Source organism: Paenibacillus sp. p3-SID867 (genome assembly GCF_025142895.1).
Classification (GTDB): domain Bacteria; phylum Bacillota; class Bacilli; order Paenibacillales; family Paenibacillaceae; genus Paenibacillus_AQ.
This window is the reverse complement of the sequence record NZ_JAMBDM010000012.1, coordinates 115,343-173,013: the sequence shown is the minus strand read 5'-3', so window position 1 is coordinate 173,013 and position 57,671 is coordinate 115,343. Positions and strand designations below refer to the sequence as shown.

The following is a 57,671-nucleotide window of genomic DNA, read 5'->3' as shown; positions in this document are numbered from 1 at the left end:
GCCTCGGCCTCCGTGAAACCAAGCGATACAATCTTGGCGCGGAGCTCATCGCCGCGGGACCGGAACAAATTCGCAAAGGCGTCAAACACGCCTTCTTCCTTGATGCCTACGTTATTGGCATCGGATGCATCCACGATCCGACTCGTTTTATCCGAATCATGAGCCAACACATAAATTCGATCATGATCGTAACCGGACTGCCGCAGGTTCTGAACCTCCTGAACCGCTTGTACACCATTCTCAACGACTTTGGCATATGACTTCGTATTGGTAAATTCCATTGTGAAAACCTCCCCTAATAGTGTAAAACCTCAATTTAGGTTATAGTCCATTTGTTATTAACCTTATTTCTTAAGGTTGAAACAACTTCAGTCGCTATAATCGAAAAATAAATCAATTCCTGCAATTTCGCCGGAGTCCCGGTCAATAAACACCTTAAGCGCTTGATGGTTCTCAAGGTACACATCCCCATCCTCCGCTTTGAAATACGGCTTACCCAGAGATGCCCTAATTTGATCGGTTGTCATACCTATACGCTGGTCTTCAACCTGAAAGGATACGGCAGAGGGCTTCACATGAACATATTCCGTGTAGCCGTTGCGGACCCCAACCTCCATATCTTTGTAATCCAGCTTGGTAATTCCGGTCAGCTCTTCATGCTCAATTCGAGCCGGCGTTCCCAGCTTCCGAATGACATCGTGCTTGTTATCCGTTAACGAAATCCCGTTTAAAGTTCCATAGCTCTCCGTAGAGTTGTCGCTGGTTTGTGCTTGTCCAACATCCGAAGCGGCATGAATTATAGGCGGTGGCGACATCCCGGCAGAAGGCTGCGGCTCTGCCACGGCACCCCCACCTCCGGAGTAAATCAAGAGCCCTACCATCAACAGTGCGACATTCCACATGCGACCTCCTCCTTTCTTCAGCTGTCGGAGCTATACCCGGGTTTAGCTTTCTTACGTTTATCTGGCTTTTTGGCGACGGAAGCTGTTCCACAGACCAACCGCTGTATCCACGTAGGCTAACCAGTTCCGACCGCGTGACTTTTCTTCTGCTTCGGTATTCTGATATACCGCATCATAGGATTGGAACGTACGATCCTGAGCCGTCAAAGGCACTTCCGTACGGGCAGGCTGCTCTTTCTTCTGCTCCATCCGGGATTGCTTAAAACGGCTAACCATGCCGGAGGATACCTGCTTCACCGCATAGGTGACCTCGCTTAAAGCTTCTCCCAGATTCTTGACGGTATCCAGCACCGGATCGATCTGTTTCATCTTATGCTGAACATCCACCGTAATATCGTTCGTATTCCGGATGGTCTGCTTCACTTCATAAGTTAATTCGTCCACCGTCTTTTGAACATCCTGAAGGGTTTCGGTTACCTTTTCGAGCGATTGTGTCGCAGCCTTTAATGTCTTGATTAAAAAGAAAACCAGAACCGCAAATGCTACGGCAATAATGGCAACACTGATTTGGGTTAGCATACGTTGTCCCTCACTTTCAAGTATGTTGGTTTCGGATACGCAATAGTTACCCTATCCCCCAGCCCACGAAACAAAGAGATCGCTGCCAATAATGCCATTGTCCTACAGCTTGTTTCATCCCCTGCCGCCCCGGTTAAAGAACACTACGAAGGGCGCTGTTGGCAACGGCTAAGCGGCTCCCTACCGAGCTTCAAATTGGATATGTGCCGTTTCTTGGAGCATCATGAGACTACATGCCTATATCCAATAAAATCGATGAAGAAAGCAGGGTGAATAGGATGTTAAAATGGTCCGTAATTTTTCTAGTTGTTGCACTGATTGCAGGGATCTTTGGCTTCTTCGGCATCGTTGAGGCTGCTGCCAGCATTGCGAAGGTGCTGTTCTTCATCTTCGTTGTCCTGTTTGTGATCTCTCTCTTTACCGGACGCAGACGAAGTATGTGACGCTGTCGCACATACTAAAGCCCATGCATTGAATATACACAGAGGAAATGAAAAAAAGGGTGCCCTCCGTTTGATCAACGGATAGGACACCCCTTTTTTTGCGCTGCGCAAAATCGGATCGGGTTATACGTTCGTTGCTGCAGCCTCCTGATTTTCTGAGGTTTTCGGCTCTTCGGCCGGCTTGGTCTTCTTGATAAAGAAAGCCAGGATGAAGGAAGCGACGCTGATCCATGTCGCAATAACAAAGGCATAGTTAATGCCATAAATGGTTGCTTCATTCCCCAGCTTAAGCAGGTCGGCCTGATTCTTGGGATCAAATAACCCCGATTGCATCAGAGCTTCCCCTTTACTCTCTGCCTGGGTCGACATGACGGTAACTAGAATTGCCGTTCCGATTGAGCCGGAAACCATGCGCAGTGTATTGGACATAGCCGTACCATGAGCGTTCAAGCTCCGCGGGAGCTGATTAAGTCCCGCCGTCTGGATCGGCATCATGAGCATCGACATCCCGAACATCCGGGCCGTATAGATGACCATGATGTGGCTGTAAGACATGGTTTCGGTCAAATTACTGAACTCCCACGTCGTAATGACCGTAATCGCCAGGCCGATAACAGCCAGCCATCTTGCACCAACCTTATCGAAGATCGCTCCCGTAATCGGTGACATGATCCCCATCAGAATGGCGCCGGGAAGCATGAGAAGTCCTGATTCCACCGGCGTGAATCCACGAATCTGCTGAAGATAAATAGGCAGCAGGATCATGCCGGCATACATCGCCATCGTGACAATGACATTGATAAGGGTAGTTAGCGTAAACATATTGTATTTGAATATCCGGAATTCCAGCATCGGATTGTCGGTCTTCATCTCCCGCCATACAAACAGGATGAGGGCAATCGTGCCGACTGCTAGGGTCGTAACAACCGGCGTGCTGGACCAACCGTCATTCCCGGCATCACTGAAGCCGTACAGCAAACCGCCAAAGCCCAGGGTGGACAAAATGATGGCGATCATGTCCAGCTTCGGCCGGCTGACCTCGGTAACATTTTTCAGGAAGAATACCCCGATTAGCGTAGCAATGATCGAGAAAGGCAGGATCATGTAGAACAGGACACGCCAATCATAGTGCTCCACAATATATCCGGAAAGCGTAGGTCCGATGGCAGGAGCAAATATCATGGCGATCCCCATCATCCCCATCGCCTTCCCGCGATTCTCAATAGGGAATATGTTCAGAAATACTACGGTCATAAGCGGCATCAAAATGCCTGCACCGGCAGCCTGAACGAGGCGTCCGGTAAGCAGTAACGCGAAGTTGGGGCTGACCGCGCACAGCAAGGTGCCAATCGTAAACAGCGTCATCGCACTGATGAACAGCTGCCTTGTCGAGAAACGCGCGATCAGATAAGCGGTAACGGGAATTAAGACCCCGTTCACCAGCATAAAGCCCGTGGTCAGCCACTGGGCTACGGTCGGTTTAATGTTCAAATTCTCCATGATGCTCGGCAGAGCAACATTCATCAATGTCTGGTTAAGAATGGCGACAAAAGCGCCAATCATAAGTGCAGCAATGATAGGTCCTTTCTTAACAGGCTCGCCGGGGCGAGCAATGGTATGGGTACTCATGTGCAGTCTTCACTCTCTTTCTAAGTAAAATCATACGTTTAGCATGTTTGTTCTATGTGGACATCTGACCCTGGATGTGCTCAACATTCGTCAAAATTTTGCTGTACAGGACACTCAACTGCTTAACCTCTTCGTCCGTTAGAAAGCCATATAACAAATCGCTTAACTCGGCACGTTTATTGGCCAGCTGCTCGATCAGATTACTCCCGAGCGGCGTAATCTCCAAATGAATGACCCTTCGGTCGGCTGTATCCCTTGTTCGGCGCGCGAATCCGCCCTCGATCAATTTATCGGATATGCCCGTAACCGCACCGCATGTCACATGAATGGAATCGGCCAAGTCCGACAATCTCAATGCACCCTGTTCGTGAAGCATCTCCAAGGCGGTATACTGCGTTCTGCCTAGTTTAGGAAACCCTTCCTTCTGCCACTCATGGTGCACAGTTCGAACCATCTTCTTAAATAGCATCTCCAACTCCAGAATTTCATTCCGCATGGACATGTATTTTTTACACTCCTTCAAAAGGTCCAGCACTTCTTCAATAGAGACCAACCTACTTCGTCTCTATATACTTTAGTACTAAAACATTTATTTCTAAACATTTACTGATTATAGTGGGGGATAATTATAGTGTCAATGTTTACATATATATTTTTTTCATAGTTTTTTTCTGAAAATAACGACTTTTCTCTTGAAAAACACAAAAAAAGACCCAGACTTGGTTTCCTTGTCTGAGTCTTTAGCCGATTCCCTTGCTTTACTTAAACAGCGACGGAATGGACATCCAATCCATCGTAAAGTTCAATTCCAAGCCGTCGGACAGAAACTTCACATTCTTCACAGTTACCAGATCCGGTAAATAGTCCTTGAGCGAAATTTGTATCGGCTCCAGCTGGAACATATTCAAAGGGATCTGGGCTCCCCGAATCGTTGTTGATTCATGCGTCAAGTGAAGATAGCTTCCCTCGGCAGACATCTGAAAGCGCAGCACTGCACCAAAGGGAAGAACCCCCCATTGCCCATTCATATGGGCTGTCATTGTGGTGCCATTCATCACGAAATCAGCACCTGTAATATCGACGCCCAGGTCATGGGTGCTCATATATTTTACCATGTTCTTCTTGCTGAGTTCTCCGACTTCTTCCGTACTCAGCAGCATACGGGTATCCCGATTTGACACCATGGTCATCAACTTGTCCTTGAAATCAACGGATCGGTAGCGCATATCCAGCGATTGTGTAGGATAAACAAACCAGACCAACGCACCGATAATCACAAGCAGAAGGACAAATATACCCAGCAGGAAACGTCCGGCTCTTTTTTTTCGACGTACCATCTAAAGTCCCTCCTCCCATAGGATATCCCTGCGACAACAAGGCTTTTCCCATCTCCAAAGTATATAGGAATCCTTGAAACTTGTCACGATTTGAGAAAGGTACCCAAATTTCTTGATTCAAAACATCCAAATCGTGGTTATTACGATAGTGTGTTAAAATAGTATATTAAAATCATACTTCGGTCCCAAGGAGGAATTATTCCATGAAAAAAACTCTAAGTATTACTGCAGCCCTAGCACTCACCCTGTCCCTGACCGCCGTAGCAAGCGCAGATCCGATTAGCGGGACGGTATCCGAGACTTCTGGGCCGGCTCCCATCTCGACGGAAGAGCCTATTATCAAACCGGAAGAAGTAGTACTGGTGCCTACACCTATGATCGAGATTGCAGAAAGAACCTACTTCTATAACGCTCCAAACGGCGAAAAGCTTGGTGCCTTGGCTCCGCAAAAAATCGACACAACCGGCAATCGAACGGGTGTCGTGCTTGGCGGGGAATGGGTTGAAGTTTATACATGGCTCGGTAAAGCTTGGATTTATGTACATTAATCATGTATGACTGCCGGACTTCATGATTCTTCATGTATCCATGCAGGTTAAATGGCAGGTCAAGATGAACTTGACCTGCCATTTGTATTCGTACCCATCGGTTATCCCCTAGGACGATTCCTTAGGCTCCACGTGAATATGGACGCTCATAATATTGTGAATCTTCTCCATCTGTTCTTCGATACGGTCACTGATCTGATGACCCTCCAGAACACTGATATCCGGGTCTACCTCGATGACAACATCCACCAGTACATGATTGCCGTGAATTCGGGCTTTCATGTCCTTAATCCCCTCGACACCGGGCGTACGGGCAATCGTACTACGCAAGTCCGACAAACGATTTTCATCAAAACCGTCCGTTAAACTATAGGTGCAATCCCTGAATATTTCCCAAGCTGTTTTGCAAATAATGACACCAACCGCTACCGCTGCTACGGTATCCAGCCAGGGCAGGCCGAATTGTGCGCCAATAATACCAACAGCTGCCCCCACACTAACGAGTGCGTCCGATAAGTTATCCTTGGCTGCAGCCATGAGTGCCTGGTTATCGATTCGCTGCGCGAGGTTCCGATTGTACCTGTACACGCCAAGCATCGCCACGGCACAGACACCGGCTACGCCGGCAGACCATAAATTCGGTATTTCCTTGGAACCTTCAAAAAATGAACGAACGGCTTCAACCAGCACTTGGATACCAACGACCGCCATGATAAATGAAGCAACCAAAGCCGCAATCGTCTCCGCTCTTAAATGCCCGTACGCATGATCGGAATCCGGCGGTTTCTGGGAAATTCGCAGTCCGATCAATACGGCGAGCGATGCCACGATGTCCGTCAGGTTGTTAAAACCGTCGGCAAGCAAAGCACTGGATGCGAATAAGTATCCACAAAATATCTTGAACGAGGATAACACGAGGTAGGCGGCAATGCTGATCCAGGCCCCGCGTTCCCCTTGTTTGATGTTATCATAGGCATTCACTTTATTACGTCTCTCCTTTGCTTGTCTTTCGCAGCCGTCAAACGATATCCATCATTATCCATATTTAATCCTAGCAAAGGTCATTCGTGTGGGTCCAGAGAAACATAATTGCTTCGGTCAAAGAACCATGGACGTAGAAAATGGTATTAATCATTGTTACCCTTGCCGGGCGATTTAAAAACGAATAAAATGAGGACAAGCGAACACGAAGAGGAGGGTGATACTATGCCCGAGAATAATGAATCACGTAAAGTGAATTTAGCCGATGCAATCCGGCAAAAGCTGGAACAGAAAAAACAGCAGAATGCGTCCGCGAATAAGCCCGGACAATTCCAAGCCGGTTCAGCGCAAAAAATGAAAAGCCAAAACAACAAAAAACCAAACAACCAGCGTCGTCGTACCGGCGGTTCGTAGAAGAGCCCGTTTCGTGCATAACGCAAAAAATGCTGCACCTCCCATACTTGGAAGGTGCAGCATTTTTTAAATGGATCGGGCGAGATGAAAGCTCACGCCCTCATCCTTCGCCATATCCTATTTTCTTAAGCTTCAACCGGGTACATGCTATCGCGAAGTCCCTTGATCTCTTCACTCTCAAGATACTCGTCATAACTCATACTGCGGTCGATGATGCCATTAGGCGTAATCTCGATAATTCGGTTGGCAATCGTCTGAATGAACTGATGGTCATGCGAGGTGAATAGAATCGTTCCGTCAAAATCGATCAGACCATTGTTAAGTGCCGTAATGGATTCGAGATCCAGGTGGTTCGTCGGCTCATCGAAGATCAGCACGTTCGCGCCGTTCAGCATCATTTTGGCCAGCATGCAGCGAACCTTCTCGCCCCCGGACAGTACGCTTGCTTTCTTCAGCGCTTCCTCGCCCGAGAACAGCATGCGGCCAAGGAATCCGCGCAAGAATGTCTCATCTTGATCCTTGGAATATTGGCGCAGCCATTCCACGAGGTTGATATCAACACCGTCAAAATAGGCAGAGTTGTCTTTTGGGAAATACGCCTGGGTTGTTGTTACCCCCCAGCTGTATTCACCGGCATCCGCCTCGGTTTCACCGGTTATGATCTGGAACAGCGTCGTTTTCGGCATCCCATTCGGTCCAACAAATGCGATTTTGTCGCCTTTGTTTACAACAAAGCTGACATTATCCAGCACTTTTTCCCCATCCATCGACTTGGTGATGCCATCAATCGTAAGCAGCTGCTTGCCCGCCTCGCGTTCAGGTTTAAAATGAAGAAACGGATATTTACGGTTCGAAGGACGAAGATCCTCCAACGTAATTTTGTCGAGCTGTTTCTTACGGGAAGTCGCCTGCTTCGATTTGGAAGCATTTGCCGAGAAGCGTTGAATAAATGCCTGCAATTCTTTGATCTTCTCTTCCTTCTTCTTGTTGGCATCCCGCTGAAGTTCAAGCGCCAGCTTGCTGGATTCATACCAGAAGTCGTAGTTGCCGACATACAGCTGAATTTTACCGAAATCGATATCCGCAATATGCGTACACACCTTGTTCAGGAAGTGACGGTCATGGGATACCACAATAACGGTGCCTTCATAATCCATAAGGAAGTTCTCAAGCCACTGAATCGATTCCAGGTCCAAGTGGTTGGTAGGCTCATCCAGCAGCAGGTTATGCGGACGGCCAAACAAGGCCTGCGCCAAGAGAACGCGTACCTTCTCGTTACCGCTCAGCTCAGACATCTTCTTATCGTGCAGCTCACGTGGAATACCGAGACCGATCAGGAGCGCTGCCGCATCCGGCTCTGCATCCCACCCGTTCAGCTCTGCGAATTCGCCTTCCAGCTCACCCGCACGCATGCCGTCTTCTTCGGAGAAATCGGATTTCGCATACAGCGCATCCTTCTCTTTCATGATGTTATACAGCCGGGCATGACCCATTATAACCGTCTCCAGGACGGGATACTGATCGTATTCATAGTGGTTCTGCTTCAGAACCGCCATCCGCTCATTCGGTGTCATATGAACCTCGCCTTGGTTCGGTTCAATCTCACCGGAGAGGATTTTCAGAAATGTAGACTTACCCGCCCCGTTGGCGCCGATGAGGCCGTAGCAGTTGCCCGGGGTGAATTTTATATTGACATCTTCAAATAGTGCTCGTTTGCCATAGCGGAGCGTTACGCCGCTTGTACTGATCATTAAGCATTACCATCCTTTATCACTATTGGTTTCAGCACATTATAGCATAAGTACGACGGTTATCGAAGCTTCTGGATGATATAAAACGGTTTTAAACAAATATAACCGCCTGCATGCGCCTTTTCTCAAGTATACAGAACCCGACGATCAAAGCCTCTATTTCTAGTTTAATAGAAAAGAGGCTTTTCTATTAATGAAAGAAACCAGTCGGATCAGGTCCCCCTCTCATACGTTATATTATTCTGATATGAAAGGAGGGGCCATAATGGGCAACCAGCTTTGCAATCGCCTGGCTCGGATCATTGGGGGCACAGGAAGCGTCACCAATGGCGCGTGCGTTGTCTCCACGCTGCGGAGGCTAAACGTGAAAATATTGGGACGCCGCAGCCGTTCTCCTTTGACACTGCCTTTCGCGTTATCCTTTGAGTCCAAAGACTCCCGTGGCCGCACGTTGAATCTGGGGGAAACCGTTATCCTGGAAAAAGAAATCAATCCGTTCGCGGCGGAACTGCTGAAGCGCGGAATAAAAGTAACCGCCATTCATAACCATTGGCTTTTCCAGAGCAATCCATTCAAATATATCCACTGGGAATCGATTGACGATCCCGTGCAGTTCGCTGAGAAAAGCGCTGCTGCCGCAAGAGCGGTCGGCATTCTGCCAAAACGCTGACGTTTAGAAGCAACTGAAAATGGGCCCGAAAGGTTATGAACAACCTTTCGGGCCTCTTTTGGCATTCTATGGTGTATGGTGTATGGTGTATGGTGTATGGTGATGGAAATCGCTTGCACGTTTCGGTTATGATGTCACGCTTCTTCGCTCAGGCTGAACCTTGAAGGTCTCTCCGTACTTTAATACGCGAATTCGCTCCTTGGCGATCCCCAGCCGCTCGCGTTCCGCCTCCATCCGATCCAGCGCTTCTCTGGCCGTGTCGTCTGCCAGCTTGAAGGTGCCGTAATGCATCGGGATCATCGTCTCGGCCTTCACATCCTGGAACGCCTGCAGGGCCTCTTCCGGATTGACGTGCTGCGATGTCATGAACCATTCCGGCTCATATGCCCCGATGGGCATCAGCGCAAGGTGAATGTTGAAGCGTTCTCCGATCAGCTTAAAGCCTTCGAAATAACCGCTGTCTCCGGCAAAATACAAATTCGGCGGAAGCAGGCGGGTGCCATCCTCCGATACAGGTTCGTTATTGCATGATGATTCATCGGAAGAAGCCGAATCCACCTTCGCATCCTGCAGGACAGGCTCCATTACGAACCCTCCCCAATGGGATGTATTCGTGTCAAACGGCGTGCGCCGAGTCCAATGCTGTGTCGGCACAAAGGAGAATTTCACGCCCTTGATGGTTGTGGATTCCCACCACTGCAGTTCGATCACGCGGCGAAAGCCTTTGTTGATCATTTTGCGACGCAGACCAACGGGTACAATGATCGTGGTGTCCGCACGGTACAGCTTACGGATCGAGGCAACATGCATATGATCATAATGGGAATGCGAGATCAGAATGACATCGATCGGGGGGATCTCATGAATGGGAAGCCCTGGTTCTCCAAGACGCTTATTAAATCCCATTCTCCGCGCCCATACGGGATCAGTCACGATGTTCAAGCCTTCATATTGGATGAAGAACGTAGCGTGCCCGATCCAGGTAACGGAGGTTTCGTGCCGGTTGCTATGCAAATACTGAAGATCCGGCGTCAGGTTCGGAATGCAGTAAGAATAATCCTTCTTCTTCTGACGACGTTCGTCGCGCCACTGCTTGAATTGTTTAAGTGTTTTATCCGTGCTGACGTTATCGATATTGTTATAGCGAATTTTTGGCATGCAGCCTCCTCCTTCCATTACCCTGTATTTTACCCCGTATTGACCTCTCCGCTCAACTTTGCGCTTGTTGTTCTTTTTACACCGAACGTTTCGTGGCGAAACAACCCGGAATTGCCTTTATCCAGAATCAATCCGATGGATCCTTATACTTGACGACGTAGATCGCCATAAAGGCTACAGCAGCCAGTACGGTGAGCAGCGGTGCTATGAAAATGGCGAAGTCCTCCACTTGCCTCATCCCTTCTTCGCGGATTTGCCGCGAATGTAGTTTGCATCGAACAGAAACAATCGCATCAGCAGGATCAGGGAAGGAACCAATACGCAGAAACCCAGGATAAATGCGGTAATCAATGCGATCGCCATCGTATCGTTGGTTATGCTCTCATGAATATGGATGTAATCATAGAGAATATACGGCAGATGCGAGCGTCCATATCCGTACCAAGCAAAGGCAAATTGGAGCATGACCATAATAAAAGCGATGCCGAGCCGGATTCGTTTCCATACGAGGTACACCGCAATGACAAAGCAGATGAACGACGCGATAAACATCCATGCGATATCCAGCATCTGCCCAAAATGCACCGGATTCTGATGGTTAATCTGGAAAAACGCGAATACCGAAGCCAGGATCGTCGGACCGCTCCATCCCAGCGCATAACCCCGGACCACGCCGAACGCTACCTCATCCCCCGCACGCTGCGCGTAATAGGACAGGAACATCGCCGAGATGTACAGAACGCTCACAAGCGCAAGCAGGATGACCGACCACGTGTACGGATTCGTGAAGAACGTATACCAATGAAGCTCTACCTTCCCGTTATCCATATAGATAATGCCGCCTTCCGAGATGGCCAATATCGTCGACAACGCTGCAGGGATGAGCAGTCCCGTTGCCCCGTAGAGCCCCATATACACGATATTGTTCCCGGTCTGGCTGCCATACGTGTGATAGGCGTAGTAAGCGCCGCGGATCGCCAGCAGCACAAGGGCCAAGCTGCCCGGCACAAGCAAGGCGGTGCCATAATAATACGCAGCATCCGGAAAGAATCCGACAAGTCCGACCACAAAAAAGATCAGGAATACGTTGGTTACTTCCCAGACGGGAGATAAATACCGCTGGATGATGTTATGAATCTTGTTCTCGTGTCCGGTGAGCACGCTGTAATAGCTGAAAAATCCGGCACCAAAATCAATCGAGGCCACCAGCAAATAGCCAAACAGAAATGTCCACAGCACGGTTATTGCCACCATTGCATAGCTCATTTGCGGTCTCCCCCTTCGATTTCGAGTCCCAGCAGCCGGATTTCCTCTTCCGCGCTTTTATTCCGGAACAATTGGCTTAACACGCGAATCGCGGATACGGATAGCACCAGATACAGGATTATAAACAGCACCAGCATCCAGCCGACGCTTGTTGAAGTGGTTGCCGCATCCGATACCTTCATGTATCCCCGCACAATCCACGGCTGCCTTCCGATCTCGGCAAGGAACCAGCCCAGCCATATGGCTGACATCGATAGAGGCCCCAAAGCCAATATACTGAGCAGCAGCCATTTTGGATAAGGCCTTTTGCCAGGAAGTTTCTTTCGGAACATATACAGGAGCGGAATCAGAACGATCACGGCGCCGCTGGTCACCTTTAGATCGAAAAAATAATGCACCGACATCGGCGGTCTCTCATTCTCCGGAAACTCATTCAGTCCAATGACCTCCGTGCTGGGACTGTTTCCCGCCAATATGCTTAGCGCGTACGGAATCTTCAATGCATACTTAATCTCGTTATTCTCATCCAGAAAGCCGCCGTAAATGAGCGGGGCTTGCCTCATCGTTTCAAAATGCCACTCGGCCGCCGCCAGCTTCTCGGGCTGGTATTTAGCCAGAAATTTGCCGGAGAAGTCTCCGATCATCACGGTGGCCACAGCAAAAACAAAGGTCGACACGACGGTGAGCTTCAGCGCTTTCTTAAAGTAGATGTGCTTGCTTCCCCGCAATATACTGAAAGCGGCTATGCTGGCCAGCGCAGCGGCGCTTGTCGTAAAAGCTGACGCCAGCACATGGCTCACCTTGGTCGGCGTCGCCGGATTGAACATGGCCACGAACGGATTCACATTCGTAAATACCCCATCCACCAGCTCGAAGCCCTGGGGCTGATTCATAAACGCATTCATGCTCGTGATAAAAAACGCTGACGCGGAGGAGCCGATCGCCACGGGAATAAGCAGCAGCAGATGGGTCCATTTATTTTTGAATCGATCCCATGTATAAAGATAAATGCCTAGAAAGATCGCCTCCACAAAAAAAGCAAAGGTCTCCATGAACAGCGGCAGCGCAATGGCTTTACCGGCGACGCGCATAAAGGTGGGCCATAACAAGCTGAGCTGCAGGCCGATGGCGGTACCTGTCACGACGCCGACGGCCACCGTAATCACATATCCCCGCGCCCAGCGCCGGGCAAGCAGCGTATAATGGTTGTCCCCTGTCCGAATCCCCCTCCATTCCGCCAGAGCCAGCATAATCGGAATCCCCACGCCGATGGTTGCCAGAACAATATGCACAAACAGGGTCAAGCCGGTCAGGATCCGGCTCATCAGTACGGGATCCAGTGAAGACATCAGGTTCACTCCTCGGTTTCTTTATCCAAAATGTTCCATATAACGCAGATACCCTTTCACGGCACCGTATAGCATAATGGCCGCAACAATAAAGCATAGAATCGCAAGCTTTCGCTCCTGCTTCCTGTGCATCCGTTAGCCTACCCTCCTTCAGAAGTTGTTAAAAAAGTCCGCTTTTGATAAGAAAACCTCTATCGAGGCCACTTCAAGGATGAGCGACCGCGATGCTTAGGTAGGTTTTCTTGCGATACTGAATTTCATCAGTTCCACTGATAACTCATAAATTCTATATCTAACACGAAGCGGATCAGGAAGCCGCTCGGCATCGAATCTTGGGGGCGGCCCTCTAACATGTGATTCTTTGAAAACCCAAATGCTTTACAATCCCATCATTATCAGTTTTACAAACCTTTCCTCTTTTTATCCAAAGTCCGGTCATTTTGTTTGAATCCTTGCCATGATGTTTTTTCCGGCATGGAAAAGAGGTACAATAAGAGGATAAGGAGGCGAGATAAACCCATGAAAATTACATTTATTGAACCAACCCCGAGCCCGAACTCCATGATGCTTCGTCTTGACGAAACGCTGGAGCCCGGGATTCGAAGAACATATACACTGGATAACGAACGGTCGGCTCCCCCCTGGATCAGGCAGCTGCTCCATATCCCGGGCGTAAAGAGCGTTTTTCATACCCTTGATTTCATCGCGCTCGACCGCAAAGGCAGCGCTGATTGGCCTTCCATTCTGGGCGCCGTTCAGGAAATATTCGGTCAGGAGGGGCTTGCCGCCGGACTCCAAGAAAATGCGGAAGATTTTGCTTTTGGAGAGGCTCAAGTGTTCGTCCAGTATTTTCGAAATATACCGATGCAAATCCGTGTCAAAAGCGGGAATCAGGAAGAACGCATCGGTCTGTCAGAGCGCTTCGCCAAAGCGGTGGCCGCCGTCGGAACCACGACACTCATCAAGGAGCGCAAGCTCAAGGAGTACGGCGTGCGCTACGGCCAGCTAGCTGACATCGCCCGTGACGTAGAGCAGGAGCTTGAAGCTGCCTTCCCGCAGGAGCGCCTCGATAAGGTCGTTGCCCAAGCGATTGCCCACGGTGCCAGCGACGAGGATTTCGTCGAGCAGCGCCGGAAGCTGACCGACGAGGAAACCGAAGCCGCGCTGCAGGATGAGGACTGGCGCGTCCGTTATGCTGCACTGGATGCACTGGAGCCAACGGAGAAACACATTCCGCTTCTCCGCCAAGCCCTTCGGGATCCGAAGATGCAGATCCGCCGGCTCGTCGTTGTGTACTTGGGCGATCTGCGCACCCCTGAAGCGATGGAGCTCCTGTATGAAGCCATGCGCGACGAAACACCGGCCGTTCGCCGTACCGCAGGCGATACGCTGTCCGATATCGGCGATGCTGCCGCTACCCCGGTCATGATCGAATCGCTCAAAGACAGCAGCAAGATCGTACGCTGGCGTGCAGCCCGCTTCCTGTATGAAGTAGGCACCGAAGAAGCCCGCTCCGCTCTGGAGGAGGCTGCCAATGATCCGGAATTCGAGGTTAGTCTGCAGGCACGAATGGCACTGGAGCGCATCGAATCCGGCGAAGAAGCAGCCGGAACCGTATGGCAGCAAATGGCCAAACGGAATCAATCGTAATTGCATCTGCGGAACTGCCTTAGAACCGTAAAATTTAACCATTGCTTCTTACATGGAATGTGATTTATACTAGGACTCTCTTGTTAGAATTGAATATACAGATAGCCTCATCATTCCAAGATGAGGTAGAGGTTGCAGACATGATCAGTAGTTGTGCCGAGGCGAAGAGAAGCCGGTGAAGCACAGTGAAAGGCATGAATGCCGAAGTGCAGGGTATACTCTTGTATCCTGTGCTGGGGCCGTTGTCGAAAGAGACGGAACTGTCACGGGGATTTCCCCGTGTTGTGCTATCTTCATGGAGGGTATGATGCGGATACGATAAAGACCGCAGGTATAGGACCTGCGGTCTTTTTGTTCTAACAGGGTATATTGTAAATATCATTTCTTAATGTATAGAAGGAGTGTTCGATCTTGAATCGCAAAAAAGCACCGGCTGCTTCGCTCAAGCAGAGCTTTAAAGCCCGTCATATGACAATGATCGCCCTTGGCGGATCGATCGGTACCGGCCTCTTCCTGGCAAGTGGAACGGCCATCGCCTCTGCCGGCCCAGGCGGAGCGCTTATCGCCTATGCCGCGGTTGGCCTCATGGTTTACTTTCTGATGACCAGCCTCGGCGAACTCGCTACGTATCTTCCGGATTCCGGCTCATTCAGCACCTACGCCTCCCGGTTTGTCAGCCCCGCCTTCGGATTTGCCGTCGGCTGGAACTTCTGGTACAACTGGGCCGTTACCATCGCCGCCGAACTCGCAGCGGCGACGGTTATTATTAAATTCTGGTTCCCGGACAGCCCGTCATTTCTGTGGAGTCTTCTGTTCCTGGCGATTATGTTCGGCTTAAACTTTCTATCCGCCAAAGGATATGGCGAATCGGAATATTGGTTTGCTATCATTAAGGTGGCAACCGTCATTATCTTCCTCATCATCGGGGTCATGATGATCTTCGGTATTCTTGGCGGTGAAGCCGTTGGATTCACTAACTTTAGTCTAGGCGACGGGCCGGTACACGGCGGGTTCTTCGCGCTTGTCGGTGTGTTTATGGCTGCAGGCTTCTCCTTCCAGGGAACCGAGCTGATCGGAGTCGCGGCCGGCGAGAGCGAAAATCCGAGAAAACACGTCCCTAAAGCCATCCGTCAGGTGTTCTGGCGCATCCTGATCTTCTATATTTTCGCTATTTTTGTCATCGGCATGCTGATCCCTTACACCCATCCGAGCTTGCTTCAATCCGGGGTCGACAATATCGGTGTCAGCCCATTCACCTTGGTGTTTGAGAAAGCCGGCCTTGCGTTTGCGGCTTCCGTAATGAATGCGGTCATTCTCAGCTCCGTGCTGTCGGCAGGAAACTCGGGGATGTATGCCTCAACCCGTGTCCTATATGCCATGGCGAAGCAAGGAATGGCTCCGAGATGGCTGAGCCGGCTAAACAGCCGCGGCGTACCGGTTGCCGCCCTAATCGTAACCTCTGCCGTAGGCATGCTGGCCTTCCTGGCCTCCTTCTTCGGCGATGGCGTAGTCTACGTGTGGCTCCTGAATGCCTCCGGAATGTGCGGATTCATTAACTGGCTGGCCATTGCCGTGAGTCATTATCGCTTCCGCAAAGCTTACGTCGCCCAAGGTAAAGACCTGAAGGAGCTGCCATTCCGTGCACGCTGGTTCCCCTTCGGTCCCATCTTCGCCTTCCTGCTCTGTCTTGTTGCCATTATCGGTCAAGGCAATTTCAGCGGGGAGATCGATTGGTTAACGATCATTGCCACTTATGTCAGCATTCCGTTGTTCCTCTCCATCTGGTTCGGCTACCGCTTGATTAAGAAGAGCCGCATCGTACCATTGGACGAGTGCGATTTGAGCACGAACGTTAAATAAGTTAAATCAGACATACCAAAAGCAGCTTCCCTCCCATACTTGGGAACGGAAGCTGCTTTTTTGGATACGGACATATTACCAAATGATCTGCACTCTAAGATCACCTGTGTTCTCAAACGCATGATGATAGTATTTGATAGAGCCGAGATTGCTCTTCATCTGCACTTGCTGGAGCACATTTACAAGCTCTCGCTCGCTGCCGTCAAACCGGAACACCAGCTTCCGGCTGCCTTCAGCCTTTGCAGCTTTAACCAGTGGTTGGAGCTTTGCGTAGGAGCTGACGATGGAACGGGCATCATAGAGCTGATATTCCAAATCCCGCTTCAATTGTTCGTATACTTCGGTTCTCGAACGATCCTTCGCAGCTAGCCCGGCCAGCGTGTTGCGGTAAAGCGTGCTCGCCTTCGGATAAGATTTCACCCAGGTATGATCGCGGCCCATCTGTTCATCCGTCCGGAGATAGTACGTATAGGATACCTCGTTGTCGCGATCCGGCACGGGATCGTTCCACGTCGTGTCCAGATGGTACCATTTGCCGTCCAGAAGAACCAGATTCCAGGCATGAAGCTGGCCCTGCGGATTATCGGAGGCATAAGCCGTGCCCTCTACGATTTTGTTCTGGATCCCTGCTCCCTTCAGCAGTTTATGCGTTAACAGGGAATAGCCCTGGCATACCGTGCTTCCGGTGTAGAGTCCGTCATAGGCCGTATATTTTGTAAGCGTGGTATCATACTTCAAGTTCCGGACAACCCAATCGTGGATGGCTTTCACCTTCTCATGATCATTCATGCCCGGCTTGATGATCCGCTTCAAAATGCTGTCGGCATTCTGGTTCACGTAGTTTGTCTGCTCCGCAGTCTCGCGGTAACTCAACCGAACGGTAACATTGGCGGAACTGGATGTCCCACGATAGTCGTAGCTATAGCTAGCGATGGTGTAGTGAATATAAGGATCACTGGCCATCGCCTGATCAAGTGCATCTTTAAGCTGCGATTTCAGCGATTGGGTCTCTCCCTGGTAAACAAAACGCACCGTCGATTGCCTGTCGCTCATAGCTGTCAGCAGCTTCTGTTGAATCCCATCGACCGACTTCACGACCGCTTTGTTGGAGGTGGCATAGACATCACTGAGATTAGCTGGTTCAGGTACTGCTGCAACGGTTACCGCCAAAGACCCTATGAACAGTAATTTAACGATTGTTCCTCGGCTTCGTTTCATCGGTACACCCGCCCTTCATCTTCCTCATCCGTATGCACCATTATTGTAACACATAACATCAGGGCTTATGGGTTCTAGTTTTGTCGACCGGGCACGAATATCAAATGCTACCAATAAAATGAGGACAGGAAAGAATCGCTGCGTCCCGCCAGCTTCGACATGCGGACGAGTACCTCTGCAGCTTCCGCTCGCGTCACCTCACGCTCCGGCAAGAACTTGCCATCAACCGCCGGGAGAAGCCCCAGCTTGAGGGCGATCAGGGCTGCGCCTTTGTTAGTAATGGCGTCGGCATCCGATATTCCCTGCACATCGGTTGGCAGGATAAAGGCTTTGGACAGCTTTTCGTAATTCAGAATACGGGTCAGCGAGCTTGCCAATTCATCCCTTGTCAGCTTGCGGTCCAGCTGCAGCGGGCTGTCCGGATCATAAGGAATCCAGTTCTGCCCGATCAGCACCTGAATGGCCTGATAATACGGATGATCCGGCTGCAAACCCGCGTATGGATCCATGGTAGATCTTCCATACACCTGCTCGTAGGACGGACTCACCGATGCCGCCACCAGCTGATACCATTCGCCAAGGGTAATTTGGCGATCCGGGTATACCTTTCCGTCCTTGTCCGGAACCAACACCCGATATTGCACCAGCTCCTTAAGAGCCGCTTCCGCATCATGCCCCGCCGCATCGGTAACCGCCGGAATATCCTTGCGGCTCATTTCAGGCGTAATATCGCGCCATTCTCCGTTCTTGGCATCCAGCGGTACCGCAATGCCGCCATAAACCGCCTTTTTGTGTGTCGGATAATAAATCAGCTTAATGAAAGGCTTCATAATCTCATTACCGTTCATTGCGTAACCGCCGTAGTAACCATATTTCAGCTTCAGCTCAATCTCTTCCAGATATTTAGCTTTTGCCTGCTCCGCACTGACGGCCGGCTTTGCGTCCGTTGGCAGCTTGGACAGGACAGCTTCGGAATTCACACTAAAGCCCTGGATTTGCCCGTCGGCCTCAATCGTGAGATTCAGGGAATCACCCATGACGCGAATATCACCGACATAGCGCTGAAATGAAAATTGATAATTAAGGGTTTTAGTGTCTTTGCCCATTTTATCAACGGATGTCAACTTCCATTCCTCGGCAGCATTCGGCACCAGCCTGCTTACCGTCTCGAATGCGAGATTCTGCGCAGCCTGCTTCGAAATCGGGCTCTTCACTTCCGGAGCACCGGTTCGGTCAAAACGATATCGGTTGTAGGAGTAAATTTGTCCGGTCTTGGCGTCCACCTCTGCGGATACCATCTCCCCTCCGCCCATGGCGGAAAGATGGTTCTCGCCCCATCTTATATTCCACGTCTTGATCTCATTATTGTTCCATCTGGTACCCAGTGACTTGGATTCTGTCTTCAAGCCGGACGGGAGTTTGATCTGCGATTCCACCCATCTGGCTGCTGCATCTCCGCCAGCAAATGGAGCCGTGATTGGCTTGAAAATCTCTTTGGACAACGGAATCGTGCCGTTCTCAATCGAGGTATACTCACTTTCTTCCCCCGAAAAACTAATGAACTTGCCTGTATTGGCATCCATTGAATTCGCTGATTGATCATTAGGTATGTAACCTAAGAAATAATTGCCTTTGGCGTTGTTATATAAATGATCAGGTACATAAGCCAAGGAGACCTGGAACTGATCCTCAAACAATTTACGAATGGAGGCCTCATTCAATTTCGGTGTGGATGAAGGAAACTCTTCATTGACTTGATTGCGGGAATAGTTAATGGTATTGCCCTGTCCGTCCAGCGTGATCGAAATGCTGTTCACATCCGATTCAATTCCGTTCACCGAGGTCTGGAAATAAAAATCAAACCGCGGCGGACTGAACAGCGCCGTCTGCATCCCGAGATAAGCCTCATTCTCCTTAAGCTCGCTGGCCTTCAGATCCGATACATGGCTGCCGATCCATTTCAGCGCCTTCTCCTTGGCTGCTTCACGGGTTATCAGCGGTTTGTCGCTACCATGGTTCAACAAGGAACGAGGGATATAAATGTTAATAAGTTCACCCGTGACCGCATTGACCTGGGCATTGAAGCCCGAGCTTGTGTTCCCTTTGGTCAATTCCATTTGCAGATCCCAAGCAAGCGCGCTCGATCTCATGCCATCATTCTCCAAGAACTGCACATTCGATACTTTCACGTTCTTTAGCTCCGGGAAAGCCTTCTTGATGATGTCTTCCGCCTGCTTGGACGAAATTTTTGCACCCTTTGGTATTTCGTTATCCGTTACACCTTCCGAACCGGTGTTATCGCTGCTAGTCACGGCAGTTACCGTATCAGTTACAGCGACTCCGCTGCCCGGAACGGAATTGTCTCCCCACACCGGCTGCGCCAAACATAACATAGCTGTAGCCGTAACCGCGCACACGGTCTTTTTTACCCTTACCTTCTTCTTACCTGATGGATTCACTTGATTCGCTCCCTTCCATTACTTGAACCTAACCATGCCTTACTTACACATGATGATATCCTTAACAAGTGACTGTACACGGCAGCAATGACATAACCAAGCTACCTAAATAATACCATAACTTGTCTATATATTCCTTATGTAGTAAGCTTCGAAAACATAACCAACATGGTTAAGGATGAACAAAGTGTAACTATTTCGATCCCGCTTCTTACGAATAGGAATTCCCTATGGAACACGCTAACCAAGCTGCGCAGCTTCAACAAAAGCCGCGGTACGACGCCTGATCTCCTCCATATTTCCGGACGCGAGCGCATCCTTCGGGAGCAGCGCGCTGCCTAAACCAACCGCAACTGCACCTGCATTAAAATAATCCGCAAGATTATCCAGCGTAACGCCGCCCGTGGCAAGCAGCGGAATGTGATTCAGCGGGCCCTGAAGCTCCCGGATAAATGACAAGCCCAGGCTGGCCATGGGAAACAGCTTCACGATCTCGGCGCCGGCTGCGTACGCCGCAACGATCTCCGTAGGCGTCATCGCCCCAGGCCATACATCAATTCCTTGCTCCAAAGCATATTCGATGACGGAAAGATCCGTGTTTGGCGAGATCAGAAATTGCGCTCCGGCGGAGACCGCCTCCTTCGCCATCTCCACATCAAGCACGGTTCCCGCGCCTATATATACAGCGCCGTCATACCGAGCACGCCAATCCTGGATCATATGTAAAGCGCCTTTCGTATTCATGGTCACTTCCATGAACCGAATTCCGCCTTGGGTCAACCCTTCTCCTACGAAGTCGGCCTGTTCTCTCGTAATGCCTCGCACGATGGCAACGATTTTCTCGCGTTTGAGCTCAGCTGTCAATTTCATTGTCTTCCCCCCATTTCTATTTACACTTCCGGCACGTTCCTAAATCGCATATGCTGCAACTTCAACCTGCTTCAAGTATATGCGGTCCACAGCGTTCACGCAAAAAAAGCAGGCCGGGAAACCTGTATTCCCGACCTGCTCTTCTATAGGGTTATCCCCGGAATCCGGACAGCTCTGCGCCAAGTTCACGCGTTGCTCCGTATACGCTTTGATAGAGTCCAAACAATTGGTCATAAGCTTGAACCGCCTGCGGATTGGGAGAATACGAGCGTGCCGGCCGCAAAAACGCCTTCGCGCAGTCCTGAAGGCTTGGGAACCAGCCGCAGCCGTAGGCTGCGAGCATCGCCGCGCCCATAGCCGGGCCCTGTTCGCTCTCCAGCTTCACGATTTCAGCGTTGAACACGTCCGCCTGCATTTGCAGCCACGTTTCGTTCTTGGCGCCGCCCCCGATGGAAATGACGCGGTCGATCCGCTTGCCGGATGAACGAAGAATATCGATGGATTCACGGAGAGAGAACGTGATTCCCTCGAGTACCGAACGTGCAAAGTGAGGCAGCTTATGTCCCGCATCCATTCCGATAAAGCTGCCGCGAATGGTTGCATCCGGATGCGGCGTGCGTTCACCGACGATATACGGCGTGAACAGCAGCCCTCCGCTGCCAGCCGGGATGCTTCCGATATCGCTTAACAGCGCATCAAAGGAGACATCCGGCGCAAAGGTATCCTTGAACCAGGTCAGGCTGTATCCCGCAGCCAGGGTCACGCCCATGATATAGTAAGCATCTTTCTCGCCATGATTAAAGAAATGGACCTTGCCTTCAAAATCCACCTCGCGACGCTCCTCATAGGAGAGTACCACGCCCGATGTACCAATGCTGCACATCGTCTGCCCTTCTTCGAGAATCCCTGCGCCGATGGCGCCGCAGGCGTTGTCCGCACCGCCAGCAAATACCTTCGTATTTGGCAGCAGAGCGGCTTGCTCGGCGATCTCAGGGAGCAAGGTGCCGCACTGATCGAAGGATTCGACCAGCGGCGGGCATAGGGTGTGCGGCAGCTGGAAGGCATCCAAAATGTCGGTGCTCCAAGACTTGCCCGCCACATCCAGCAGCAGCGTTCCGGCTGCATCGGAATAGTCCATTGCGCATTGCCCGGTCAGGCGGAAACGTACATAATCCTTAGGCAGCAGGAACAAGGCAGCCTGTTCGAGCAGCTCCGGTTCAAACTCCTGCACCCATAGAATCTTGGGCAGGGTGAAACCTTCCAGCGCGCGATTGCGTGCAATCCCTAGCAGCTTCTCCTGCAGGGTCTCCTCGATACGACGGCATTGCGCCGTTGTGCGCGTGTCATTCCACAGTATGGCCGGCCGCAGCACTGCACCCTCACCGTCTACCAAGACCAGACCATGCATCTGGCCTGAGAAGCTTAACCCCTCAACCTCGGATGGGTCAATGTTGTTTCTGCTCATTAATTCCCGTAACGACAATACCGTTTTGTCGACCCAATCCTCCGGTCGCTGCACGCTGTAACCCGGTTTCGGCTGGCTCAGCGGATACGACTCCGAATGCTCGGCGACAACCTTGCCGCTTGGGTCCACCAGCACGGTCTTCACAGCACTGGTCCCCAAATCAACTCCGATAACGTAACTCATCTATATCCTCCTTCGTCTCCTCATGAACCGAACATGAAAACATCGTTGGCACTTCCCCCGGCCGCACGATGCGTGATCCGAGGTATGCTTGGATGGCTGTCGACCATAGCTCGCTATAGTTTCCTGATTGAAATAAGTACACCGGCTTCCCTGGAGGGAGCCGGTGAAGGTTTGGATTTCATGGTACAAGCGCTAAAGAGAGTATCGATTAATTTGCAAGAATATACTGATTCAGAATCGCTTTCAGCATTTCTTGACGTCCGGATTCGTTCTTGCGCGGGGACTCGTTGTTCAGGGCGTACTCTGCAAGGGAAGCCAGTGTAGCCTTGCCGGATACGATGTCTGCGCCAATGCCTTCGTTAAAGCTACTGTAGCGCTTCGCGATGAAGTCCTCGAATACGCGGTCTTCGATCAGCTTCGCTGCCACTTTCAAGCCTTTTGCGTAAGTGTCCATACCCGCGATGTGCGCATGGAACAGATCTTCCGGCTCGAAGGACGGGCGGCGAACCTTCGCATCGAAGTTCACGCCGCCGCGGCCGAGACCGCCGTTCATCAGCACTTCGTACAGCGTCAATGTCGCGTCGTAGATGTTAACCGGGAATTCGTCCGTATCCCATCCGATGAGCATATCGCCTTGGTTCGCATCGAGGGAACCGAGCATGCCGTTGATGCGTGCTACGCGAAGCTCATGTTCAAAGGTATGACCGGCGAGCGTGGCGTGGTTGGCTTCGAGATTCAGTTTAAAGTGCTTGTCGAGGCCGTATTTTTGCAGGAATGCAATTGTTGTAGCCGCATCAAAGTCATATTGGTGCTTGGTTGGCTCCTTCGGTTTAGGCTCGATCAGGAATTGGGCGTCAAAGCCGATTTCCTTCGCATAATCCACCGCCATATGGAACAGGCGTGCCAGGTTATCCAGTTCAAGGCCCATATCCGTGTTGAGCAGGGTCTCATAACCTTCGCGGCCTCCCCAGAACACGTAGTTCTCGGCGCCGAGGCGTTTGCCGACTTCAAGGCCTTTCTTTACTTGGGCTGCCGCATGAGCGTACACGTCCGCGTTGCATGTAGTGCCCGCACCATGCATGAAGCGTGGGTTCGTGAACATGTTCGCCGTGTTCCAGAGCAATTTCTTGCCTGTGGATTTCATGTGGTCTTCAATCGAATCCACAATCGTATCGATGTTGCTGTAGAACTCGCGCAGGCTGCTGCCCTCAGGCGCAATGTCCACATCGTGGAAGCAGAAATACGGAAGATTCATTTTCTCCATGAACTCAAAGCCTGCCTCAACGCGTGCTTTGGCGAGGTCCATGCCGGAGTAGCTGCCCCAAGGGCGAACCGCAGTGTCAGCGCCGAACGGATCCGAACCGCCTGCAGTCAATGTATGCCAGTAAGCCATGGCGAAACGGAGATGCTCTTCCATCGTTTTGCCGGCCACTACTTCTGTCGGATTATAAAATTTAAAAGCATAAGGGTTGGTTGATTGGCTGCCTTCGTACTCGACTTTGCTAATGTTGTTAAAATAGGCCATGAATAAATCCTCCTATACCTTGTTAAGGTGTGGTTAACGCTTACAAGGTTATCCTAACACAGGATTTCTACTTTGTCTATTGGTTAAACAAAGTTATTGCCTTACAACTTTTTCAAAATCGGTGACACCTGCTGTTAGGATTATTTCTACAAAAGATCAACGCATCTCTGTTTGGCTCACTGCCTAGATTTCCTGCAAATTCATATTTAAATGTTATGACGATGGAAACCCCGGACAAAAGATTAACGCGCACCCGGGCAGCGTTACGGGCTGTTGCAATTTCCGGGCTTTGCCCCTAGACTATGAGCATATCAAGTCTCCAAAACTTATCATGATCAGGAAGCAAGACTAAAAGGATGAATACACATGGCGAATATTACCGGTGACCAGGCTCTGGTCAAAAAAATAAATACTTCGATTATCCTCGATACGATACGTCAGTACGCCCCTGTCTCCCGAGCGAAAGTCTCCAAGCTAACCGGACTGAACAAGGCCACCGTATCCAATCTCGTACAGGAGTTGTGCAGCAACCACCTGGTCCAGGAGATCGGACCCGGCGAATCCAGCGGCGGCAGGAAACCGCAGCTGCTGCTGTTTAACGGACAAGCCGGTTATGCCGTCGGCGTGGAGCTGCGCGTCAAGCAAATGACCGCCGTGCTTACAGATCTGGAAGGCAAGATCCTTGCCGAAGAAGATACCGCCCTTGGAGGACATGACGTGGAGTCGGTGACGCGGCTGATGGTTGGTCTGATTCATGGCCTGATGCGGCAGGCCCCTCCCTCCCCGTATGGGATCATCGGGATTGGCGTAGGCGTCCCTGGGATGGTGGACGGTGACGGCACCGTCCTCTTCGCTCCCAACCTGGGATGGGACATGGTGCCGCTGCAGAAGCAGCTCGAGCAGGAGCTCGGACTTCCCGTAACCATCGACAATGAAGCAAACGCAGGTGCCCAGGGCGAGCTGCGCTTCGGAGCTGGCCGGGACGCCCGCCATCTTCTCTATATCAGTGCCGGCAGCGGTATCGGTTCCGGCATTATCATCAATGGCGAGCTCTATAAGGGAGCCCGCGGATACGCTGGCGAGAGCGGCCATATGTCCATCGAAGCCGATGGACTGGAATGCACCTGCGGCAACCGCGGCTGCTGGGAGCTGTATGCCTCGGAGAAATCTTACGACAGCAAGGGTGCCGCTCTCCCGTCCAGGCGGACATCCGAGCTGATTCACCATGCAGAGCGAGGCCATGAGGAGAGCATCCGGCATTTTGAAGAGCTTGGACGTTATCTCGGTGTCGGCATTACCAATCTTGTCAACGGATTCAATCCTCAATCCGTCATTATCGGCGGTCCGCTGTCCGACGCACGGGCCTGGATTGAGGATACGCTGCGACAGGTCGTAGCCCAGCGCACGCTTCCTTACCATCGTGAGCTGATGGAGATCCGGTTTGCCGAGCTGGGCAGCCGCTCCACCCTGATCGGCGCGGCTTACTCCGCCATCTCGCAGTTTCTGGGGCCGATACGAGTCTCCATGCCGATTCATTAAAATTGACGATATTTTGTCGTAATTAACACCCTGCATATTAAGGAAAATCCCGCGATTTTCCGCTATAATTAATCTCGTCCTGTAATTTAAATCACGGTTCTCCTCATGGAGATGCTGTGTGATCGTTATACTAAAGGGAGAGGAAACGCTCAAATGACCTATGTAAGCACTGCGGAAATATCGCCGGAAATGTTTGTGACCGTATTGCTGTTTCTCCTAGTTATCGCACCTTTGTTCAGTCTCGCCATCATGCGTTTTTTTCAAGGCAAGAAAAAAGCCGGCTTCATTCTCATCGGCTCCGGCGTGGCAGCTTACGTCGTATTCCAGATCATCATGAGTCTGTTTTTTAGCAAGTGAACACGATCTGAGCGTACGTTTGGCAGCATATCTCGGCAAACAAAAAAGCTCCTTCCCGGAAATCAGGGAAGGAGCTTTTTATCATAAGCAAGCAATTGGCTTGCCATCATGCTGGTTAGATTAAGCTTCGGGGTTCAACGCTTTGTTGAACTGGAGCTTATTCATGCCAAGAATGCGGTGCTCGCCGATGATGGTGAGCGGTACTGCGCGAACGCCCATATCCCATACTTGCTGCGCGAATTCGTCGTTTTGCTCGATGTTTCGCTCTTCAAATTCGATGCCTTGATCGGACAAGAAGCCTTTTACTTGTTTGCAGTGCGGGCAGTTATTTGAAGTATATACAATCACATTTTCCATGGTTGATCAGTCTCCTCTACTCATGATTAGGCTCTGCTTAAAGCCCGTTCGATCTCTATCTATCAGTTTACAACACAACAGCGTTGTGTTCCAAGCTCTCGATATATTTCTCCGCATCCATAGCTGCCATACAGCCGCTTCCTGCCGCGGTGATCGCTTGTCTGTAACGGGTATCCTGCACGTCGCCGCAAGCAAATACGCCTTGGATATTCGTCTCGGATGTTCCCGGGGTCGTTACGATATAACCGTTCGGATCCGTTGTAATGTTTCCGCCGAGGAAACCGGTGTTCGGATGATGACCGATGGCCACGAATACGCCGCTGACTGTAATCGTCTCCTCTTCGCCAGTTTCATTATTGAGCACTTTGATCCCTTTGACGCCTGTCTCGTCCGCGATGACTTCCTGCGGCGTGCGGTTCAGGGCCCATTCGATTTTCTCGTTAGTTCGGGCGCGGTCCTGCATGATTTTCGATGCACGAAGCTCCTCCCGACGGTGTACCAGTGTTACTTTGGATGCAAAGCGGGTCAGGAAGTTCGCTTCCTCCAGCGCGGAATCGCCGCCGCCGACAACAACGATCTCTTTGCCGCGGAAGAAGAATCCGTCGCATGTTGCGCAGGTACTTACGCCGCGTCCTACATTATCCTGTTCTCCAGGAATGCCGAGATATTTGGCCGTTGCGCCCGTAGAGATAATCAACGTTTCGGCAATTACCTCGCCCATACCGTCTACGTCCAGCTTGAACGGACGCTCTCCGAATTCCACGCTGTTCACCCAGCCTGTACGAAATTCTGCGCCAAAACGTTCAGCCTGCTGACGCATATTGTCCATCAGCTCAGGACCCATGATGCCTTCGGGAAAACCCGGAAAATTCTCAACTTCGGTTGTGGTGGTCAGCTGTCCGCCAGGTTGCGGACCTTCAATTACGAGCGGGCTCAAGTTGGCACGGGCCAGATAGATTGCAGCCGTAAGGCCGGCAGGGCCTGTGCCTATAATAACGGATTTGTACATATCGTTTCCCTCCTATATATGGAACGCTTAATTATAATCATTATAAATTAATATTAATTATGGTTATATCGGGGCCGTCTGTCAATATGTCACATCACATCCCATTCCAAAATATTGTTAATCCATTCTTCATAAATCGAAATGCAATCCAATATATCGGGGAAATGAACTTCTTTCTCCCAAGAAGGCGGCGATCTTTTCGACCTGGAAACGCTTACTTTGCAAACAATCGTACGCAGAGAGAGGGTTATATGAATTTAAGGGCACCGCAAGACTCCCCCGCTCTTTTAACGAAAGGAAGATGAATGTTTGATGAAAAAAAGAACAGCCCTGGCAGCGAGTCCTTGCATGCCGAACCTAGCAGCGTAGAGCTTGGGAGAAATCGAGATCGGCCACGGCCATTGAGGGCGAAACTCGGCAACTACAAAAATCCCCCTGCACTCGCCATGCGAAGTCAGGGGGACTTTTAACACAAGATACAGATTCGATTTAACGGTTGGTGCGCAGCAGACGAAGCCCGTTCAGTATCACCAGAATGGTGCTTCCTTCGTGACCGATGACACCCAGCGGCAGCGCAACGCCTTGAATGAAATTAGCTGCAATCAGCGTCAAAATCACGGTGATGGCAAAGATCATATTTTGCTTCACGATACGCTGAACCCGGCGTGCCACCTTGACGGTGCCGGCAATTTCATCGATATTGTCATTCATCAGCACCGCATCCGCTACCTCCAGCGCCGTTCCGCTTCCCGAAACGCCCATGCCGATGCCCACGGTCGCGGTAGCCAGTGCCGGTGCATCGTTCACTCCGTCCCCAACCATGACCACATGGCCGTAACGGGCCCGAAGCTCCTTAATATGTGTAACTTTATCTTCCGGCAGCAAATCGGAAAACACCATGTCTACGCCGCTCTGCTTCGCAATCACGTCCGCCGTCGCCTTGCGGTCCCCCGTCAGCATCGCTACCTTGATGCCCAGCTGCTGCAGCCGCTTAACAGCCATTGCCGCTTGAGGCCGGACCGCATCCTGCAGAGCGATCATGCCCGCGATACGGTCTCCCTTCAGGATCACGGAAACCGTCTTGCCTTCGGATTCCAGCATGTTCCGGATGGACAGCCAGTGCTGGCGATTCTCTTCAAGCGCGCCCAACTCCTTTTGCGCGGAAGCTGCACCGGAATGCTGATCTATAGTCGGCTGATCCAAAACATCGCTTTTTCCTATTTTCCAAATGATTCCTTCCACTTCCGCCTGCATACCCCATCCAGTTATGGACTGTCCGTTCTCTACCTGCTGCAGCTCGGCCCCCTCTTTCTCAGCCGATTGGACAATCGCCAAGGCCAGAGGATGCTTCGACATTCTTTCGATAGAAGCACTGATGCCGAGCAGTTCATGCCGATCCCAGCCTTCGCCTGCGATAAAATCCGTAACCACTGGCGTACCGAGCGTCAAGGTACCTGTCTTATCAAAAGCGACAACCGCCGTGCGTGCCATATTCTCGATATGGGCGCCGCCTTTGAACAATACGCCTTTTCTGGCGCGATTAGAAATTGCCGACAGCATCGCAGGCATGATGGAGGATACCAGCGCACAAGGGGAGGCTACTACGAGAAACACCATCGCTTTATAGAAGGTAGTATCCCAATCCCATCCCAGGACGGGAGTAGCCAGAACGATCAGGGCCACGGTCGCAATGACAACGACACGGGCATATATCGATTCGAACCGCTTGATAAACCGCTGCGATTCCGGAACTTCGTTCTCCGCTTCTTCCACCAGCTTGATAATTTTGGCGAACAACGTGGATTCCGCCGACTGGGTAACCTCAATGTACAATACGCCTTCCCCGTTTAAGGTGCCTGTGAACACCTCATCGCCTACGGACTTATCGACCGGTACGGATTCCCCGGTAATCGAAGCCTGGTTGACGGAGGAGCTGCCGCGATAAATTTTGCCGTCTGCAGGAATAAGCTCGCCCGGCTTTACCAGAATCAGATCGCCGATCTCCAGCTTGTTGATGGATACCGATACCATCTCTCCCTTCTCAATGCGAAGGGCCGTTTCCGGCTGCAGCTCCATCAAGGAAGAGATGTCCTTGCGGCTTCTCTCCATGGTATAACTCTCAAGCGCGCCGCTGAGGGCAAAGATGAAGATCAGCATCGCGCCTTCATTCCAGTACCCGATCGCTGCAGCTCCCATAGCGGCAGCAATCATCAGCAGATTCACATCCAGATCGCGCTCCTTCAGAAGGGTCTCCACGCCTTCTTTCGCTTTCACCCATCCGCCGACGGCATAGGATATCACATACAACACAACGGAGAGCGGCTCAGACCATTGACTGGTCAGCCAAGCGACCAGCATCAGCAGGCCGCTGCCCAGCGCAGCCACGACCTCCGCGTTGCTCAGCAGACTGCGTATATCCCACTTCCCAGGCTGCCGCGGCTCACGAGGATCGACTCCATTTTCTATTGTCGATATGCGTCCAGTCGTCGTTTGACTTTGTATCCATTGCATAACCAATCACCTTCCTAGTTGAGAATGAAATCCATTATTACTACCCTTAAAATGACACATGCTGCCCCGGCTTCGCCGGAGCAGCATGCTAAATGAGAATGAGAATCATTTTTGAACTTATACAATTTATTTTCCTTCGTACAACTTTATAAGTATCATACTCACTTCATCCTCATTTGTAAACCATATTTTTCACATTTTTTAAATACTGAAGAGTACCTATTCGCGTCCCTAATATTGAAGATGAACCTCTACACGTAAAAAAGCCCTTGCGTTCTCCCCGCAAGGACTTCTCTTTAATCCATCACCTATTTTGTTAAGCGCTCACATTCCATCACTCGACAATCGTCGAACATCTGCGGCGCATCTCCAGCCTCGCACCGGTTATTCGAATGGCTGCAATCTCTGAGGACTGACAGCACACCTCGTGTATGCCCTGTCGGTAAACCATCCGCAAATCCGCGGTAGCCACCCCATTAATCCGGAGCGTTAATTGCGGCTTCGTTCGCTTAATACGATGGATCATCTCGGAGAAAGCCGTGACCCTGTGTCCTGCCTCATCCGACAATTCGGAATTCCCCGTCCCCTCCGAATCGAATACAATCACATCGGCCAAACGAGCAATTTCCGCTGCCGTCGCTGGATTCATCCCTTCTCTGAGTAGCGCCCCATAACGAATACGCACAAAACGTCTTTGATCCATAAGGGTCTGCTCTGCCACTTCTTCGATAAAATTATGGATCGATATGAAGTCATCCGCGTGTGCCGGACGTACAGCCAGGAGCTCTAATTGGCAATCTACGCCCTCCTCGCTGCACTGCTCCATAGCCCGGAACAAGGACTCCAGCTGAGCATCCTGCGCTTCACGCAACTCCATCGTGTTGGAAAGCCGGGCATCGTGCAGCAAGCTGACCGCACACCTAGCTCCATCCGCCGCCTGAAACACCGACACCCAATAGGTCATCCACAGCATGATAAGTCTCCGCCTCAACAGAGCGCTCTTCTCTGCGCTCCGCGAATTCAACCACGTCGTGTAAACCTCCTGCAGCAGGCCATGCTGCACAGCATCCTCCCCGCGTATCAGCCCGATTCCCTGAGCACCTTGACTGATATCTCGTGCAATGGATTCAGGGTCTGCGGATCGGCTCATGACTTTCAGTCTTCGGTTCCTGTCACTCCACCCCAGCAGTCGGGTCAAGGAAGGTCTGTCCGTGCCGTTATGCCGAATCCCAGAAACCCTGAGGGCTTCTTCAATATCGTCAGGCGATGCCAATAACAGCAATACCTCCTCATGGGTCACTCCTCCTGCCATTGCAAAATGCTTCAGCAGATCCGTCTCGGGAGAACTCTCGTTTGCCGTAATCTCTTCAACTCCGATGAACTCTTGATCTTCCAATCGACGCTCTCCCAATTCGCTGCGTGCTCCCCATTGCCTTTCCGTCATGGTTATCCTTCTACTCCCTTTCACCTTGAATTGGATAAACGCCTCCTTACAGATTATTATGAAACAATTGGAAATATACAGCCCACGGAATAAACACCGGCTGAAAATAACAAGACGGAACAAACCAAGCACCCTGCTCTCCTTATACCGGATAACTGCGCGAGGGTACGGATGCCTTTCTGTTTATCCTCATTTCAAGAACTGAATAAAACCTATACAATGAAGGAATGAATCCATCCCGGAAAAAGGAGCGCAGAGCATGAGAACCGATTATGACCATTGGGAACCGATCAGCGTATCGGATGCCGTCAGAATTTTTGCTGAAATCCCTGCTCATTGGTATATCGCCGGAGGCTGGGCACTGGATTTATATTTGGGGGAGCAGACCAGGGAACACGGCGATATCGATATCCTGATCCTGCGCGAAGAGCAGGCCGCCATTTACGCAGCATTAGCCAAAGAATGGACACTGTACAAAGCGGATCAAGGGACCTTATGCCTCTGGGAGGAAGGCGAATATTTGCACTCGGTTGGCGATGTATGGGTAAGCCGGAATGACGAAGCCCCATTTTCATTCCAGATTATGCTGGTGGAGACCGAACAGGACAACTGGATTTATCGCAGAGAACCTTCCATTCGAAGACCACTCGAAGATATATCCTTAAAAACAGACCAAGGAATCCCCTATCTGAAACCGGAGATACAACTCCTGTATAAAGGGGGAAGCAAGAATATCCGTGAAAAAGACGAACGGGATTTCAGGAAGGTCCTGCCCTTCCTCGATCGACAGGCTGCAGGATGGCTTACCCAAGCGCTGCGGACACAGTTTCCGTCAGGTCATCCATGGCTCGACAGCATTGATACAACCCCGTAGGCCTTGCGACAACAAAAAAAGAGCACCTTCCTCCATATACAGGAAAGTGCTCTGAGTTTATTTGAAATCCATCAGTCAGCCTTTACTCCTGACTTGCCGCGATGGCTTGACCCAGATCGTACAAGATATCATCGATAGACTCGGTCCCGATCGACAGACGCAGCAATTCCGGATTGACACCCGCCGTAAGCTGCTCATCTTCCGTCAGCTGCTGATGCGTTGTGCTGGCCGGATGAATGATCAGTGACTTGGAATCCCCGACGTTGGCCAAGTGGGAGAACAGCTTCACATTCTCGATCACCTTCTGACCTGCCGCTGCCCCGCCTTTGATACCGAAGGTCAGGATAGCGCCTTGTCCCTTCGGCAGGTACTTCTTCGCCAACTCATACGAAGGGTGACTCGGCAGCCCTGCATAGCTCACCCATTCTACCGCCTCGTGACTCTCCAAGTACTTGGCAACCTTCAGCGCATTCTCGCTATGGCGCTCCACCCGGAGATGCAGCGTTTCCAGTCCTTGCAGGAGCAGCCAGGAATTGAACGGGGACAGCGATGCGCCGATATCCCGCAGCAGCTGCACGCGCGCTTTAATGATATAAGCGATCGGGCCTACTGCCTCTGTATATACTACGCCGTGATAGCTTGGATCCGGCTGCGTCAATCCTGGGAACTTGTCATTAGCCGTCCAGTCGAATTTACCGCTATCGACAATAACCCCGCCGATGGAAGTGCCGTGGCCGCCGATGAATTTGGTCGCGGAATGAACGACGATATCCGCTCCATATTCAATCGGGCGCAGCAGATACGGGCTAGGGAAAGTATTGTCGACGATAAGCGGAATGCCGCTCTCGTGCGCGATGGCCGCAACGGCTTCCACATCCAGCACATTCCCCTGCGGATTGCCGATCGTTTCGGCAAACACGGCCTTCGTCTTGTCATTGATCGCTTTGCGGAAATTCTCAGGATCCGTGGAATCCACGAAATGCACCTTGATCCCCAGCTTCGCGAGCGTATTGGAAAATAAATTATAAGTACCGCCATACAAACTCGAGGAAGAAACAATTTCATCACCTGCGCCCGCAATGTTCAGAATGGAGAAGGTGATGGCTGCCTGCCCGGAAGATGTCGCCAGTGCGCCGGCACCGCCCTCGAGCGCTGCAATCCGCTTCTCAAACACATCCGTGGTCGGGTTCATAATACGCGTGTAGATGTTGCCGAATTCTTTAAGCGCAAACAAATTCGCCGCATGCTCGCTGTCTTTGAACCCGTAGGAAGTCGTCTGATACAGAGGGACAGCGCGGGACAATGTGGTCGGATCAAGCTCCTGACCTGCATGAACCGCTAAGGTTTCAATGGAAAATTGGCGTTCTTCTGACATGGGTGTTTCCTCCCTTTTCTTCATATGGAAAGTATGATGATTTCATAATTTCTCCCATTCTCTCATACTTTCTCTCGTTTGAAAAGAGAGATAACCCACTAAATTTATCGGAATATTTATTATAAATTCTTCTGCATGCACCCGTAAGTCACCCTTACTCCTTCTCCTTGTACACTCTACCCCATCCATATCCGGCTTCCGGGGACGTATCCTCCGGCATGCCCGGCAAGATTAAACCGCCGTCTATACGGAGGTTGATGCCGGTAATATAGGATGCTGCATCCGAGCAGAGCCAGGCAATCGCTTCCCCGATGTCCGACGGCGTGCCGAGTCTTCCCAGTGGAATCTTTCTGCCCAGCGGCTCGTCCTCTGCCGATTGGTCCGGCTTGTGAACGGTTGCTCCCGGTGCCACGCAGTTTACGCGGATGCCATGCGGTGCCCACTCGAGCGCCAGCGATTGTGCGGCACGTATAAGCGCTGCCTTCATGCCGCCGTAAATGCTGTCCTTGGGATAGGCTCTCTCTCCCCGGGAGGACGTGATGAAGATGATATTGCCCGGAATTCCCTGGGCGATCATCTCCCGAACCGCATATTTGCTAAGCAGCATCGGCGCTCGAAAATCGAGATGAACCGTCATGTCCAGCGCGTCCTCTTCAATCTCCGTCAGCTCGTCATATAGGCCGATCCCCGCATTGTTCACCAACAGATCGATCCGGCCAAACTCCTCTATCGTCTTTCGTATCGTATTCTCCGCTTCGCTGCGAACGGTCAAATCGCTCTGAATAATAAGCGGCTCCTTGCCGTAGGTATGGCCGATATCCTCCGCTACATCTACGATTCCTTCTTTGCTCGAATTGTAGGTCATCGCCAGCCGGTAGCCTTTTTCAGCCAGCACCTTGGCAATGCCTCGTCCGATTCCCGCGCCAGCGCCCGTTACCAGCGCCACCTTCTCCGTTCCCTGTTTACTTACGGTTCCCATGATTTCTCGCTCCCTTCCGAATTCATCCTTTCATGCCACAGTCGCCTGCCGCCGTTCAACGATGACGCGCACCGTGCCTACCCTTCCTTACCCTGTTCTGAAACGGATGATTGGCTTTCGATAGATAAAGTTGGATGATCGGGTGATCATATGGTAAATATTTGAATCCATGCCGATGTTCAATACGTAGTGTATATTAATATGGCTTTCCATATACGATAAACCAAAGGAGCGTGTACGTATGAGTTCTGAGATGTGGATTATTGTGAGCGTTCTGGTCGCCGCATTTCTGATCATGATTCCCGTACAGTACCGGTATATTGCAGCGTTGAAGGAAGATTCCCGAAGGCAGGGGGTCGATCAGGAAACGTATTACAACAACATGTCGTTTCAAGAAGAACAGCTCCACTACAATACGCAAGTCTTGTTTTTGCCTTCCACCATGGTTGCTTCATGGATTTATAATTGGAGGCATAAAAGCGGAAAAACGACCAAGTAGGCGGCTTTAAACGGATGAAAACGCAAAAATCATCGCCCGAATGAAGGCGATGATTTTTCATGATCCAAGCTATACTCAGCCGCGTCTGGCTAAGGCGTTCATATGTAGGAAAAAGGTATCCTCCAGCGTAGGCGCCTTCTCCACAAATTCGGGCCCCGGCTGCTTTTTCCCCATCAGCCTTACTCTCATGTGATGTTCCGTCATTTGAAAATGAATCAGCAGCTCCTGCGGTATCCGCTCGAAGGCTTCCAGATCGATCTCGCCTTCCCAGACGCTGGACGCTACATTCAGCTTCCACTGGGTCGGTGAACCGATATACCGGATGCGACCGCGGTGTATCCATATCACGGTATCCGCCGCCTCTTCCCATTCGTTCAGCTCGTGGGCGGCCACGATCACCATTCGGCCCCTGGCGTACTTGGTCAGGTACGTGATAAGGAATTTACGTTCCTCGGCGTCCATGCCGTTTAACGGCTCATCGAGGAATAGAAAAGAAGGAGAAGCCAGCAGCGCCTGTACGACGGCAATGCGCCGCTGCACCCCTTGCGACAAATTCTTGACCTTGCTCTTGCGAAAAGGCTCCAGCCGAAAGTCCGCCATCAGCCTGTCAATGGCCTCCGGGTTATAGACGCCCTTTAATTCCGCCATATAGGTCAGCAGCTTGCCGACCTTCATATCTCCATACAGCTCGATATCCGCCGGGACATATCCGATTTGACTGCGGATTAGCGGCAAATGATCCCCTGCCCTGCGCCCGCTGTACAGGATCTCGCCTGCATCGGGGGCCTGCAGCGTGGTCAGCAGCTCAATCAGGGTGGTTTTTCCAGCGCCGTTCGCCCCGACGATAAGGTTCAGGCCGGATTGAATCTCCGCTTTGTCGATTTCAAGCCGGTACGTACCCGCCTGTCGTTCCAGTCCTTCCAGCCTAATCATTGGCCATTCTCCAGGCTCCGTTCAGCTTCAAGCTGCGTCCGTAGGAAGAGACGAGCAGAATTACTCCAATAACAAGCAGGGCCATGTCCGTCATCATTTTGCCGCTCATCGAAACGCCGTGATCCACGATTTGTCCTTGAATCACGATCCACATGCCGTAGACCAGGACGGCCGAGATCAGTGAGACGACCATGCCTTTGCGAAACAGCATATACATCGCAGCTCCTCCCGTCACCAGCAGAATCCCCATCCACTCCAGGATAAAGGGTCCGAATAAAAAGCGGGAGGTTTCCGCCTGGATGGATCGCAGCCCGAGCGCGAGGGTACTCAGCAAGGCCATTCCGATGACGATACCGGTCACAAGCAGCAGGCGGGTATACAACACAAGAGCCGGCGGGTATGGGGTCAGGGTCTCCACGGCCCGCATCCCTTTATCCCAGGTTCGGCTGCTGAACAGCATCGATACAATCAGCAGCAGCGGGGTAATCAACGGAAAAATACCGCCGGGCAATCCGGCAAACTGATCCAATGGATACTCCGGATCGATCAGCAGAACCAACATGCAGAATACTGCGCCTGCTGTGAGCAGAATGGATCTTTGATTCAATCGGATCTGGCTCCGAAGAATCTGTTTTAATGAGGGCGGGTCGACCTGCGGATTAAAATCCAGCTTGGGGGACTCGGGCTCAATCCTGAGCTGATTGAACTCTCCCTGAAGAGACGCAATGAGCTGCGCCGTCTCATCCGGTGACGGCGATGGAAGAGCAGCGCGTCTAAGCGGGCCGCGAAGCTCGTCTTCGAGTCTTCTCAATTCATTATCGAATGGATGATCCATGGAGATACACCTCACTTTCTTTTACTTTGCTCTGCGAATCCGGCTCTTCCGACTTGGAGCGGTTCCTTACCTGTTCCTGGGGACTCGTCTCCCGCGTCCTTCGGGACGGATGAACGGGTACCAATTCGGAATGCTCCATGGACAATGTTTTCTTTAGCTTTCTCAAGCCGTTATATAAATGCGTTTTCACCGTACTTAAGGGGAGGTCGACCAGGTCGGCGATTTCCTGCAGTTTCAGATCATGAAAGAATCGAAGAGATATGACTTCCTGTTGTATATCGGGCAGGCTCTCCAGCGATGCTGCAATCTCGAGCGACGTTTCCTGCCTTTCCACGAGTTCTTCCGCGCCGGGTGCAGGGTCGTATGCATCCGGCATCTCCTCACCCGCCAGACCTTCAGACCTGTAGGATGCGCTTTTCCAATAATCCTTGCACATATTCAGAGCGACGCGATAAAGCCAGGAGCGAACATGTTCCAGCGTGCCGTGCTGCTTCAGATGCCGAATGAGCCGGATAAACGTTTCCTGAACGATATCCTGGGCTTTTTGCCTGTCGGCCAGCCTCTGGGTCGTATAACTGAGCAGCGGACCATGGTACCTCGTCACCAGCATTTCAAAAGCTTCCTGGTCGCCGGCAGCCATGCGTTCGGACAGCTGCTGATCGGAAATCATGCCTTCCCCCCCCTTTCTATGTGCATTCTAATCTTCCCATTATATCTATTTCTCAATTATAACCGACCGTGTGCATGTGCATAGTCGTCATTATTTGACATTCAGCATGGCATTCCATTTCTGCTGCCACTCTTTGTACGTAATCGGGCTCTCCGGATTTAAGTACGAATTCCGTTCGGTGCTCGGGAGCATCAGCCCTTGCTGGTAAAAATGTACCAGCAGCTCTTTGACCTGCTCCCCTCTGCCTTCTTCCAACGCCCTTCTGACTTGTTGAGCCATACTTATCCCTATTTTGTTTTGAGGATCATCGCCGTCCCCATTCTTGAACAACAGTTGCTGTACTGACCGAAGATTTCCGTAAGCGGATCTCAGCTGTTTATCGCTAAGCCCTTTCTCTTCCACATAATACACATACCAGAAAAGACTGCTGATCTTTCCGCGCACATCTCGTTCCGGATGTTCAAAATAATAATTAAACCCATCCTGGTTGCCAAACAGAATCGAGTTCATCCATTCGCCCGACAAGTTTGAGTAGTTATATGTGTACTGGTTCGAGGACAGAATCAGACGATGGTCCACCCGGGGATAATCAAAACCTTGACCTAAATATAAGATCTTGTCGACGTTGCTGTTGAACGCGGGTACCCACTTGGAGAAATAGTCATACTTTTTTTGCATATCCCGCAGCATCAACACGGATGCCTTCTCCATATATGGCGTTGTCACGACGGTAATCGGGAGATCATTCCGGCGGATTTCCTTCCAGAACCGACCTCCGTACAGGGAGATGTTCTGCTCGATCTCCCTATCCTCAAACCGCTGGTAGCCGGGCCTCCGTTCCAGCTCCTGCATCCCCGTATACAAGGGAACCGGATAACCTTCGACCTCCAGCTTCATCTCACCGAAAGAATAACGCATCCGGCCAAATTCCCAGCCCAAATAAACATATTTCGGAGGACGGTCTTCATTATCACTCTTTAAATATACATGCTGATGACCCGGAAGCGGATACCACGCGATAAATCCATCCAGTTTAACTTCGGGACCCACACTGTAAGCCGAAAATTCTTCACGGGAGTAACCGGACATAAAATCCATGACCTTGCCTCTATATTCCAGCTCGGCTTGAATGTCTCCTCCCTTGGCATCGCCGACCATCCTTACCGATAACCGATCTCCCTGTCTGCGATAAGGAGCGTCAATACCTTGAAGTTGGACACGCTCAAGCTTGAACATCCGGTTCAGGGTTAACGGAAGCTGCCTCATGCCCGATAATTCGGAGGCGGGTATCGTTAGCTTTGCCATCACGCGAAGTTCATCGTTTGGCAGCCGCTTCAGCTTGATATCATAAGAAGAAACATGATAAAAGGATCCATCTTCAGGATCATCGATATAAGAAACCGTAGGGTCTTCAAGCTTCGCATCGATTTGGGCATATCGTTCCGCCCATAGCGTGCCGTAAGGTACCGCTGCAGCTGCCGTCAATACGACAGCCCCCAACACCGCGAGCCATCCCGCTTTCAGCAGCATCGTGGGGCGCTTGCGGTTTAACAAGAACAAACACACCGTTAGCAGCAGGAACGTGAAGGCAAGCACGAACCACCGGGAACTCATTAAATCTTCGCCAAACAGGTCGTACCCCCAATTCTCATATTCAAACCGATTGGATTGAAGGAAGAATTGGTTGAGGTGAAACACTTGGGCCGGCATCCATCTTAATTCGCTGATAATATAAATTTCCATGAAAAACGTTCCGAACATCCATGCACAGAAACCAATCAAATAAACGATCCGATTCGGAATGCTTGCCCCGAGAAGCATGGCGAGCGCGAGTGTCACCATATAGGAAACCTCATACTGCACAGCAAATTGCATGGTATGCATCATCGCAATATAACCGGCGATTCCCTGGCTAACCGACAGGATATAGAATATAACCGACGTCGACAACGTGAACAGGGAAAAGTACAACAAACTGACCACATATTTCGACGACAACAAGGTAAAGAAAGACACGGGCAAGCTGTGATTCCATTCAAAGGATCGACGGCGGACATCCCGGCGAATGGACAAGATGCCGATTAACATAGCCGGACCCAGGGTCATCGTATGACCCAGCATGTGGAAGGAATAAGCCGCCGTGTACAGATTATGGTTCGGCCCGTTGCCGCTCGCCGCCTGCAGCATCATAATGATGAACAGAATCGCATAGATGATCGGAAGCGAGGCAAACAAGGGATTGCCGAACAAAAGCCGAAGCTCAAGAAGACTGTGCCTCCACCATTTATGCATGGCGATCCCTCCGCAGCAGGCTCAGATACCCATCCTCCAGGGTCGGATCCGCGGGAAACGCCCCTGCTACCGGAGCCGCTTGACCGATAAACCGGCAGAGAACGCCTTCCGGAACGGTTCGGGTAGACACGACGGACATGGGATCAATCAAGGCAAATTCGTCCGGGCTCATCACCGCTTCCCATACTTGTCCCTTCCCGCAAGCCTGCAGTTCAGTCAGGCTGCCGTTCATGGCCAATCTCCCCTTGTTCATGACTGCGATACGACGACAGTTGCTCTCGATATCGGCGACGATATGGGTGGATAGCAGGACCGTCCGGTCGATGCTAAAGCGGGTTAACACATTCCGGAACCTGACACGCTCCTGGGGATCCAGCCCGGATGTTGGTTCGTCAACGATCAAGATATCAGGTGATCCCAATAATGCTTGGGCAATACCCAGCCGCTGCTTCATTCCCCCGGAATAAGTGCGAACTTTTTTATCAGCCTTTCCCTGGAGATTCACCATCTCGAGCAGCCTGGAGATTTCCTTCTGCCTGGCACTCCGTTCCGTGATCCCTTTCATAGCTGCCACATAATCCAGATAATCCCGGCCGGTCAGCTGCGGATAAATGTGAAAATGCTGCGGCAAATACCCGATCATCTGCCGGATCTCCTCCGGCCGTCCAATCGATATCCCGTTCACTCTCACCTGCCCGGAGGTCGGCGTCAATAAGGTTGCCAGAATGCGCATCAGCGTGGTTTTGCCGGCGCCGTTGGGGCCTAGCAGACCCGTCATACCTTTATCCAATTGTAGAGAAACATCCAAGAGCGCCCAAGCGCCCTTGCGATAGGTTTTTGATAGATGCTCAATGGTAATCATTCTAGAATCCTTTCACCATTAACGATTATGGCATAAGCCGCGCGGTTTACGTTACTTGGAACGAACCATCGTCTCAAAAAGTTTGGCATTTCCAATCTTTTGACGCCAATTCATATATAAGGTACAAAAAAGCCCGTGATCCTTAAAGCGGATTGCGGGCATGATCTATATTCACCTGACGTCAGGCTCTTATTCAGTTATTATAACATGCAAAGATGGGGTTCATCCGTAAACCTTCAGGCCGTAAATATTTCATGTCCCAAAAAATTAACGGGATGGATCATTCACAGGCTTATTTCACCGATCGTTACCGATGAGCCTCATATTGGTTGGCACGACTGATCGCCTGGATCGATTGGATGTCCTGCGGCGATAACTCTTCCTTATTTCCAGCCGCCAAGTTATGCCGCAACTGTTCAAGCGAGCTTGCACCAGGGATGGTGCAGGCAACTGCGGCATGGGCCAAAGCATATCGAATAGCCAGATGGGATAGATCCGTGTCACCGCCAACCTCTTCAAGCTCCTTAAGTACATCAAGCAGCTCATTTTTGCTGTAATCCAGATAGCCCTTCTCGGCTTTGGCTTGCCCACGGTCCGACAATATGCCGCGGGCAACGGGTCCCCGTGCAATGACGGATATTCCGTTCTCGGCAAGCAGATCGAGCACCGCTTCCTCCGGTCGTCGGTCCAGAATGCTGTACTGGCTCATGACGCTGACGATATTGGATTTCGCAACATACTCGCGGATGACGTTCGGCCGGATGGACGAAATGCCATAGTATCGAATCCACCCTTCCCGCTTCAGCTCTTCAAAAGCTTCAATCGTCTCGTCAATAGGATCATCTAACGTCCCCCCATGAAGCTGATACAGATCGATATAATCCGTACCCAATCTGCGGAGGCTGTCCTTAACGGCGGATTTGATGTATTGCTTGGAAGGATCCCATACCCAGCCATCCTGTCCCGGTACACGACGGTTGCCGACTTTGGTAGCGATGATCACATCCTCGCGCCGGCCTTGAACCGCTTGGCCTACCAGTTCCTCGTTACGGCCTTCGTCGTACAGATCCGCTGTGTCCAGAAAATTCACGCCCCGGTCCAGCGCTTCATGGATAAGCTTCACGGCTTGTCCCTTATCCGTACCCAGTGACATACAGCCCAGCCCGATTTCGCTTACATACAATTCCGAAGATCCCAGCTGATTGGTTCTCATGCTTGATCCCCTCCTCTTCCCTATAATGAATAAGGTTCTACTTCTTTACTTACCCTAAAATATCGATCCAGATCTTCAAGGCCGTAACCGCAATGAGAAGTGCCAAGGCGTATCGCAGCAGTCGGACGTTCATCTTGCGACTGATGATGGCGCCGATGGGGGCACCCATCAAGCTTCCGGCGACCGCGAACAAGGACGGCCAGATCGGAATGTCGCCAGAGGCGATTTTGCCGATAACGCCCCCGACCGCGGACAGAAAGACGATCGCGAGTGATGATGCGATGGTGATCCGCGTCGGTATCTTAAGGATCGTCAGCATAATGGGGATCAGGATAAAGGCGCCTCCAGCGCCGACAATCCCAGCAATACCGCCGACGATAAAGGCTGCGCCCATCGCAATCCCTGAATGATAAGTCACCTCGCTAACCGACCTGTTTTCCATGGTTGCCCGGGTCGGCACAATCATCAATAACACAGCGATAACCGCCAGAAAACCGTAGATCACGTTAATCGTACCGCTGGTCATCAGCATCGAGGACAGACTCCCGATCAGACTGCCAACCAGGGTGCTGATCCCCATCTGAATGACCAATGGCTTGTGAAAGTACGACTCACCGCCGCGCGAACTCATCCGGTTGGTGATCATGCCTGACAATGAGGCGAAAAATACCTGCAGCATGCTGATGGACGCCACTTCCTTGGAGGTAAAGGCCTCCAGTCCAAACCAGGAAGGAACGTATAGCAGCAAGGGAAAGTTAATGATCGCTCCGCCAATTCCCAGCAGTCCTGAGAAAAAAGAACCGATGATACCTATAAAGATCATGACTACAAGCTGCACTATCAAGGTGATCGATCTCCAATTCAATTTAATATCGTAACGGCGCACATTGCTATTGAATGTGCCCCGTTGTTGATTTATAATAAACCCAAGTATTTATATCGGAAATAAAGGAGGTGTATGGTGGCCATGTTGAATAAGCTGAAATTCCTTTTTCAGGACCGTTGCCCTGACTGCGAGCAGAAGCTGATTTCCAGGCAGGAAGACATGGCTACGATCAAGCATTGCCCGGATCACCACTACACCGAAGAAATATATAATCAGCTGGGAGTTACGATTGTTTATCATCCCAGAAAAGATAACAGTTAAACTTGGTTAACTCTTGTTAGCAATTATGGGCAGAAGTCTTTTGCACTTTATTCCGTTCCCTCTGCCCATTCCCGTCCGGCCAGCCTGACGAGAAGCAGAACCGCGATCTCGGCAATCATCACAACGAGCGAGCATACAAAAATCACAGGGATCATATCGCCTGAATCCAGATTTAAGATGAACGGGTAGGCGATAAGCCATAGCAGCTGCGCTGCCATAAACAAGTGCCCCCGGAAGCGCGCCTTATGATCCAATCCGGATTCGGCGTCTGTGGAATTGGCTTGGATGCCTCGGCAGATTCCGAAAATCAATACCATATGCAAGCAGACGGCAGGCAGTTGAATCAGCAGCCCCTTCACCGATTGCATAGGCAGGCTCCCCCCCACCTCAGGAAACCAGAATAATGAAAGAACCGACCAGATCAGCAGCAGCCAGGCTGACAGATACCCTGCCCTAAAATATCCGTTTAATGCCTTAAGCCGCCATAATCCCGAAGCCATCAGCAGGTATCCCAGCATGTCCGGTAATACATCCACAAATTCGATCTTAAGGTCGACCAGTACAAAGAGCAGCCCCCACACGATGCGATAACAAGCGCTCCTCATGACCCCTTCCTGCTTTCCCGGACAAATTTCGTCATTTCTTGTTCCGTCGGACTTGGTTGATAAGGAATCAGCGTGTCTTCATACCATCTCCGCCCGCGTTCCTCTATAAAGGTGCTTCTCAATATCAACTGATATACCTGCATACTCTTCTTAAGCGATGGCATATCAAATTGATGGCTGATTCTAATGGAATCCCCTTTATTAATCTTAAGTGGAAGCTGAATCTCGTCGATAGGTTCACCTCTTAACTCGATGTGCGCTTCGGAAGGCTGCGACTGGTAACTAGTACCCGGTATTAGTCCGGAAATGTCGGCATGGATTCGAAGATCCCCTCCGTCTGCGATATCCAGCAACTTAGAAGAGAACGCCGTTAATTGAAGGTTCCGCTTCACGACGGCAGATTCGTAGCCCGAGTTATCGGAAGAGGATCCGCCGGACGTCCACGATACCGGATGTTGTTCTTCCTGATCATATACGCCAGGCGATATGTAAATCTCCCCGATATCCACTTGTTCCGAGGTTCCATCGGAATATAGGGCGGTAATCTCTCGAACGAGAACCGGTTCCTTAAGCTGCTCTTCTTCTGGGGCTTCTTCCTCAGGAGCGGGTTTATTCAAGTTCACCATCATTTTGCCTAAGTATTGCCTCTGATACTCTGCATATTTGGGGTATGGCGTTACGATCTGTTCGGGATAACCCTCGATCCGGATGGAGCTTAACGTTTTATCTGCCCGTTTGTCATCTACGTAATACAAGTCAAATACGCGGCCTCCCCCTCCCCCTTCCCTTGTTTCCACATGATGCTCAAGGAATACGGTTCTTCCCAGTTGGTTGGCTTCATAATACCAGACATTCCCGACCCAGCTGCAGGCTACGAACAGGATGGCGAGAACGTAATACCATTTCTTGCTCATGGCCCCTCCTTATGTATCATGCGATTGTTCCATATTATTTAACTATATTAACACGTAAATAGATGAAGAGGGTTTGATCAGCGTTAATTTTTCATATGCTTCTGGCGGAGGAAGCCCATGAATTTGAAATAAGGTTACGCCATCATGGACAGACTAGTTGAAGCCACCCTAAAATCAAGGAAGGTGTTCATGATGAATCCATCGATCGAAGAGGTCACCCGTTGGCTTCAATCCAAAAGCAATCACACTCTGCACATATCCAAGCAAGAAGAGAAGGATCAGGATCAGATTAAAATACAGCTGGAGCGTTTTGAACACCAGCAGCATCAAGAGCAGTCCATCGACGGTTATGGAGACCGCCATGCGCTCCTGCTGCACGGCCCCGGCGTTGTCATCACGGCCGGCCATGAAGCGCCGCTGCCAAGCGATGCCTTCGTCATTGGACTGGACGGGTTAACGGCTGCGGACATCCAGGACCATCAAGTGGTGCTCACTACGGATCGGAGTACCTATTCCATCACGACAACCTAAAAGAGCAGACGGAATGAAACAGCAAGAACCGTCAGAGTTGTACAGCTCTGACGGTTCTTTTGGCTTTATTCGCTTTATGCTGGATCTATATTGTACATAACGCTTGCGCTCGGGGCGCGTTTGGTCCCCCTTGGCTTGAGTCAACAGCTTACACTCGCTCGAATCTCCACATGAAGCTCTGGAAATCGCCATGCATCGCGGGAATGGCCAATCCGGCGTTCATCAGTCGGTCCCCGCCGTAGATGTTCCCATCCTCCACGCACCGATAATCCCCTTCCGGATCCAGCCCTGCCGTGCGCAGCCACACAATCGGCTCATTCGCCTCGCTCAAGATGCGGAAGTAATACAGCACCGCTTCCGAGCGATCCTCGGAGACGATGGTCCAGGCTGCTTCGTTCCCTTCGAACGGATTCCGAAGGCGATAGAAATCCCCGAACTGCACCAGATGCCGAATCTCCTTGTACAGTTTCACCTGTTCGCGGACCTCTTCCTTTTCCTGCTCACTGAAGGCCGTCAGGTCAAGCTCATATCCGAAATTGCCCGACATCGCTGCATGGCCTCTCGTACGCAGCGAAGTATTCCGAAACACCTGATGATTCGGAACGGCGGACACATGGGCTCCCATGGAGCTAAGAGGATACACAAGGCTCGTTCCGTATTGAATCTTCAATCGGCTGACGGCATCGGAGTTATCGCTTGTCCACGTCTGCGGCATGTAATACAGCATCCCCGGATCATAACGTCCCCCGCCGCCGGAGCAGCTCTCAAACAAAATATGCGGGAACTCGGTCGTCAGCTGCTCCATCACCCGATACAACCCCAGCATATAACGATGGGCCGTTTCCCGCTGGCGCTCAGGCGGCAGTTCAGCCGACCCGATCTCCGTCATATTCCGGTTCATGTCCCATTTCACATAGGTAATCGGCGCACTTTGCAGGATGCTCCGAACCATATCGGCCACCGCATCGCCTACTTCCTCACGGGAGAAATCCAGGATCAGCTGCTGTCTTCCTTCCGTTCGCCGGCGTCCCTCCACATGCAGGCACCAGTCCGGATGCTGACGGTACAGATCGCTGTCCGGCGAAATCATCTCCGGCTCAAACCACAAGCCGAACTGCATATCCAGATTGCGGACCCGCTTCACGAGATCCTCAAGGCCCTCCGGCAGCTTGTTCTTGTCAACGACCCAATCCCCAAGGGAAGTCGTATCATCATTTCGCTTGCCGAACCATCCGTCATCCAGCACGAACAGCTCGATACCGAGATCCCTTCCGGCGCTGGCGATCTGCTCGATTTTATCCGCATTAAAGTTAAAGTAGGTCGCTTCCCAGTTGTTAACCAGCACCGGGCGCGTGGCATCCCGGAATTGCCCCCGGCTCAGCCTTGTACGGTACATCTTATGATAGCGTCTGGACATGCCGCCCAAGCCCTCCGCCGAGAAGACCATTACCGCTTCCGGCGTCTGGAACGATTGTCCCGGCTCCAGCAGCCAGGAAAAATCGAATGGATTCAATCCCATCGTGACCCGGGCTGTTTCGTATTGATCCACCTCAACCTGCGCGGAGAAGCTGCCGCTGTATACAAGGCTGAAGCCGTACACCTCACCGTGCTCTTCGCCGGCGCCTTCGGACAGCAGCGCAAGGAACGGATTATGGTTATGGCTGCTTGACCCCCTGCGGCTCTCAATTCCCTGCATGCCGGGAGATAATTTTCTGCGCTGCACATGGCGCTCTCTCGCCCATGCCCCATGAAGATGCAAAAGATCATAACGGTTATGATTCATATCCACGCTGGCGCTCATGGCCCGCAGCAGGGTAATGTTCTCCTTGCTGTCGTTACGGAAGGACACGGAACGTGTAATAGCATCGAACGCATTCATGACCGTATAAGACAAATAAATCGTCAAGCCGCTTGCCCGATCAAGCAGCTCAAGCTCCAGCGTATCCGCTTCGGCATCCTGTTCCGTGTATACGGCAGGCAAGCCTTCCAGCTTCGGTTTGCCGCTGTATATCCGGTGACGGACATATTCCGCTTCGGTGACTGTAGTCCCGTTAGCCAGCTGTACCTGATACGCTGGCTGCCGGAAATCGCCGCTGCCGTAGCCCGGATATTCCTGAGGCAAGCTGTCCAGGGAAAAGGAAGCATCCTCGCGAAACGGCGTTGGCGAAAAGGATGCTCTTCCCCGGCGCTCCAGTAAATTGCCGACGCGGTTATCGCGAATCCTGCGCCCCCAATAGGCATGCGCCGGATAAACGCCCCGCACAAGCTCAATCACGTAACTTGACCGATCGCTTTGGAGATGGAACACTCCCAGATCTTCATGAAAATGTATACTCACTGCTTTTTGCCCCCTAACAAGGTCCGAGTTAAATCTCCATGGTCCTTCTTAAGACCTTCCGGCGGCCGTCCTTTCCAGAATCATGACGTCCCTTCCCGGAATCGTGACATGGCCTGAAATCTGCCGGCCGCCCAGGAGATCGAATTGATTGGCAGAACCTGCATCAAACGTCATCTCTTCGGCATTGTGGTTCATGATGAACAAGTAGGAGTTCCCATCCTTCACCCGCTCTACCACCTCTACTCCGGCTGGTGTTTCCAGCAGCGGCTTCACGCCCTGTTCCTCGCACAGATTGGCGAGAAATCCCTGCAGGAACTGCGAATCCGGACTGCTCGCCACATAATAGGCCTGACCTGCGCCAAAGACATTCTTCGTGAGAACAGGCGTGCCTTTATAGAAATCGGATCCGTACTCCGCCAGAACCTCCGCCGTCTCCGCGTGGATGACGTCACACAAAATTCCACATGGATAACTTCCACGCAGCGACCCCCAATCCTGCTTCATGTTGATCTGATTTTGCTGCCCGGGAAGCAGGGCATCGATCTCCTCGGCCCAGATGCCAGTCACCTTGCGCAGCTCGCCGGGATGACCTCCCAGGGTTACCAGATCGTTCTCATTGACGATGCCGCTGAAGAAGGTCGTCACAAAGGTTCCGCCACTGGACACAAACCGCTCCACGCGCTGGGCAACGCCAGGCTTAACCATATACATCACCGGGGCAATCACCACATCGTACTTGCTCAGGTCCTCCTCAACGCTGATGATATCCGTCTGGATATTCAGCCGGTACAGCGCATCATAATATTTATGAACCTCATCCACGTAGTTCAGGGCTTTGGAAGGTCCGCTTGACAGCTCCAGCGCCCAACGATTCTCCCAATCATACATAATCGCTACCTTGGCGTCCGAACGGGAGTCGAGCAGCTTGTCTCCGAGCTGCTGCAGCTCTTGCCCCAGCTCCGCGCATTCCCGGAAGACCCGGGTATGCTCATGTCCCACATGCTCGATCAATGCGCCATGGAATTTCTCGCATGCCCCGACGGAACGGCGGAGCTGGAAGAACATGACCGTATCCGCGCCATGCGCTACGGCCTGGTAACTCCACAGCCTCATTACGCCGGGACGCTTAGCGGAATTGTAGGGCGACCAGTTCTGAACGCTCGGAGTCTGCTCCATCAGCATGAACGGCTGTCCGCTTTTCAGCCCGCGCATCAGATTATGCGCCATCGCCGTGAAGCTTACCGGCGTATCGATCGCGGGATAGTTGTCCCAGGATACCACATCCATGTGCTTCGCCCACTCGAAGTAATCCAGCTCCGGATAAAATCCCATCAGATTGGTCGTGACCGGAATATCCGGCGTGACCTTCTTCAGCTCATCTCTTTCCAGTCGGTAACATTGCAGCAAGCTGTCGGACTGGAAACGGCGGTAATCCAGCGATATCCCTTGGAAGAAGGTTCGGTTTCCGCCGAACTCCTCGCTGAGCGCATTCGGTACCACAATCTCGTCCCACTCGTAAAAGGTATGGCCCCAGAAGCCGGTATTCCATGCGGCATTCAGCTTGTCGAGCGACCCGTAGCGCTCCTTCAGCCAGACGCGGAACTGTAACTCACAGTTGTCGCAATAACAATACCCGCCGTACTCATTCGAGACGTGCCAGATGACCAGTGCCGGATGATCCTTGTAACGCTCAGCCAGCTTACGCGCCATCAGCACCGAATATTTGCGATATGTCGGGCTGTTCGGACATGAATTATGGCGACCGCCGAATTTGCGTTTGCGCCCATCGTAGTCAACACGCAGGATGTCCGGGTATTTCTTGGCCATCCAGGCCGGATGCGCCCCCGTGCTTGTTGCCAAGCAGACATGTTCCTGCTCCTCTGCCAAGCGGTCCATAATTTCATCAAGCCACGTGAAATCATAGCTGTCCTCATCGCGCTGCGTTTTAGCCCAGGAGAATACATTGAGGGTCGCCACGTCAACACCGGCCAGCTCGAACATCCGCAGGTCCTCTTCCATCGTTGCCTTATCCCATTGCTCGGGATTATAGTCCCCACCATACCATATCTTGGGTAAACGTTGATTAATCATCAAATTGCCTCCTTCATCATTCTTCTAGCTAGGAAAATCGTAACGATCGACGTATTTTGAATCTTAAAGAAAAGAGGCACCATCCCAAGTCTTGTCGGACAGGGATCATACCTCTTATGATGATTCGCTAACTTGGATTAGAGTGCTGCTCCTTACTTTTTCAGACTATCCCAGGATGTCTGCATATCCTCAAGCATCTTGTTCGCATCGGATTTGCCGGCGAAGAAGGCCTGCATCGCACCGGAGAATTCCTGTGCTACACCGTCAGGGAACTTCGCGGATTGTCTTGGCAGTACTTTTCCAGCCTGCACATACTCCCACACAGCGGAGCCGAGGTCACCCATATCCTCAGGCGTTGCTTCGATGGTCTTCAAGGCCGGAATGAATTTGAATTTTTTGACGATGTACTCTTTACCGATATCGGATGTCACAAACCAGTTCAGGAAAATCTTCGCTTCTTCCTTCGACGCGGAATCCTTGTTGATGACCAGGTTCGCAGGTACGCCTACGTTCAGCTTGTCATTCAGCTCCGCATTGTCGCCAAGCGGCATCGGCAGGTAGCCAAGATTCAGGTCCGGATTGATGGCATCAATCTCGGTTTGGGCCCAGTTGCCGTTCTGCATCATGGCTGCTTTGCCGGTAGCCAGCAGGGAGATGGCCGTATTGTAATCAGTGGTCAGCGGGTTTTTGTTTCCGTGATCCAATGTCAGCTGCATCAGCTTGGCCCACTCTTCGAACTTCGCATTGCCCGCGAATTTTTGCGTGCCGTCGTTCAAGCCCTGGATAAAGGCATTCGGATCCTCCTGCTGGGCAAACGCCGGGTTAATGCCTTGGTTACCGATCAACCACCATTCCTGATAAGCATTAGCAAAAGGGGTTATGCCTGCCGCTTCCAGCTTCTTCGCGGCATCTTCCAGTTGGGCATAGGTTTTAGGAAGCTCGGTAATGCCCGCCTGCTCAAACAAATCTTTATTGTAGATGTAACCCCATCCTTCAAGGTTCATCGGCATGCCGTATACTTTACCGTCTTTGGTCATCGGCTCTTTCGCCATGTCCACCAGATCGTTCACCCAAGGCTGATCGGACAGATCCTCCAGGCGGTCAATCCACATCTCCATCTCGGCGTCGCCGCCATTGGAGAAAATATCAGGCGCATCGTTGGATGCGAATTTCGTTTTCAGAGCAGCACCATAGTCGGCACCGCCGCCCACGGTTTGAATATCCAGCTTGATGTTCGGATACTCCTTCTCGAATTCAACCTTGAGTTCATTCAAGCCGTCTACGATCTCGGTTTTGAATTGAAAAATCTTAACGGTTTTCACTTCGCCGGAAGCTCCATCCGAGCTTCCGCCCTGGCCTTCCTCCGACTTGCCGCCGCAGGCCGCAAGCAGCAGCGAGAAAGCCAGCAGCATCACGAGTGATAATTTCATTTTGTTCATCTTTACTACCCCCTAGAATTGTTTATATATAAAGATGGAATAACCGATTTGGGAGAAGCCGGGCTGCCTTTACCCCTTAACGGAGCCGGCAGCAACGCCTTCAACAATGTACTTCTGTAATGACAGGAAGAAGATGATAATCGGCGTAATGCCCAGCACGAGCGCCGGCAGCGCCATATCCCATTGCTTCGAATACTGTCCGAAGAAGGCAAAGGTCGCAAGCGGAATCGTCCGCAGTTCCGGACTTTGCAGAATCAAGGACGGCAGCAGGTAGTCGTTCCATACCCACAGACAGTTCAAGATGATGACCGTCACCATCATAGGTTTCAGCATCGGCAAAACGATCCGGGCAAATACTCTGAACGGAGAAGCTCCGTCGACCGTGGCGGCCTCTTCGATTTCAAGCGGAATGCCTTTCACGAATCCGTGAAACAGGAAGACCGACAACGGGATGCCGAGTCCCAGATAACTGAGAATCAAGCCCACGATACTGTTGTTAACGCCCAGGAAGTTAATGACCTGCAGCAATGGAATCATAATGGATTGGAACGGAATGACCATGGCCGATACGAACAGCATGAACACGATTTGATTGAATCTCGTATTGGACCGAACCATTCGGTAAGCCGCCATCGCACTCAGCATGGCGATGATTAAATTACTGATAACCGTGATGATGACGGAATTCGCGAATGCTTCCGGGAAGCGGGTCATTTCCCAAGCCTTGCTGTAGTTGTCAAAATGAAAAGCGGTTGGCCAGTTGGCCGCGTCGACCATAATATCGCCCAGCGATTTGACCGAGTTCACCAGCAGGAAGTAAAAGGGCGCCAGGAAGATCAGCGCTATAATGACCATCACAATCTGCAATACGATCGTGGAAGCCGACATAGGAGGTTTCTTCGATCTCATTTAAGCTTCAACCTCCTTCTGCTTCGTTAATCGGACTTGAATGAGCGTGATGACGGCAACGACCAGGAAGAAGATCAGGGACTTGGCCGTCCCGAGTCCATACCGGTTGTTCAGGAATGCCTCATTGTACACGTTCATGGCCAGTGATTCCGTGGAGCGGTATGGCCCGCCCTTCGTGAGGGACAGGTTCAGGTCGAACATTTTGAAGGACCAGGATATCGCCAGGAATAAACATACGGTGACCGCCGGCATGATGAGCGGAACGATGATGCTCTTAAGCACTTGGAACCGGTTCGCTCCATCAATCTCGGCAGCTTCCATGACTTCCTTGGACACATTCGTAATGGACGCGATGTAGATGACCATCAGATAGCCTGACGATTGCCATACAAAGACCATGACAATGCCCCAGAAGCCGGTCACTTCGTCTCCCAGCCACGGAAGATTAAAGAACGGAATCCCCGTAGCCTCGCCAACGGTGGCAAAGCCCTTTATGAAGATGAACTGCCAGATGAAGCCCAGCAGCAATCCGCCGATCACGTTCGGCATGAAGAAGATCGTCCGCAGCCAGTTGCGCGCCCTAATATTTTTCGTTAAGAAGTAGGCCAGGAAAAAACCGACCAGATTCGTTAGAAGCACGCCAACGATCGTAAACTTGGTGGTAAACCAGAAGGACTGTGCGAATGCGCTGTCATTTGTGAAAATCTGTTTGAAATTGTCCAGCCCGACCCATTCGACATTCCCCGAGACACCATTCCAGTTGGTAAACGAGTAATACATCCCCATCACAAATGGGATAATGATCGTAATACCGAAAAACAGCAGCGCGGGTCCGATATAAACCAACTGCTGCGTCAAGGCAGCCGTTCTCTTGCTGTTCATGTAAATCCCCCTCCGCTTGTCCTATCGTTTCTCTATCCATTTCTCTATGATTTAATTATGCTAAGATGAAGACCCTGGGACTACCACAGGATGTGAACTAAATGGTATAGAAAATTGATCGGCGGTGAATTTATTGAACTGGAATTGGAACAGCATTCGCACAAAATTGATTACCTTTATGATCATGGCCACCATCATTCCGACCACCATCTCCATGATCATCAGCTATGTCATGACCACCAACTCGCTCAAGGAACGGGCCGTTGTTGAAAATATGAACCTCCTCTATCAGGGACGGTTGAATTTGGAGAGCTATTTGGAAGACATGAACCGTAATTCCCTTACGGTTTATTCGGATCCGGATTTTTTCCGCAGCCTTTATTATAGTCATGAGAACATCAATGCCAGCGGCAGGCAGTCCGCCACGCTGCAGTCCATTCAAAAAGCCATCAGCGGCTCCAGACAGGTCTATCTTTATGTCGACGGCAAAAGAGAGGCCACATTGTTCGCCCAGGATATCGCCAGAAAAACAAGTGACGTCAACCTCTATCCCGAAATTCCCGATCTTAGTAACGATACGGTGGTCTTGCAGCCGCCCCATCCCCTGCACACGTATGGCTTTCAGTTAGCTTATCCCTACGAGGCCGATAAACAAGTATTCACGATGTACCGGGTCATAGAACGCGTCCCTTCTACCGAGCGATTAGGCATTCTCGCCATCGATCTGGATATGAACTTCCTGAGCCGGATCAGCAATCAGCTGTTCCAGCCCGAACATGAGCAGCTGTATATTACGAATGAAGCCGGCTATATCATGTATGCCGGCCATGACGAGAGGCTTGGACAGCAGATTCAAACGGAATGGTACGACACCATCAAGCAGTCCGGCAAGAAGGAAGGCCATTTCGAGTATAACAACAAAATCTATCTGTATAACAATATCAAGACGTCGATCAGCGACTGGACGATGATTAAGGAGATTCCTTCCTCCTATATTCTGAGCAGCGCGGACAAAGCAGCCTTCGTCAACATTTTGCTGATCGGCGTATCCCTTATTCTCATCATCGCTGCCACGATCTGGATTTCGGTCTATGTTACGGCGCCGATCCGGGAATTGGTGGGCCTTATGAGCCAAGTCAAAAGCGGACGAATGACTGTGGATATCTCCTCTAACCGCAAAGACGAAATCGGAACCCTCCACCGCAGGTTCGGCAGCATGATGGATACGATCAACAACCTCATCTTGCAGGAATACAAGCTGAAGCTGGCGAACCGGACCAACCAGCTCCGGGCGCTGCAGGCTCAGGTGAACCCGCATTTTATGAACAATGCGCTGCAAACCATCGGCACCCTTGCGCTTGAGCATGGCATGAAGAGGATTTACTCCCTGATCTCCGCTCTTGCCCGGATGATGAGATACAGCATGTACAATACGGACAAGCCGGTCACGCTGGCCACGGAGCTCGATCATATTAAGGATTACGCGGAGCTGCAGAAGGAACGATTTGAGAATCAGTTCGACTTCCGTTACGATGTGGATGAGTCGACTTTGCAGGTGTTGATCCCGAAAATGCTGGTTCAGCCGCTGATCGAGAACTTTTTCAAGCATGGCATGAACCCCTTGGCGGAAAACAATTACATCGCGCTAAAAAGTAAGCGCCTGTCGGCCTCCATCGTGCAGATCACGGTTGAGGACAACGGAAACGGAATGCAGGATGAGCCTTTTGAAACTCTGCAGGAGCATTTGCTTCGGATGGAAGAGATGGATCTGGAACAGCTTCAGGTTCTTTCCGAAATGGACACGGAAGACAGCAGCGGGATCGGACTTATCAACATCATGACAAGGCTGAGACTGTATTATCGCGGAAAATCCAAGTTCAGCATCGAAAACAACAAGCCGCATGGCTTTCGAGTTGTACTGACTATAAATGTGGAAGGTGAAACGGATGAAGGCATTGATCGTGGATGACGAGTCACGCGTGCGTAAAGCCATAAGACTGCTGGTCCAATGGGAGACGCACGGGATTACCGATATTGAGGAAGCCGCCAATGGCCTTGAGGCGATGGAACTGATTCCGGCGTTCCGACCGAGCCTCGTGCTCATGGATATGCTGATGCCGCTCAAAAACGGCGTGGATCTCATGGAATGGATTCATAAAAATTACCCGGATATCAAATTCATTGTTATCAGCGGGCATGACGACTTCGAATTCGTACGCAACACCATCTGGTACAGCGGCACGGATTATATCCTGAAGCCCATTGAGGAAGCCGTTATCAACCAAGCGGTAGCCAAGGCGACGGCCGCCTGGAAGGCCGAGGAACGGGAGCGCCTTGCGGCGCGGCAGCAGCATGTTCAGGTGAACGAGTACCGGCCGGTCTATTCCGAGAAGCTGTTATCCAGCCTTATCGATGACAAAAGCGCCCATTCCCAGGTGGTCCATCGCCTCAAGGATGAAGGCATCGTACCGGAGCAAACGCAGACGATACGACTGGCCGTCATGCAAATGGACAAGTCAGACCACGCGCTTTATAGCCGCTTTGGCCATCATCAGGATTTGCTCATGTTTGCCCTGCTCAATATTTGCAATGAATTTCTGCAAAAGGACCGGATCGGGATCGCCTTCCGTCACTTTGGTTCACCTCACCAACTGGTTATTTTGCTGTGGGATCAGCTTGCCACACTTGCCACGCTGCTACAAGAGATCAATAACGGGATGCACCGCACCTTGTCGCGCCACATGCATTTTGGCGTGAGTCCCGACGGTCAATACCCGGCAGACATTCCGGAATTGTATGCCCGAAGCTCGTCTGCCCTGCATCAGCGCGATTTATTGGTGCTTAATCACTTTATCCATGATACAGAGGAGCAGCGCCGATCGGGTGTTGACCATCATAAAGGCGTGCAGTTCAGCGGGTATGAGGATCCCTGGAAGCTCGCCATACTTAGCGGCCAGCCCGCTCCCATAACCGAAGCCGTAGAGTCATTCATCGCAGCGATTCGGAAAAGCGGCGTTCTCACGCCGGAGCTTCTGGAGCGTTGGGACCGCGATATCGAAAGATTCGCCAATCACGTCATTCATGAAACCGCTAACCCGTCGTCTGAGGCTTTGTTGAAATTGTACAAAGAGGAAAGCGCCACCATCGAGAGGCCAAGCCCGGACAAGTATGTGTGCTCGCTGTCCGAGTGGCAGCAGTATTGGATTGAATTAATGAGCCTGCTTGCCTCGGCTGTGCAGACCCAGAAGCAAACAGGTCAGGACCTGATCCATGACATTACGGCATTTATCGAGCAAAATTATCAGAACGACGTGTCGCTGTATGATATTGCAAATCGATTTCACGTAAGCCGTGAGTACATTTCCCGCAAATTCAAGCAAAGGCACGGCATTAACATCCCGGAACATCTGAACCGCATCCGCATCTCCAAGGCCAAAATCCTGCTGCAAAATCCGGGCTTGAAAATGGCAGCGATTTCCGAAATGGTCGGCTTCAAGAACGAGAAATATTTCAGTCTTGTCTTTAAGAAGCAAGAGGGCATTTCGCCGAAGGAATTCCGCAAGCTGCATGAGCAGGAAGCGTAGACTGGGCAGCGGTTTGCCGCTAAAGGCAAGCCGCCTGTGTTGGGCATATAAAATAAAGCAGAGAGAGCATGGGAATCCCCTGCTTTCTCTGCTTTTTTATGTGAACCCTTAGATTAATGCCTTCGCAGAAACTTCATGCACTCCTCCTACCCCTGCTGCTTCTCCAAGATCATGACTCCGCGTGCCGGCACTTCGCAGGAATCTCGATGCTCCTCTCCTGTCAGCAGGTCAACGTAGGTCTCCCCTGCCAATGGCACGAGTTTGCTCTCCGGCATGTGATTAAGTACAAAGGTGAACTCCACGCCCTCCTTCACGCGTTTTGTCACCTCAACGCCTTCCGGAGCCTTCAGGACGGGCTCAATGCCATGGTCATTGCATATCGTTTGCATCAGGTCCTTCAGGAATTTAGGCTCCGGACTTGTGGCCACATACCATGCCTTCCCCTGCCCGAAGGAATTCACGGTTAACGATGGCATCCCCTGATAGTAATCGGAGCCGTATTCGGCAACAACTTCCGCTCCTTCAGCATGGATCACGTCGCATAGAATGCCGCAGTCGTAGGTGCCCTCCAGTTGTCCCTTCCGGCCTCGCAGCACCATCTGATTCTGCTGGCCCGGAAGCAGCGCATCAATCTCCTCGGCCCAAACTCCCATCACCTTGCGCAGCTCGCCCGGATAACCGCCCAGCGTCACCAGATCATTCTCGTTCACGATCCCGCTGAAGAAGGTCGTCACAAAGGTTCCGCCCTGCGATACAAAGGCCTCCACGTGCTCTGCAAATCCCTGCTTTGCCATATACATCACAGGTGCGATGACAACGTCATACTTCCGAAAGTCCTCATCCACGCTGATCATATCGGTCTGAATATGCAGCTGGTGCAGTGCATCATAATATTTATGGACCTCATTCACGTAATTAAGGGCAACGGTCGGACCGCTCGACAGGTCAATGCCCCATCGATTCTCCCAGTCGTAGATGATCGCAACTTTGGCGTCGGAACGGGCATCCAGGATTCGGTCCCCCAGCTGCTGCAGCTCCTTGCCCAGCTCCGCGCACTCGCGGAATACGCGAGTATGTTCATGTCCTACATGTTCAATGACCGCTCCGTGATATTTCTCGCAGGCTCCGATCGAACGGCGCAGCTGGAAGAACATCACCGTATCCGCGCCATGGGCGACCGCTTGATAGCTCCACAACCGCATAACCCCAGGTCGCTTGGCAGAGT

General features: G+C 51.3%; 52 protein-coding genes and 1 riboswitch (2 of these 53 running past the window's edge). Of the genes, 14 read left to right on the top strand and 38 right to left on the bottom strand.

Translation table 11 applies throughout. The features are described from left to right. The 3 genes from M4D81_RS23785 to M4D81_RS23775 all read right to left on the bottom strand — a co-directional run. On the bottom strand, positions 1-281 hold the 5' portion of the coding sequence (locus M4D81_RS23785; RefSeq protein WP_260068252.1) for a YflT domain-containing protein. 61 nt of this gene lie to the left of the window's left edge; only the first 281 of its 342 coding nucleotides appear in the window; the start codon lies at positions 279-281; the stop codon falls past the left edge of the window. A gap of 87 nt (positions 282-368) precedes the next feature. Continuing rightward, positions 369-902 (bottom strand): hypothetical protein, encoded by a 534-nt coding sequence (locus tag M4D81_RS23780; RefSeq protein ID WP_260068251.1) that lies wholly within the window; start codon positions 900-902, stop codon positions 369-371. A 57-nt stretch (positions 903-959) separates the two neighbouring features. Further along, entirely contained in the window at positions 960-1,481 is a 522-nt protein-coding gene (locus M4D81_RS23775) for a DUF948 domain-containing protein (RefSeq protein WP_071219615.1), read from the bottom strand. A 278-nt stretch (positions 1,482-1,759) separates the two neighbouring features. On the opposite strand from M4D81_RS23775, the gene M4D81_RS23770 reads away from it, so the two are divergent. Beyond that, positions 1,760-1,924, top strand: coding sequence for a DUF1328 domain-containing protein (locus tag M4D81_RS23770; RefSeq protein ID WP_006212708.1), 165 nt, complete (start codon positions 1,760-1,762; stop codon positions 1,922-1,924). Between the two features lie 123 nt (positions 1,925-2,047). On the opposite strand, the gene M4D81_RS23765 is transcribed toward M4D81_RS23770, so the two are convergent. From M4D81_RS23765 to M4D81_RS23755, 3 genes are all read right to left on the bottom strand, one after another. Continuing rightward, complete coding sequence (locus M4D81_RS23765) at positions 2,048-3,553, bottom strand: DHA2 family efflux MFS transporter permease subunit (RefSeq protein WP_071219617.1); 1,506 nt, start codon at positions 3,551-3,553, stop codon at positions 2,048-2,050. A gap of 52 nt (positions 3,554-3,605) precedes the next feature. Further along, a complete protein-coding gene (locus tag M4D81_RS23760) occupies positions 3,606-4,055 on the bottom strand; it encodes a MarR family transcriptional regulator (protein WP_071219618.1) in 450 nt (149 codons plus the stop codon). A gap of 256 nt (positions 4,056-4,311) precedes the next feature. Then, the gene (locus M4D81_RS23755) at positions 4,312-4,890 is read right to left on the bottom strand and encodes a hypothetical protein (protein WP_260068250.1); all 579 of its coding nucleotides are present in this window, start codon (positions 4,888-4,890) and stop codon (positions 4,312-4,314) included. A gap of 203 nt (positions 4,891-5,093) precedes the next feature. Here M4D81_RS23755 and M4D81_RS23750 point away from each other — a divergent pair, with 203 nt between their 5' ends. Further along, a complete protein-coding gene (locus M4D81_RS23750) occupies positions 5,094-5,438 on the top strand; it encodes a hypothetical protein (protein WP_071219620.1) in 345 nt (114 codons plus the stop codon). A 108-nt stretch (positions 5,439-5,546) separates the two neighbouring features. On the opposite strand, the gene M4D81_RS23745 is transcribed toward M4D81_RS23750, so the two are convergent. Beyond that, complete coding sequence (locus M4D81_RS23745) at positions 5,547-6,419, bottom strand: cation diffusion facilitator family transporter (RefSeq protein ID WP_127593941.1); 873 nt, start codon at positions 6,417-6,419, stop codon at positions 5,547-5,549. A gap of 225 nt (positions 6,420-6,644) precedes the next feature. Between M4D81_RS23745 and M4D81_RS23740 the strand changes: the two genes are divergently transcribed. Further along, a complete protein-coding gene (locus M4D81_RS23740) occupies positions 6,645-6,833 on the top strand; it encodes a hypothetical protein (protein WP_071219622.1) in 189 nt (62 codons plus the stop codon). A 125-nt stretch (positions 6,834-6,958) separates the two neighbouring features. Here the strand turns inward: M4D81_RS23740 and M4D81_RS23735 are convergent, their stop codons facing one another. Beyond that, positions 6,959-8,584: an ABC-F family ATP-binding cassette domain-containing protein gene (locus tag M4D81_RS23735; RefSeq protein ID WP_194544600.1), complete on the bottom strand. Its 1,626-nt coding sequence runs from the start codon at positions 8,582-8,584 to the stop codon at positions 6,959-6,961. Positions 8,585-8,849: 265 nt separating this feature from the next. Here M4D81_RS23735 and M4D81_RS23730 point away from each other — a divergent pair, with 265 nt between their 5' ends. Beyond that, a complete protein-coding gene (locus tag M4D81_RS23730; RefSeq protein ID WP_260068249.1) occupies positions 8,850-9,254 on the top strand; it encodes a DUF1259 domain-containing protein in 405 nt (134 codons plus the stop codon). 126 nt (positions 9,255-9,380) lie between these two features. Here the strand turns inward: M4D81_RS23730 and M4D81_RS23725 are convergent, their stop codons facing one another. From M4D81_RS23725 to M4D81_RS23715, 4 genes are all read right to left on the bottom strand, one after another. Further along, positions 9,381-10,412, bottom strand: a complete 1,032-nt coding sequence (locus tag M4D81_RS23725) for an MBL fold metallo-hydrolase (protein WP_071219625.1) — start codon at positions 10,410-10,412, stop codon at positions 9,381-9,383. 127 nt (positions 10,413-10,539) lie between these two features. After that, the gene (gene cydS / locus M4D81_RS34975; RefSeq protein ID WP_483874642.1) at positions 10,540-10,650 is read right to left on the bottom strand and encodes a cytochrome bd oxidase small subunit CydS family protein; all 111 of its coding nucleotides are present in this window, start codon (positions 10,648-10,650) and stop codon (positions 10,540-10,542) included. Then, positions 10,647-11,678: a cytochrome d ubiquinol oxidase subunit II gene (locus M4D81_RS23720; protein ID WP_071219626.1), complete on the bottom strand. Its 1,032-nt coding sequence runs from the start codon at positions 11,676-11,678 to the stop codon at positions 10,647-10,649. The genes cydS and M4D81_RS23720 overlap by 4 nt, the downstream gene beginning before the upstream one ends. Next, positions 11,675-13,027 carry a cytochrome ubiquinol oxidase subunit I gene (locus M4D81_RS23715; RefSeq protein WP_194544603.1) on the bottom strand — a complete coding sequence of 451 codons (1,353 nt, stop codon included), beginning with the start codon at positions 13,025-13,027 and terminating at the stop codon, positions 11,675-11,677. Before M4D81_RS23715 ends, M4D81_RS23720 begins: the two co-directional genes overlap by 4 nt. A 519-nt stretch (positions 13,028-13,546) precedes the next feature. Between M4D81_RS23715 and M4D81_RS23710 the strand changes: the two genes are divergently transcribed. Beyond that, positions 13,547-14,677, top strand: a complete 1,131-nt coding sequence (locus M4D81_RS23710; protein WP_260068248.1) for a virulence factor — start codon at positions 13,547-13,549, stop codon at positions 14,675-14,677. Between the two features lie 118 nt (positions 14,678-14,795). After that, a riboswitch (Lysine riboswitch) is annotated at positions 14,796-14,975 on the top strand. A 170-nt stretch (positions 14,976-15,145) separates the two neighbouring features. Continuing rightward, positions 15,146-16,537, top strand: coding sequence for an amino acid permease (locus M4D81_RS23705; protein WP_233355141.1), 1,392 nt, complete (start codon positions 15,146-15,148; stop codon positions 16,535-16,537). A 75-nt stretch (positions 16,538-16,612) separates the two neighbouring features. Here M4D81_RS23705 and M4D81_RS23700 read toward each other — a convergent pair whose 3' ends face one another. The 5 genes from M4D81_RS23700 to xylA form a co-directional block, all read right to left on the bottom strand. Beyond that, complete coding sequence (locus M4D81_RS23700) at positions 16,613-17,755, bottom strand: transglutaminase domain-containing protein (RefSeq protein ID WP_260068247.1); 1,143 nt, start codon at positions 17,753-17,755, stop codon at positions 16,613-16,615. 107 nt (positions 17,756-17,862) lie between these two features. After that, positions 17,863-20,214: a YcdB/YcdC domain-containing protein gene (locus M4D81_RS23695; protein ID WP_260068246.1), complete on the bottom strand. Its 2,352-nt coding sequence runs from the start codon at positions 20,212-20,214 to the stop codon at positions 17,863-17,865. A gap of 240 nt (positions 20,215-20,454) precedes the next feature. After that, positions 20,455-21,084 carry a bifunctional 4-hydroxy-2-oxoglutarate aldolase/2-dehydro-3-deoxy-phosphogluconate aldolase gene (locus M4D81_RS23690; protein WP_260068245.1) on the bottom strand — a complete coding sequence of 210 codons (630 nt, stop codon included), beginning with the start codon at positions 21,082-21,084 and terminating at the stop codon, positions 20,455-20,457. Between the two features lie 151 nt (positions 21,085-21,235). Next, complete coding sequence (gene xylB / locus M4D81_RS23685) at positions 21,236-22,732, bottom strand: xylulokinase (protein WP_260068244.1); 1,497 nt, start codon at positions 22,730-22,732, stop codon at positions 21,236-21,238. A gap of 208 nt (positions 22,733-22,940) precedes the next feature. Further along, positions 22,941-24,257 carry a xylose isomerase gene (gene xylA / locus M4D81_RS23680; protein ID WP_260068243.1) on the bottom strand — a complete coding sequence of 439 codons (1,317 nt, stop codon included), beginning with the start codon at positions 24,255-24,257 and terminating at the stop codon, positions 22,941-22,943. Positions 24,258-24,623: 366 nt separating this feature from the next. Between xylA and M4D81_RS23675 the strand changes: the two genes are divergently transcribed. Both M4D81_RS23675 and M4D81_RS23670 read left to right on the top strand, forming a co-directional pair. Further along, on the top strand, positions 24,624-25,796 hold the full coding sequence (locus M4D81_RS23675) for an ROK family protein (protein WP_260068242.1): 1,173 nt from the start codon (positions 24,624-24,626) through the stop codon (positions 25,794-25,796). Between the two features lie 153 nt (positions 25,797-25,949). Next, on the top strand, positions 25,950-26,153 hold the full coding sequence (locus tag M4D81_RS23670; RefSeq protein ID WP_071219636.1) for a hypothetical protein: 204 nt from the start codon (positions 25,950-25,952) through the stop codon (positions 26,151-26,153). Between the two features lie 120 nt (positions 26,154-26,273). Here M4D81_RS23670 and M4D81_RS23665 read toward each other — a convergent pair whose 3' ends face one another. From M4D81_RS23665 to M4D81_RS23650, 4 genes are all read right to left on the bottom strand, one after another. Next, positions 26,274-26,510, bottom strand: coding sequence for a glutaredoxin family protein (locus tag M4D81_RS23665; protein ID WP_006212730.1), 237 nt, complete (start codon positions 26,508-26,510; stop codon positions 26,274-26,276). Between the two features lie 67 nt (positions 26,511-26,577). Further along, positions 26,578-27,519, bottom strand: coding sequence for a thioredoxin-disulfide reductase (gene trxB, locus M4D81_RS23660; RefSeq protein ID WP_260068241.1), 942 nt, complete (start codon positions 27,517-27,519; stop codon positions 26,578-26,580). A 489-nt stretch (positions 27,520-28,008) separates the two neighbouring features. After that, positions 28,009-30,030, bottom strand: a complete 2,022-nt coding sequence (locus M4D81_RS23655) for a heavy metal translocating P-type ATPase (protein WP_260068240.1) — start codon at positions 30,028-30,030, stop codon at positions 28,009-28,011. 334 nt (positions 30,031-30,364) lie between these two features. Next, positions 30,365-31,474: a PEP-utilizing enzyme, TIM barrel domain protein gene (locus M4D81_RS23650; RefSeq protein ID WP_260068239.1), complete on the bottom strand. Its 1,110-nt coding sequence runs from the start codon at positions 31,472-31,474 to the stop codon at positions 30,365-30,367. 259 nt (positions 31,475-31,733) lie between these two features. Here M4D81_RS23650 and M4D81_RS23645 point away from each other — a divergent pair, with 259 nt between their 5' ends. Then, positions 31,734-32,348 (top strand): nucleotidyltransferase domain-containing protein, encoded by a 615-nt coding sequence (locus M4D81_RS23645; RefSeq protein WP_260068238.1) that lies wholly within the window; start codon positions 31,734-31,736, stop codon positions 32,346-32,348. Positions 32,349-32,430: 82 nt separating this feature from the next. Here the strand turns inward: M4D81_RS23645 and M4D81_RS23640 are convergent, their stop codons facing one another. Further along, complete coding sequence (locus M4D81_RS23640) at positions 32,431-33,723, bottom strand: homocysteine synthase (RefSeq protein ID WP_216534086.1); 1,293 nt, start codon at positions 33,721-33,723, stop codon at positions 32,431-32,433. 154 nt (positions 33,724-33,877) lie between these two features. Beyond that, positions 33,878-34,702 carry an SDR family NAD(P)-dependent oxidoreductase gene (locus tag M4D81_RS23635; protein ID WP_260068237.1) on the bottom strand — a complete coding sequence of 275 codons (825 nt, stop codon included), beginning with the start codon at positions 34,700-34,702 and terminating at the stop codon, positions 33,878-33,880. A 241-nt stretch (positions 34,703-34,943) separates the two neighbouring features. Here M4D81_RS23635 and M4D81_RS23630 point away from each other — a divergent pair, with 241 nt between their 5' ends. Continuing rightward, positions 34,944-35,201, top strand: a complete 258-nt coding sequence (locus M4D81_RS23630) for a DUF3949 domain-containing protein (protein ID WP_260068236.1) — start codon at positions 34,944-34,946, stop codon at positions 35,199-35,201. A 75-nt stretch (positions 35,202-35,276) separates the two neighbouring features. Here M4D81_RS23630 and M4D81_RS23625 read toward each other — a convergent pair whose 3' ends face one another. From M4D81_RS23625 to M4D81_RS23595, 7 genes are all read right to left on the bottom strand, one after another. Then, a complete protein-coding gene (locus M4D81_RS23625) occupies positions 35,277-36,134 on the bottom strand; it encodes an ATP-binding cassette domain-containing protein (protein WP_071219646.1) in 858 nt (285 codons plus the stop codon). Then, on the bottom strand, positions 36,127-36,969 hold the full coding sequence (locus M4D81_RS23620; RefSeq protein ID WP_071219647.1) for a hypothetical protein: 843 nt from the start codon (positions 36,967-36,969) through the stop codon (positions 36,127-36,129). The genes M4D81_RS23625 and M4D81_RS23620 overlap by 8 nt, the downstream gene beginning before the upstream one ends. Beyond that, positions 36,950-37,639 (bottom strand): RNA polymerase sigma factor, encoded by a 690-nt coding sequence (locus M4D81_RS23615; RefSeq protein ID WP_260068235.1) that lies wholly within the window; start codon positions 37,637-37,639, stop codon positions 36,950-36,952. The genes M4D81_RS23620 and M4D81_RS23615 overlap by 20 nt, the downstream gene beginning before the upstream one ends. A 90-nt stretch (positions 37,640-37,729) precedes the next feature. Further along, positions 37,730-39,931, bottom strand: coding sequence for an ABC transporter permease (locus tag M4D81_RS23610; RefSeq protein WP_260068234.1), 2,202 nt, complete (start codon positions 39,929-39,931; stop codon positions 37,730-37,732). Next, positions 39,924-40,793 carry an ABC transporter ATP-binding protein gene (locus M4D81_RS23605; RefSeq protein ID WP_071219652.1) on the bottom strand — a complete coding sequence of 290 codons (870 nt, stop codon included), beginning with the start codon at positions 40,791-40,793 and terminating at the stop codon, positions 39,924-39,926. The genes M4D81_RS23610 and M4D81_RS23605 overlap by 8 nt, the downstream gene beginning before the upstream one ends. A 307-nt stretch (positions 40,794-41,100) precedes the next feature. Then, positions 41,101-42,006, bottom strand: a complete 906-nt coding sequence (locus M4D81_RS23600) for an aldo/keto reductase (protein WP_071219654.1) — start codon at positions 42,004-42,006, stop codon at positions 41,101-41,103. 49 nt (positions 42,007-42,055) lie between these two features. Beyond that, positions 42,056-42,850, bottom strand: coding sequence for a sulfite exporter TauE/SafE family protein (locus M4D81_RS23595; RefSeq protein WP_260068233.1), 795 nt, complete (start codon positions 42,848-42,850; stop codon positions 42,056-42,058). Positions 42,851-42,973: 123 nt separating this feature from the next. On the opposite strand from M4D81_RS23595, the gene M4D81_RS23590 reads away from it, so the two are divergent. Next, the gene (locus tag M4D81_RS23590; protein WP_260068232.1) at positions 42,974-43,153 is read left to right on the top strand and encodes a hypothetical protein; all 180 of its coding nucleotides are present in this window, start codon (positions 42,974-42,976) and stop codon (positions 43,151-43,153) included. A gap of 47 nt (positions 43,154-43,200) precedes the next feature. Here M4D81_RS23590 and M4D81_RS23585 read toward each other — a convergent pair whose 3' ends face one another. Continuing rightward, the gene (locus M4D81_RS23585; protein WP_260068231.1) at positions 43,201-43,758 is read right to left on the bottom strand and encodes a hypothetical protein; all 558 of its coding nucleotides are present in this window, start codon (positions 43,756-43,758) and stop codon (positions 43,201-43,203) included. Then, entirely contained in the window at positions 43,755-44,672 is a 918-nt protein-coding gene (locus M4D81_RS23580; protein ID WP_260068230.1) for a hypothetical protein, read from the bottom strand. The genes M4D81_RS23585 and M4D81_RS23580 overlap by 4 nt, the downstream gene beginning before the upstream one ends. Before the next feature lie 189 nt (positions 44,673-44,861). Here M4D81_RS23580 and ymzB point away from each other — a divergent pair, with 189 nt between their 5' ends. After that, positions 44,862-45,203 (top strand): protein YmzB, encoded by a 342-nt coding sequence (gene ymzB, locus M4D81_RS23575; RefSeq protein ID WP_071219659.1) that lies wholly within the window; start codon positions 44,862-44,864, stop codon positions 45,201-45,203. A gap of 148 nt (positions 45,204-45,351) precedes the next feature. On the opposite strand, the gene M4D81_RS23570 is transcribed toward ymzB, so the two are convergent. From M4D81_RS23570 to M4D81_RS23550, 5 genes are all read right to left on the bottom strand, one after another. Further along, the gene (locus M4D81_RS23570) at positions 45,352-47,541 is read right to left on the bottom strand and encodes an alpha-galactosidase (RefSeq protein WP_260068229.1); all 2,190 of its coding nucleotides are present in this window, start codon (positions 47,539-47,541) and stop codon (positions 45,352-45,354) included. Between the two features lie 48 nt (positions 47,542-47,589). Next, positions 47,590-49,632: a beta-galactosidase gene (locus M4D81_RS23565; protein ID WP_260068228.1), complete on the bottom strand. Its 2,043-nt coding sequence runs from the start codon at positions 49,630-49,632 to the stop codon at positions 47,590-47,592. A 152-nt stretch (positions 49,633-49,784) separates the two neighbouring features. Next, on the bottom strand, positions 49,785-51,071 hold the full coding sequence (locus M4D81_RS23560; RefSeq protein ID WP_071219664.1) for an ABC transporter substrate-binding protein: 1,287 nt from the start codon (positions 51,069-51,071) through the stop codon (positions 49,785-49,787). A 69-nt stretch (positions 51,072-51,140) separates the two neighbouring features. Next, positions 51,141-51,980 (bottom strand): carbohydrate ABC transporter permease, encoded by an 840-nt coding sequence (locus M4D81_RS23555; protein WP_071219665.1) that lies wholly within the window; start codon positions 51,978-51,980, stop codon positions 51,141-51,143. Continuing rightward, the gene (locus M4D81_RS23550) at positions 51,981-52,862 is read right to left on the bottom strand and encodes a carbohydrate ABC transporter permease (protein WP_071219666.1); all 882 of its coding nucleotides are present in this window, start codon (positions 52,860-52,862) and stop codon (positions 51,981-51,983) included. It lies immediately after the preceding gene. A gap of 133 nt (positions 52,863-52,995) precedes the next feature. Between M4D81_RS23550 and M4D81_RS23545 the strand changes: the two genes are divergently transcribed. Next, on the top strand, positions 52,996-54,831 hold the full coding sequence (locus M4D81_RS23545) for a cache domain-containing sensor histidine kinase (protein ID WP_397376773.1): 1,836 nt from the start codon (positions 52,996-52,998) through the stop codon (positions 54,829-54,831). Continuing rightward, on the top strand, positions 54,809-56,446 hold the full coding sequence (locus M4D81_RS23540; RefSeq protein ID WP_260068226.1) for a response regulator transcription factor: 1,638 nt from the start codon (positions 54,809-54,811) through the stop codon (positions 56,444-56,446). Before M4D81_RS23545 ends, M4D81_RS23540 begins: the two co-directional genes overlap by 23 nt. A gap of 146 nt (positions 56,447-56,592) precedes the next feature. Here the strand turns inward: M4D81_RS23540 and M4D81_RS23535 are convergent, their stop codons facing one another. Then, positions 56,593-57,671 carry the 3' portion of a beta-galactosidase gene (locus M4D81_RS23535; protein ID WP_260068225.1) on the bottom strand. It continues 955 nt past the right edge of the window, so only the last 1,079 of its 2,034 coding nucleotides appear in the window; its start codon lies beyond the right edge, outside the window; its stop codon occupies positions 56,593-56,595.

Excerpts from the sequence above, each read along its gene's own strand:
- M4D81_RS23665 (WP_006212730.1), bottom strand. The coding sequence starts at position 26,510 with ATGGAAAATGTGATTGTATATACTTCAAATAACTGCCCGCACTGCAAA.
- M4D81_RS23730 (WP_260068249.1), top strand. The coding sequence starts at position 8,850 with ATGGGCAACCAGCTTTGCAATCGCCTGGCTCGGATCATTGGGGGCACA.
- M4D81_RS23550 (WP_071219666.1), bottom strand. The coding sequence starts at position 52,862 with ATGAACAGCAAGAGAACGGCTGCCTTGACGCAGCAGTTGGTTTATATC.
- M4D81_RS23620 (WP_071219647.1), bottom strand. The coding sequence starts at position 36,969 with ATGGATCATCCATTCGATAATGAATTGAGAAGACTCGAAGACGAGCTT.
- M4D81_RS23585 (WP_260068231.1), bottom strand. The coding sequence starts at position 43,758 with ATGAGGAGCGCTTGTTATCGCATCGTGTGGGGGCTGCTCTTTGTACTG.
- M4D81_RS23605 (WP_071219652.1), bottom strand. The coding sequence starts at position 40,793 with ATGATTACCATTGAGCATCTATCAAAAACCTATCGCAAGGGCGCTTGG.
- M4D81_RS23750 (WP_071219620.1), top strand. The coding sequence starts at position 5,094 with ATGAAAAAAACTCTAAGTATTACTGCAGCCCTAGCACTCACCCTGTCC.
- M4D81_RS23670 (WP_071219636.1), top strand. The coding sequence starts at position 25,950 with ATGACCTATGTAAGCACTGCGGAAATATCGCCGGAAATGTTTGTGACC.
- M4D81_RS23630 (WP_260068236.1), top strand. The coding sequence starts at position 34,944 with ATGAGTTCTGAGATGTGGATTATTGTGAGCGTTCTGGTCGCCGCATTT.
- M4D81_RS23710 (WP_260068248.1), top strand. The coding sequence starts at position 13,547 with ATGAAAATTACATTTATTGAACCAACCCCGAGCCCGAACTCCATGATG.
- cydS (WP_483874642.1), bottom strand. The coding sequence starts at position 10,650 with ATGAGGCAAGTGGAGGACTTCGCCATTTTCATAGCACCGCTGCTCACC.
- M4D81_RS23625 (WP_071219646.1), bottom strand. The coding sequence starts at position 36,134 with ATGATTAGGCTGGAAGGACTGGAACGACAGGCGGGTACGTACCGGCTT.
- M4D81_RS23600 (WP_071219654.1), bottom strand. The coding sequence starts at position 42,006 with ATGAGAACCAATCAGCTGGGATCTTCGGAATTGTATGTAAGCGAAATC.
- trxB (WP_260068241.1), bottom strand. The coding sequence starts at position 27,519 with ATGTACAAATCCGTTATTATAGGCACAGGCCCTGCCGGCCTTACGGCT.
- M4D81_RS23615 (WP_260068235.1), bottom strand. The coding sequence starts at position 37,639 with ATGATTTCCGATCAGCAGCTGTCCGAACGCATGGCTGCCGGCGACCAG.
- M4D81_RS23675 (WP_260068242.1), top strand. The coding sequence starts at position 24,624 with ATGGCGAATATTACCGGTGACCAGGCTCTGGTCAAAAAAATAAATACT.
- M4D81_RS23645 (WP_260068238.1), top strand. The coding sequence starts at position 31,734 with ATGAGAACCGATTATGACCATTGGGAACCGATCAGCGTATCGGATGCC.
- M4D81_RS23735 (WP_194544600.1), bottom strand. The coding sequence starts at position 8,584 with ATGATCAGTACAAGCGGCGTAACGCTCCGCTATGGCAAACGAGCACTA.
- M4D81_RS23650 (WP_260068239.1), bottom strand. The coding sequence starts at position 31,474 with ATGACGGAAAGGCAATGGGGAGCACGCAGCGAATTGGGAGAGCGTCGA.
- M4D81_RS23565 (WP_260068228.1), bottom strand. The coding sequence starts at position 49,632 with ATGATTAATCAACGTTTACCCAAGATATGGTATGGTGGGGACTATAAT.
- M4D81_RS23775 (WP_071219615.1), bottom strand. The coding sequence starts at position 1,481 with ATGCTAACCCAAATCAGTGTTGCCATTATTGCCGTAGCATTTGCGGTT.
- M4D81_RS23560 (WP_071219664.1), bottom strand. The coding sequence starts at position 51,071 with ATGAACAAAATGAAATTATCACTCGTGATGCTGCTGGCTTTCTCGCTG.
- M4D81_RS23760 (WP_071219618.1), bottom strand. The coding sequence starts at position 4,055 with ATGTCCATGCGGAATGAAATTCTGGAGTTGGAGATGCTATTTAAGAAG.
- M4D81_RS23610 (WP_260068234.1), bottom strand. The coding sequence starts at position 39,931 with ATGCATAAATGGTGGAGGCACAGTCTTCTTGAGCTTCGGCTTTTGTTC.
- M4D81_RS23700 (WP_260068247.1), bottom strand. The coding sequence starts at position 17,755 with ATGAAACGAAGCCGAGGAACAATCGTTAAATTACTGTTCATAGGGTCT.
- M4D81_RS23780 (WP_260068251.1), bottom strand. The coding sequence starts at position 902 with ATGTGGAATGTCGCACTGTTGATGGTAGGGCTCTTGATTTACTCCGGA.
- M4D81_RS23640 (WP_216534086.1), bottom strand. The coding sequence starts at position 33,723 with ATGTCAGAAGAACGCCAATTTTCCATTGAAACCTTAGCGGTTCATGCA.
- xylB (WP_260068244.1), bottom strand. The coding sequence starts at position 22,732 with ATGAGTTACGTTATCGGAGTTGATTTGGGGACCAGTGCTGTGAAGACC.
- M4D81_RS23655 (WP_260068240.1), bottom strand. The coding sequence starts at position 30,030 with ATGCAATGGATACAAAGTCAAACGACGACTGGACGCATATCGACAATA.
- M4D81_RS23540 (WP_260068226.1), top strand. The coding sequence starts at position 54,809 with ATGAAGGCATTGATCGTGGATGACGAGTCACGCGTGCGTAAAGCCATA.
- M4D81_RS23755 (WP_260068250.1), bottom strand. The coding sequence starts at position 4,890 with ATGGTACGTCGAAAAAAAAGAGCCGGACGTTTCCTGCTGGGTATATTT.
- ymzB (WP_071219659.1), top strand. The coding sequence starts at position 44,862 with ATGATGAATCCATCGATCGAAGAGGTCACCCGTTGGCTTCAATCCAAA.
- M4D81_RS23725 (WP_071219625.1), bottom strand. The coding sequence starts at position 10,412 with ATGCCAAAAATTCGCTATAACAATATCGATAACGTCAGCACGGATAAA.
- M4D81_RS23705 (WP_233355141.1), top strand. The coding sequence starts at position 15,146 with ATGACAATGATCGCCCTTGGCGGATCGATCGGTACCGGCCTCTTCCTG.
- M4D81_RS23720 (WP_071219626.1), bottom strand. The coding sequence starts at position 11,678 with ATGAGCTATGCAATGGTGGCAATAACCGTGCTGTGGACATTTCTGTTT.
- M4D81_RS23690 (WP_260068245.1), bottom strand. The coding sequence starts at position 21,084 with ATGAAATTGACAGCTGAGCTCAAACGCGAGAAAATCGTTGCCATCGTG.
- M4D81_RS23715 (WP_194544603.1), bottom strand. The coding sequence starts at position 13,027 with ATGTCTTCACTGGATCCCGTACTGATGAGCCGGATCCTGACCGGCTTG.
- M4D81_RS23740 (WP_071219622.1), top strand. The coding sequence starts at position 6,645 with ATGCCCGAGAATAATGAATCACGTAAAGTGAATTTAGCCGATGCAATC.
- M4D81_RS23555 (WP_071219665.1), bottom strand. The coding sequence starts at position 51,980 with ATGAGATCGAAGAAACCTCCTATGTCGGCTTCCACGATCGTATTGCAG.
- M4D81_RS23765 (WP_071219617.1), bottom strand. The coding sequence starts at position 3,553 with ATGAGTACCCATACCATTGCTCGCCCCGGCGAGCCTGTTAAGAAAGGA.
- M4D81_RS23635 (WP_260068237.1), bottom strand. The coding sequence starts at position 34,702 with ATGGGAACCGTAAGTAAACAGGGAACGGAGAAGGTGGCGCTGGTAACG.
- M4D81_RS23590 (WP_260068232.1), top strand. The coding sequence starts at position 42,974 with ATGTTGAATAAGCTGAAATTCCTTTTTCAGGACCGTTGCCCTGACTGC.
- M4D81_RS23770 (WP_006212708.1), top strand. The coding sequence starts at position 1,760 with ATGTTAAAATGGTCCGTAATTTTTCTAGTTGTTGCACTGATTGCAGGG.
- xylA (WP_260068243.1), bottom strand. The coding sequence starts at position 24,257 with ATGGCCTATTTTAACAACATTAGCAAAGTCGAGTACGAAGGCAGCCAA.
- M4D81_RS23580 (WP_260068230.1), bottom strand. The coding sequence starts at position 44,672 with ATGAGCAAGAAATGGTATTACGTTCTCGCCATCCTGTTCGTAGCCTGC.